At 65.6% G+C, this 57,671-nt stretch carries 47 protein-coding genes and 4 tRNA genes (1 of these 51 running past the window's edge); 9 read left to right on the forward strand and 42 right to left on the reverse strand.

The features are described 5' to 3' along the window. Window positions 1–125: 125 nt before the first annotated feature. The 5 genes from MLJ35_RS16030 to MLJ35_RS13185 are packed head-to-tail and all read right to left on the reverse strand — an operon-like array spanning window position 126 to window position 5,625. Window positions 126–806, reverse strand: a complete 681-nt coding sequence (locus MLJ35_RS16030; RefSeq protein ID WP_275976555.1) for an HAD family hydrolase — start codon at window positions 804–806, stop codon at window positions 126–128. Window positions 807–819: 13 nt separating this feature from the next. After that, complete coding sequence (locus MLJ35_RS13170; RefSeq protein ID WP_243384730.1) at window positions 820–1,320, reverse strand: hypothetical protein; 501 nt, start codon at window positions 1,318–1,320, stop codon at window positions 820–822. A gap of 1 nt (window position 1,321) precedes the next feature. Continuing rightward, on the reverse strand, window positions 1,322–1,669 hold the full coding sequence (gene queD / locus MLJ35_RS13175; RefSeq protein WP_243384731.1) for a 6-carboxytetrahydropterin synthase QueD: 348 nt from the start codon (window positions 1,667–1,669) through the stop codon (window positions 1,322–1,324). A gap of 58 nt (window positions 1,670–1,727) precedes the next feature. Beyond that, on the reverse strand, window positions 1,728–4,496 hold the full coding sequence (locus MLJ35_RS13180; protein ID WP_243384732.1) for an SLBB domain-containing protein: 2,769 nt from the start codon (window positions 4,494–4,496) through the stop codon (window positions 1,728–1,730). A 52-nt stretch (window positions 4,497–4,548) separates the two neighbouring features. Beyond that, on the reverse strand, window positions 4,549–5,625 hold the full coding sequence (locus MLJ35_RS13185; protein WP_243384733.1) for a glycosyltransferase family 4 protein: 1,077 nt from the start codon (window positions 5,623–5,625) through the stop codon (window positions 4,549–4,551). Between the two features lie 549 nt (window positions 5,626–6,174). On the opposite strand from MLJ35_RS13185, the gene pnp reads away from it, so the two are divergent. Genes pnp through MLJ35_RS13200 form a run of 3 tightly spaced genes read left to right on the forward strand, consistent with a single transcriptional unit; the run spans window position 6,175 to window position 10,705 of the window. After that, window positions 6,175–8,349 (forward strand): polyribonucleotide nucleotidyltransferase, encoded by a 2,175-nt coding sequence (gene pnp, locus MLJ35_RS13190; protein WP_243384734.1) that lies wholly within the window; start codon window positions 6,175–6,177, stop codon window positions 8,347–8,349. 14 nt (window positions 8,350–8,363) lie between these two features. Then, window positions 8,364–9,521, forward strand: a complete 1,158-nt coding sequence (gene wecB / locus MLJ35_RS13195; protein ID WP_243384735.1) for a non-hydrolyzing UDP-N-acetylglucosamine 2-epimerase — start codon at window positions 8,364–8,366, stop codon at window positions 9,519–9,521. Window positions 9,522–9,529: 8 nt separating this feature from the next. Continuing rightward, complete coding sequence (locus tag MLJ35_RS13200) at window positions 9,530–10,705, forward strand: DUF1972 domain-containing protein (RefSeq protein WP_243384736.1); 1,176 nt, start codon at window positions 9,530–9,532, stop codon at window positions 10,703–10,705. 22 nt (window positions 10,706–10,727) lie between these two features. On the opposite strand, the gene MLJ35_RS13205 is transcribed toward MLJ35_RS13200, so the two are convergent. The 10 genes from MLJ35_RS13205 to MLJ35_RS13250 form a co-directional block, all read right to left on the reverse strand. Beyond that, window positions 10,728–11,735 carry an acyltransferase gene (locus MLJ35_RS13205; protein WP_243384737.1) on the reverse strand — a complete coding sequence of 336 codons (1,008 nt, stop codon included), beginning with the start codon at window positions 11,733–11,735 and terminating at the stop codon, window positions 10,728–10,730. Between the two features lie 109 nt (window positions 11,736–11,844). Then, complete coding sequence (locus MLJ35_RS13210; RefSeq protein ID WP_243384738.1) at window positions 11,845–12,978, reverse strand: glycosyltransferase family 4 protein; 1,134 nt, start codon at window positions 12,976–12,978, stop codon at window positions 11,845–11,847. Next, window positions 12,972–14,174 carry a glycosyltransferase gene (locus MLJ35_RS13215; protein ID WP_243384739.1) on the reverse strand — a complete coding sequence of 401 codons (1,203 nt, stop codon included), beginning with the start codon at window positions 14,172–14,174 and terminating at the stop codon, window positions 12,972–12,974. The genes MLJ35_RS13210 and MLJ35_RS13215 overlap by 7 nt, the downstream gene beginning before the upstream one ends. Beyond that, window positions 14,175–15,602, reverse strand: a complete 1,428-nt coding sequence (locus tag MLJ35_RS13220; RefSeq protein WP_243384740.1) for an O-antigen ligase family protein — start codon at window positions 15,600–15,602, stop codon at window positions 14,175–14,177. Between the two features lie 128 nt (window positions 15,603–15,730). After that, window positions 15,731–16,786: a glycoside hydrolase family 99-like domain-containing protein gene (locus MLJ35_RS13225; RefSeq protein WP_243384741.1), complete on the reverse strand. Its 1,056-nt coding sequence runs from the start codon at window positions 16,784–16,786 to the stop codon at window positions 15,731–15,733. A 13-nt stretch (window positions 16,787–16,799) separates the two neighbouring features. Further along, window positions 16,800–17,762, reverse strand: a complete 963-nt coding sequence (locus MLJ35_RS13230; protein ID WP_243384742.1) for a glycosyltransferase — start codon at window positions 17,760–17,762, stop codon at window positions 16,800–16,802. Further along, the gene (locus MLJ35_RS13235) at window positions 17,759–18,835 is read right to left on the reverse strand and encodes a glycosyltransferase family 4 protein (protein ID WP_338028461.1); all 1,077 of its coding nucleotides are present in this window, start codon (window positions 18,833–18,835) and stop codon (window positions 17,759–17,761) included. Before MLJ35_RS13235 ends, MLJ35_RS13230 begins: the two co-directional genes overlap by 4 nt. Continuing rightward, window positions 18,832–20,010 (reverse strand): polysaccharide pyruvyl transferase family protein, encoded by a 1,179-nt coding sequence (locus MLJ35_RS13240; RefSeq protein WP_243384744.1) that lies wholly within the window; start codon window positions 20,008–20,010, stop codon window positions 18,832–18,834. The genes MLJ35_RS13235 and MLJ35_RS13240 overlap by 4 nt, the downstream gene beginning before the upstream one ends. Before the next feature lie 4 nt (window positions 20,011–20,014). After that, window positions 20,015–21,298, reverse strand: a complete 1,284-nt coding sequence (locus tag MLJ35_RS13245) for a flippase (protein WP_243384745.1) — start codon at window positions 21,296–21,298, stop codon at window positions 20,015–20,017. 40 nt (window positions 21,299–21,338) lie between these two features. Further along, entirely contained in the window at window positions 21,339–22,235 is an 897-nt protein-coding gene (locus MLJ35_RS13250) for a GNVR domain-containing protein (RefSeq protein ID WP_243286949.1), read from the reverse strand. Window positions 22,236–22,574: 339 nt separating this feature from the next. Here MLJ35_RS13250 and MLJ35_RS13255 point away from each other — a divergent pair, with 339 nt between their 5' ends. Next, complete coding sequence (locus tag MLJ35_RS13255; protein ID WP_243384746.1) at window positions 22,575–24,257, forward strand: FAD-dependent oxidoreductase; 1,683 nt, start codon at window positions 22,575–22,577, stop codon at window positions 24,255–24,257. A 31-nt stretch (window positions 24,258–24,288) separates the two neighbouring features. Here MLJ35_RS13255 and rfbB read toward each other — a convergent pair whose 3' ends face one another. From rfbB to frr, 23 genes are all read right to left on the reverse strand, one after another. Continuing rightward, window positions 24,289–25,278, reverse strand: coding sequence for a dTDP-glucose 4,6-dehydratase (gene rfbB, locus MLJ35_RS13260; protein ID WP_243384747.1), 990 nt, complete (start codon window positions 25,276–25,278; stop codon window positions 24,289–24,291). A 58-nt stretch (window positions 25,279–25,336) separates the two neighbouring features. After that, complete coding sequence (gene rfbD, locus MLJ35_RS13265; RefSeq protein WP_243384748.1) at window positions 25,337–26,173, reverse strand: dTDP-4-dehydrorhamnose reductase; 837 nt, start codon at window positions 26,171–26,173, stop codon at window positions 25,337–25,339. Then, window positions 26,173–26,673, reverse strand: a complete 501-nt coding sequence (locus tag MLJ35_RS13270) for a dTDP-4-dehydrorhamnose 3,5-epimerase family protein (RefSeq protein ID WP_243288275.1) — start codon at window positions 26,671–26,673, stop codon at window positions 26,173–26,175. The genes rfbD and MLJ35_RS13270 overlap by 1 nt, the downstream gene beginning before the upstream one ends. A gap of 2 nt (window positions 26,674–26,675) precedes the next feature. Further along, window positions 26,676–27,419 carry a sugar phosphate nucleotidyltransferase gene (locus MLJ35_RS13275; RefSeq protein WP_243384749.1) on the reverse strand — a complete coding sequence of 248 codons (744 nt, stop codon included), beginning with the start codon at window positions 27,417–27,419 and terminating at the stop codon, window positions 26,676–26,678. A gap of 196 nt (window positions 27,420–27,615) precedes the next feature. Beyond that, a complete protein-coding gene (rpoC, locus tag MLJ35_RS13280) occupies window positions 27,616–31,839 on the reverse strand; it encodes a DNA-directed RNA polymerase subunit beta' (RefSeq protein WP_243384750.1) in 4,224 nt (1,407 codons plus the stop codon). Between the two features lie 42 nt (window positions 31,840–31,881). Then, window positions 31,882–36,276, reverse strand: a complete 4,395-nt coding sequence (rpoB, locus tag MLJ35_RS13285; RefSeq protein WP_243384751.1) for a DNA-directed RNA polymerase subunit beta — start codon at window positions 36,274–36,276, stop codon at window positions 31,882–31,884. 370 nt (window positions 36,277–36,646) lie between these two features. Then, complete coding sequence (rplL, locus tag MLJ35_RS13290) at window positions 36,647–37,024, reverse strand: 50S ribosomal protein L7/L12 (RefSeq protein ID WP_243288282.1); 378 nt, start codon at window positions 37,022–37,024, stop codon at window positions 36,647–36,649. A 47-nt stretch (window positions 37,025–37,071) separates the two neighbouring features. After that, window positions 37,072–37,560: a 50S ribosomal protein L10 gene (rplJ, locus tag MLJ35_RS13295; protein ID WP_243384752.1), complete on the reverse strand. Its 489-nt coding sequence runs from the start codon at window positions 37,558–37,560 to the stop codon at window positions 37,072–37,074. 10 nt (window positions 37,561–37,570) lie between these two features. Then, entirely contained in the window at window positions 37,571–38,263 is a 693-nt protein-coding gene (rplA, locus tag MLJ35_RS13300; protein WP_243288284.1) for a 50S ribosomal protein L1, read from the reverse strand. 123 nt (window positions 38,264–38,386) lie between these two features. Beyond that, window positions 38,387–38,818 (reverse strand): 50S ribosomal protein L11, encoded by a 432-nt coding sequence (gene rplK, locus MLJ35_RS13305; RefSeq protein ID WP_243295638.1) that lies wholly within the window; start codon window positions 38,816–38,818, stop codon window positions 38,387–38,389. A 165-nt stretch (window positions 38,819–38,983) separates the two neighbouring features. Next, window positions 38,984–39,622 carry a transcription termination/antitermination protein NusG gene (nusG, locus tag MLJ35_RS13310; RefSeq protein ID WP_243295637.1) on the reverse strand — a complete coding sequence of 213 codons (639 nt, stop codon included), beginning with the start codon at window positions 39,620–39,622 and terminating at the stop codon, window positions 38,984–38,986. A gap of 13 nt (window positions 39,623–39,635) precedes the next feature. Beyond that, a complete protein-coding gene (gene secE, locus MLJ35_RS13315; protein WP_243324053.1) occupies window positions 39,636–39,830 on the reverse strand; it encodes a preprotein translocase subunit SecE in 195 nt (64 codons plus the stop codon). Between the two features lie 69 nt (window positions 39,831–39,899). Next, window positions 39,900–39,975 (reverse strand) — tRNA-Trp (locus MLJ35_RS13320). A 52-nt stretch (window positions 39,976–40,027) separates the two neighbouring features. Beyond that, window positions 40,028–40,177 carry a 50S ribosomal protein L33 gene (rpmG, locus tag MLJ35_RS13325; protein WP_026853109.1) on the reverse strand — a complete coding sequence of 50 codons (150 nt, stop codon included), beginning with the start codon at window positions 40,175–40,177 and terminating at the stop codon, window positions 40,028–40,030. Window positions 40,178–40,209: 32 nt separating this feature from the next. Further along, the gene (tuf, locus tag MLJ35_RS13330; RefSeq protein WP_243288287.1) at window positions 40,210–41,403 is read right to left on the reverse strand and encodes an elongation factor Tu; all 1,194 of its coding nucleotides are present in this window, start codon (window positions 41,401–41,403) and stop codon (window positions 40,210–40,212) included. Between the two features lie 54 nt (window positions 41,404–41,457). After that, window positions 41,458–41,532 (reverse strand) — tRNA-Thr (locus MLJ35_RS13335). Window positions 41,533–41,599: 67 nt separating this feature from the next. Then, a tRNA-Gly gene (locus MLJ35_RS13340) sits at window positions 41,600–41,675 on the reverse strand. Between the two features lie 50 nt (window positions 41,676–41,725). Beyond that, window positions 41,726–41,812, reverse strand: a tRNA-Tyr gene (locus MLJ35_RS13345). 179 nt (window positions 41,813–41,991) lie between these two features. After that, the gene (rlmB, locus tag MLJ35_RS13350) at window positions 41,992–42,714 is read right to left on the reverse strand and encodes a 23S rRNA (guanosine(2251)-2'-O)-methyltransferase RlmB (protein WP_243384753.1); all 723 of its coding nucleotides are present in this window, start codon (window positions 42,712–42,714) and stop codon (window positions 41,992–41,994) included. Between the two features lie 23 nt (window positions 42,715–42,737). After that, window positions 42,738–44,087, reverse strand: coding sequence for an OmpP1/FadL family transporter (locus MLJ35_RS13355; protein ID WP_338028462.1), 1,350 nt, complete (start codon window positions 44,085–44,087; stop codon window positions 42,738–42,740). A 146-nt stretch (window positions 44,088–44,233) separates the two neighbouring features. Then, window positions 44,234–44,521: a hypothetical protein gene (locus MLJ35_RS13360; RefSeq protein WP_243384754.1), complete on the reverse strand. Its 288-nt coding sequence runs from the start codon at window positions 44,519–44,521 to the stop codon at window positions 44,234–44,236. A 9-nt stretch (window positions 44,522–44,530) separates the two neighbouring features. Next, a complete protein-coding gene (locus MLJ35_RS13365; RefSeq protein ID WP_243384755.1) occupies window positions 44,531–45,304 on the reverse strand; it encodes a TSUP family transporter in 774 nt (257 codons plus the stop codon). 65 nt (window positions 45,305–45,369) lie between these two features. Further along, the gene (frr, locus tag MLJ35_RS13370; protein WP_243384756.1) at window positions 45,370–45,942 is read right to left on the reverse strand and encodes a ribosome recycling factor; all 573 of its coding nucleotides are present in this window, start codon (window positions 45,940–45,942) and stop codon (window positions 45,370–45,372) included. An 89-nt stretch (window positions 45,943–46,031) separates the two neighbouring features. On the opposite strand from frr, the gene MLJ35_RS13375 reads away from it, so the two are divergent. Beyond that, the gene (locus MLJ35_RS13375) at window positions 46,032–46,922 is read left to right on the forward strand and encodes an alpha/beta hydrolase (protein ID WP_243384757.1); all 891 of its coding nucleotides are present in this window, start codon (window positions 46,032–46,034) and stop codon (window positions 46,920–46,922) included. 27 nt (window positions 46,923–46,949) lie between these two features. Here MLJ35_RS13375 and aceA read toward each other — a convergent pair whose 3' ends face one another. After that, on the reverse strand, window positions 46,950–48,224 hold the full coding sequence (aceA, locus tag MLJ35_RS13380; RefSeq protein WP_243384758.1) for an isocitrate lyase: 1,275 nt from the start codon (window positions 48,222–48,224) through the stop codon (window positions 46,950–46,952). 153 nt (window positions 48,225–48,377) lie between these two features. Between aceA and MLJ35_RS13385 the strand changes: the two genes are divergently transcribed. Then, the gene (locus tag MLJ35_RS13385) at window positions 48,378–49,820 is read left to right on the forward strand and encodes a helix-turn-helix domain-containing protein (protein WP_243324039.1); all 1,443 of its coding nucleotides are present in this window, start codon (window positions 48,378–48,380) and stop codon (window positions 49,818–49,820) included. On the opposite strand, the gene MLJ35_RS13390 is transcribed toward MLJ35_RS13385, so the two are convergent. From MLJ35_RS13390 to purM, 3 genes are all read right to left on the reverse strand, one after another. After that, entirely contained in the window at window positions 49,821–50,876 is a 1,056-nt protein-coding gene (locus MLJ35_RS13390; protein WP_243384759.1) for an acyltransferase family protein, read from the reverse strand. It abuts the gene before it with no gap. A gap of 96 nt (window positions 50,877–50,972) precedes the next feature. Continuing rightward, window positions 50,973–52,727 (reverse strand): NAD-dependent malic enzyme, encoded by a 1,755-nt coding sequence (locus MLJ35_RS13395; RefSeq protein WP_243384760.1) that lies wholly within the window; start codon window positions 52,725–52,727, stop codon window positions 50,973–50,975. Between the two features lie 159 nt (window positions 52,728–52,886). Then, window positions 52,887–53,924: a phosphoribosylformylglycinamidine cyclo-ligase gene (purM, locus tag MLJ35_RS13400; protein WP_243384761.1), complete on the reverse strand. Its 1,038-nt coding sequence runs from the start codon at window positions 53,922–53,924 to the stop codon at window positions 52,887–52,889. Window positions 53,925–54,192: 268 nt separating this feature from the next. Between purM and folE the strand changes: the two genes are divergently transcribed. The 3 genes from folE to MLJ35_RS13415 all read left to right on the forward strand — a co-directional run. Further along, window positions 54,193–54,756, forward strand: coding sequence for a GTP cyclohydrolase I (gene folE / locus MLJ35_RS13405; RefSeq protein WP_243384762.1), 564 nt, complete (start codon window positions 54,193–54,195; stop codon window positions 54,754–54,756). A gap of 86 nt (window positions 54,757–54,842) precedes the next feature. Next, window positions 54,843–56,789 carry a fibronectin type III domain-containing protein gene (locus MLJ35_RS13410; protein ID WP_243384763.1) on the forward strand — a complete coding sequence of 649 codons (1,947 nt, stop codon included), beginning with the start codon at window positions 54,843–54,845 and terminating at the stop codon, window positions 56,787–56,789. 414 nt (window positions 56,790–57,203) lie between these two features. Next, a protein-coding gene (locus MLJ35_RS13415) for an outer membrane protein (protein ID WP_243384764.1) crosses the window boundary here: on the forward strand, window positions 57,204–57,671 show its 5' portion. Its footprint extends 117 nt past the window's final position; 468 of the gene's 585 nt are visible here — the first part of the coding sequence; the start codon lies at window positions 57,204–57,206; its stop codon lies beyond the right edge, outside the window.

Raw genomic sequence — 57,671 nt, forward strand, 5'->3', positions numbered from 1 at the left:
GCCTTTTGAGAGCGCGGCCCTGCCACCCCCCATGAGCCCATGCTGCGCTGGGGCATGGAATCGCTTTTCATCACTGAAATCGGCGAAATCGGTGGCGAAAAACGTTTTTTGCTTCGAGCTGAAGGCTACCCCAGGCATGTCGGGCAGCGCATCCCCAGCTGGAGGTTCTCGATGAGCTCGGGCACGCGGTCCAGGCTGCGCACTTCGTAGAGGGGGGCGTCGGGATCGTGGTGGGGCCGGGGCTTGGTCTCGCGGTTCACCCAGATGGCCGTCCAGCCCGCGGCCAGAGCTCCCTCCACATCGTCGGTCCAGCTGTCGCCCACCATGGCGAGGTTGCCCGGGAACAGCCCCAGTCGCCGCTGCACGGCCTCGTAGGCCGCGGGCTCGGGCTTGAGGGCGCCCAGGTCCGCGCTGCGGTGCTGCAGGCGGATGCGCTCGGAGATGCCCAGGCGGTCCAGCAGCTCCAGGCCGAAGCTCTGGGTGTTCGAGAGCAGCGCCACCCGCGCCAGGTCCCGCACCGCGGCCACCACTTCCGGCGCGCCAGGAAAGCACTCCGCCTGGTCCCCCGCCTCGCGGAAGGCCTGGGCCATGGCCTCCATCTGCCCGGGCTCCAGTCCCGCGGGCTCCCGCCAGGCCTCCAGGAAGGCCTCCACGGACGCGTAGGGCCGGATCATGCCATCCCGCATGAGGGCGGCGTGCAGGTGCTCCTGCTCGGGCCGCAGCAGGCCCTTCAGCCGCTGGAACGGGCTGCCCGCCGGGCTGAAGACCAGCGTGTTCCAAAGGTCGAAGACGACGGCGCGGATCATGCGGCTCCGGAGGTCAGCGTCCGGTGCTCTTCGACGTGCGGAAGGGCACGCCGAACTCGATGCCCATGACCTCGAAGCGGGCCTCGCCGGCCAGGCTCCAGGTGGCGGACTCGCGGCGGACGGCGGCGGCCGTGATCGGTCCCCACGCGTTCTTGAGGTCTGCGTAGGTCATCACCACCTCGGCGTGCAGGGTGCTGCGGCCCTTCGGGGCCAGGTCCATGCCCTCGGGGAAGCCGATGGCGCCCAGAGCATGGTCCCCGCCCTGGGCCGCCAGCCGCAGGTTCCCACTCACGCGCCGGGTGCGGAGGCGCATGTCCGACGCGTTGTCCACGCCCACATCCAGCCGCAGCCGCAGCCGCGACTGCTCCAGGGGAAAGGCCAGCTCCACCTGGGGTTCCACGCGGTCCAGCGAGAAGCGGAGCTGACGGGCGGCCTCCTGGTAGCGCAGGGCCGGATTGATGGCGTCGCAGCCGGCGAGGAGCACGAGGGCCGAGAGGGCGAGGGCGCGCTTCATGTCAGGCTCCGCGGTAGATCACGCAGTTGTCGGTGGTCTCGTACACCTCGACCTGGCAGAGCTGCGGCAGGGCGGGCTTGAGCTGCTCCCAGATCCACACGGAGATGTTCTCGGCCGTGGACAGGGGGATCAGGTCGTTGAGGAAGCGGTGGTCCAGCTTCCCGATGACCTTCTCAGTCACCACCTTCGAGAGGTCGTCGAAGTCGATGATCATGCCCGTCTCCGGGTTCACCTGGCCTTCGAGCGACACGAACAGCTTGTAGCTGTGGCCGTGCAGGTTCCGGCACTTGCCGGGGTGGTTGTAGATGAAATGGGCCGCTTCGAACCAGTACTCTTTGCGCAGGATCATGGCACTCACGAAGAAAAGGCCCCGCGGTCGCGGGGCCCTTCATTCTAGCAGCGGCCGCCTACTTGATCGCGTTCAGGATCAGGGCCAGCGGCGTCAGGGCCTGCAGGTTCTCCTGCCAGCTGGTGTCGCGGCGGAACCGCTGGGGCACCAGGACCGTGTCGCCGGGTTCCACCGGTTTCCCCTCCACCCAGCTGTCGATAATGCGGCCATCGGCCTTGAGCAGGCGGATGTTCGAGGTGTCGGCATTGCGCGTGGGGCCGCCGGCCAGCTTCAGCAGGTCGGACACCTTGGCCCCTTTCGTGACCTTGTACGTCGCGAACGGGCTGGCGGTCTCGCCCACGACGTAGGCCGCCTCCGTGGCCCGGGGGATGATGATCTCGTCCCCGTCCTCCAGTTCCACATCCGCCTGCGCATTCCCCTTCAGGGCCCCCCGGAAGTCCACCACCATGCGGTTGAGGTTTCCGGCCAGGAGACCATGGAGGAGGGGGTTCTTCAGCAGCTGTCCCGTGACGGGCTGGCGCTTGGTCTCATTGAGGCGTTCGAGGATCTCGTTGATGCCCTTGGCGGTGGGATCCTTCGCCATCAGCCCGGATTCCTCCGCGGCACGCTGGAGGGAGGCGTCCTGGGTGTTCAGGCGCCGGAGGAACACCGCCGCATTCGGCATGGCCTCCGGAGTCAGGCCCCCGGCCCGCCGAATCACCTCGGACAGTTTGGCGTGCTCTGAATCCAGGGTGTACGAGCCGGGGCGGGCCACCTGTCCCGTGACCCGGACCGCGCGGTGCACCCTGAAGTCGGGCTTCTCGAAGAGGCTCAGGGCGTCATCGGGCCGGATCAGGGGATTGACCGCGTCGTCCAGCAGCGCCACGGGGCTGCCGGCCTCCGTGGACAGCAGCTTGGCCAGGTCGAGGCGGACCACGTCGCTGGCCTCCCCCACCCGGCTGTGCGCCAGCTCGGCCACCAGACGATCGGCGGACTTGGAGGGAACCCCAGCCCGGAAGATCAGGTCCGAGGCGCGCATGCCCTCATGGAACCGGTAGGTGCCCGGCCGGGCCACAGGGCCCGTGACCGTCACCAGGCGCGGGAGGCGCAGATCTTCCAGGCGGAACAGCTCGACCCGGTCGCGGTCCTCGAGCAGGAGGTTGTGGGCGGCGTCGCCTGCCAGGGCCTTGTCGATGTCGAAGGTCTGGAACCGGGTCGTCCCATCCAAGGCGGTGTGGACGATCTCACCCCGCGCCCGGTAGGTGTCCGGCAGCACCTGGGTTTCCCGGCGCAGCAGGTCGCCCACCCTCAGACCCTCGGTCCTGGCATAGGTTCCAGGCACCCGCACCCATCCGGCCAGCTCCACCACCGGGCCCGTCCGCTCCCGGCGAATCGGTGCGGAGAGCACATCCCCCCGGCCCAGACCCACCCGGGCGCCCTCACCCGAGGGCACCTCCTGGCCCCGGACGATTCCCGAGGCATCCCGGTGCCGGAGCGTGAGCGTCCCCTCCCCGGCCTCCGCGGCGAATCCTCCCGCGAACCGGAGCGCATCGGCGGCGGTCTCGCCTGGCTTCATCTCGAACTGCATCACGGGGGGCCGGCCTGACTGCTCCCAGCGGCGCAGCCAGCCTGGACGGCTCCAGTCCTCCTCGGTCGAGGCGTAGGGGAGGTTTGTGTCCGGATCCATCTGAAGCCGGTGGTCCGTGGGCGGCGCCTCCTTGAATCGCACCCACTGGCGCTTCAGGAAGGACAGCCGATCCTCCAGGTCCGCCCGCTCCGTGAGGCTGAGGGGCGGGGGGGGCGGCTGGGAGGCCTGGGCTTGGGGCTGGGCGGAGGCCTCGGCTCCCGGCGCCCCCTCCCCATTGGCGGCGTCCGGGCGCGGAGCCAGCCGGGCTTCGATGGCATTGATCTCCCGCTGGATCCGGTCCCGCCTGTCCTTCAGGGGATCCAGATCCAGGCTCTCCACGCCGGGCTGCGGCTTGTCTCCGGCCCGCTCCTCGCTGGCCACCACCCGCTGGAAGGCCCCTTCCAGCAACACCTGGTTCTGGGCCAGGGGCACGAAGATGGTGTCCCCGCTCTGCAGGGCCACATTGGCGTTGCCCAGGCCCTCGGCCCGGAGCGGGTACAGATCCAGGTCGAACACCTTCCTCCCGCCTCGCATGACGCGGATGTCCCGGTAGCTGCCCACGGCCGTGGGCCCTCCGGCCATGCTCAGCACGTTCACCAGGGAGCTCAGGCTCGACACCAGGTAGCTGCCGGGCTTGTAGACCTCGCCCAGCACGAAGACCCGCACCTCGCGAAGCTGGACCACCTGCAGGTCCACCGTGGATCGCGAGAAGTTGCGACCCACCACCCCCTGCACCACCTGCTTGGCGCGACCCAGCGTGAGACCGCCCACCTTGGCCGTGCCCACCTTGGGGATGACGATCTCGCCACGCCCATCCACCTGCACGGGCAGATCGAAGGTGGCGCTGCCGAACACATTGAGGCTCAGCTGGTCACCGGTGCCCAGGACGTAGTCCTCGGCGATGCCGCCCTCGGTGGCCGCCGTGCCCCGCTGGCGCTGATCAAACAAGTCGGAGGCGAAGCGGCGGGGGCCCTTCTCCCGGGCCTTCATGGCCTTGATGTCCCGATCCAGCTTCTCCTCCGCCGTCAGGTCCTGGCCCTGCGCCGCCGGAGGGGGGATGGTGACGCCCTTGGTTGGAACCGCATCCGGCTGGCCCCCCGGAACCTGCACGCCAGCCGAAGCCGCAGCCTGCTTCAGCGCCTGGAGATCCAAGCCGGGAGGGAGCTGGGCGAAAACAGCCGTGCCGGCCCAGACCAGGCCCAGAATCATCCTCGTACGCATAAAAACCTCGTAAACAGGTCCAGTGGAAGCGCTTCCCTACGCTAGCACGCCCTCAGCTCGCCTGCTGGTGGGTGCCGGAAGCCTCATTCAGGAACGCATGCCTGGGTTCCTTCCGCGGCACGAAGGCGGAGCTCGGGTTGAGGATGGCCCGATCGATGAACACCCGGACGGCGAGGATGACCAGCACCCCGAATCCCAGGAAGGAAATGGTTCTGGCGTGCGCCCAGGGAAGGTCGCGAGTCATGGGCAGGGCCGCCAGGCCGACCAGCACGGGCGTCACCAGCCAGGCCCGCCCGCCGAAGCGCTCCAGCAGCCAGTGATGGAGGTGGCTCCGGTCCGCCTGCCCAAGGGGACGCCCGCAGTACTTGCGAATGGCCACCACCGTCGTCACATCCAGGATGGGGTAGGCCATCAGCCACAGGCCCAGCCCACGGTGCACCGGAAGGGCCTGCTCCATGACCAGGATGGCGAAAAGGCTTCCCAGGGCCAGGGACCCGGCATCGCCCATGAAGTGCCGGGCCTTCGGGTAGTTCAGCGCCAGCAGGGCCACCAGGGCCCCGAGCAGGGGCGCCGCGCCAGAGCCGATGTGCGAGGCCGGCCCCAGCCCCAGGGCCGCCAGCAGCGCGCAGGAAAAGCCCAGGGACAGCCCGTTCAACCCGTCGATGAGGTTGAAGGCGTTCGGCACCCCCCAGTACCAGAGCGTCAGCAGAGGGAAAAAGACCAGCGGATGATCCGGGATGTCGAGCCCGAAAAGGGTCACGTTCATCCCGCTCACCAGGAGTTCCTGGGTGTGGACGAAGGCCAGGGGGACCGCCACCAGCAGTCCCGCCATGGCCTTCCAGCGCGCCCGGAGATTGAAGCGATCATCCAGGATGCCGACGGCGCCCATGCCCGCGATCACCGCCCACTCCAGGTGGGTCAGGCCCAGGTGCAGCACCCCCAGCGCCTTCGCCACCAGCAGCACGAGCAGCAGGGCCACCCCCCCTACCCTGGGCACGGGCTGCCCGTGGGACTTCCGCAGGGAGGGCAGGTCCATCCACCCCCTCGGGCCCAGCACTCGGGCCAGCGCCGGCACCAGAAGACCGGTGCCCAGAGCCGCAATCGCCGTGATGCCGAGGGAGGAAAGCATGATGAACCTGGGGAGTGGGTGGAGACAGCCAAGCGGAGAGATCCGGATCCACAACCCTGCCTGAGAGCCGCCTGGTTCTGCGGCACCTCTGCCGTGGTGCATCCAAGGACGAGCCCATCAAGTATAGCAACAGGCCCAGTCCCTGATCCAAAAGGCAGATCCGGCAGACATCTGCGGTATCCAGCCTTTCGAGCCCCTGATCGGCAAAAATCGATCATCCGCGCAAACAACTACTACCGGGCCAGTAAACCACACTGACAGGAGGTAGAGACCCATCCGACCCCCGAACGGTTGATTTTCGCCTCCGAACGGTCATTCCCCCCTACAGCGCCCTGATGGGGTCTCGAGCTTTCCCCGGGGGCCGCAGGTGGTATGCTGGACCTGCCGATTTTCCACCTGCTCCCCTTCGGCGGCGACCTCTGCAGGAAGCCCACCTCCCCAGGCCAACCAAGGCCCCCGGCGGACGGGTTTCATGGAGCGATCGCAGGAGCCCCGGCCGGTGCCCGGGCTCAGGGGGAGCCCCCAAGGGCCGCACGGCCCGGAGACCGCATGAACGCACTCAAGTTCAATCCCACGACCGTCTCGGTCGACCTGGGCGGCACGCCCATCAGCCTCGAGACCGGCCGCGTCGCCAAGCAGGCCCACGGCGCCGTCATCGTCCGCCAGGGCGACACCATGGTCCTCGTGGCCGTGTGCTACGGCACCCCCCGCGAAGGCATCGACTTCTTCCCGCTGACCGTGGACTACCGCGAGCCCGTGCTGGCGGCCGGCAAGATCCCCGGCGGCTGGTTCAAGCGCGAGGGCCGCCCCACCACCAAGGAGACGCTGACCAGCCGCCTCATCGACCGCCCCCTGCGGCCCCTGTTCGAAGAGGGCTACAACGGCGACACCATGATCACCGCCCAGGTGCTCAGCTACGACGGCCAGCACGCCCCTGAGACGCTCGCCATGGTGGGCGCCTCCGCGGCCCTCATCATCAGCGAGATCCCCTTCGTGAATCCCGTGGGCGGTGTCCGCGTGGGCCGCGTGAACGGCCAGCTCATCGTGAACCCCACGGTGGATCAGCGCGCCGACAGCGACATCGACCTCCTGGTGGCCGGCACGGCCGACGCCCTGGTGATGGTGGAGTGCGGCGCCAAGGAAGTGCTGGAAGCGGACATGGTGAAGGCCCTGGCCTTCGGCCACGACCAGATCAAGACCCTCGTGAAGCTGCAGAAGGACCTGCAGGCCAAGGTGGGCAAGCCCAAGGTCGCCGCCGCCAAGGCCGCGCGCAACGAGGAGCTGTACGGCCAGGTGGCCGCCGCCTACGCCGAGAAGCTCTTCACGGCGCTGACCATGAAGGTGAAGATCGAGAGCTACAAGGCCATCGACGTCCTGAAGAAGGAGGCCGTGGCCCAGTTCACGGCGGACAAGCCCGAGCTGAAGAAGGACGTGGTCGCCTGCTTCGACGAGCTGAAGGAGACCCTCTTCCGCAACGCCATCCTCAAGCAGGGCGTGCGCCTGGACGGCCGCAAGTTCGACCAGATCCGACCCCTCAACATCGAGGTCGGCGTCCTCCCCGCGGCCCACGGCAGCTGCCTCTTCACCCGCGGCGAGACCCAGGCGCTGGTCACCGCCACGCTGGGCACCATCAACAACATCCAGATCATCGACGGCCTGGAGGAGGAGTACAAGAAGAAGTTCTACCTCCACTACAACTTCCCCGGTTACAGCGTGGGCGAGTGCAAGCCCAACCGCGGGCCCGGCCGCCGCGAGATCGGCCACGGCATGCTGGCCGAGCGCAGCCTCTTCGCCGTGCTGCCTCCCGCCGAGGAGAATCCCTACACCGTGCGCGTGGTGAGTGACATCACCGAGAGCAACGGCTCGTCCTCCATGGCCACCATCTGCGGCGGCACCCTGGCCCTGATGGATGCCGGCATCAAGCTCAAGGCCCCCGTGGCCGGCGTGGCCATGGGCCTCGTCAGCGACGGCGACAAGTTCGTGGTGCTCTCCGACATCGCCGGCCAGGAAGACCACTACGGCGACATGGACTTCAAGGTCGCCGGCACCGAGAAGGGCATCACCGCCCTCCAGATGGACATCAAGATCGGCGGCATCACCACCGAGATCCTCACCAAGGCCCTCGACCAAGCCAAGGCCGGCCGCCTGCACCTGCTGGAGGCCATGGGCAAAGTGCTCGCCGCCCCCCGCAGCGACTACGCCAGCAACGCCCCCCAGATGCACAGCATCCAGCTCCCCAAGGAGAAGATCCGCGACGTCATCGGCAAGGGCGGCGCCACCATCCGCAACATCATCGAGGTGAGCGGCTGCGAGGTGAACATCGACGACGACGGCCTCTGCCAGGTTGCCGGCCCCACCCAGGAGAAGCTGCAGATCGCCCTCAAGATGATCGGCGAGCTCATCCAGACCGCCGAGGTCGGCAAGACCTATCTCGGCAAGGTGGCCAAGGTCGTCGAGTTCGGCGCCTTCGTCACCATCCTCCCCGGCCTGGACGGCCTGCTGCACGTCAGCGAGATCGCCCACCACCGCGTGAAGGATCCCGCCGACGAGCTGAGCGAAGGCCAGGAAGTCATGGTCAAGTGCATCGGTATCGACGAGAAGAACGGCAAGATCAAGCTCAGCCGCAAGGCCCTCATCCCCAAGCCCGAGGGCATGGAAGAAGAGCCCGCCAGCGAAGGCGGCGACGAGCCCCGCCGGGAGCGGCGGCCGAGGCCCCGGCGCTAGTCGGGGCGATGGTGATGAATCCGCACGTTCTTTGCGCCTTCGGCACCCGCCCGGAAGTGATCAAGATGGCACCCGTCGTGAAAGCCCTGCGCGAGCAGGGCTTTCGGGTGTCCGTCCTGGCCACGGCCCAGCACCGGGGCCTGCTGGATCAGATGATGGCAACGTTCGGTCTTCATGCGGACTGGGACCTGGACGCCATGCAACCCAACCAGACCCTGGCCTCGCTGACGGGGAGGCTCGTGCCCGCCCTCGACGCGATCCTCCGGGAGGCCCAGCCAGACCTGGTCCTGGCCCAGGGGGACACCACCACGGTCTTCTGTACGGCCCTGGCGTCCTTCTACGCCGGCATTCCCTTCGGCCACGTGGAGGCAGGCCTCCGGAGCGGCGATCTCGCCGCGCCCTTCCCCGAGGAGGGCATGCGCCGCCTCTCCGCCGTCCTCACCCGCTGGCATTTCGCCCCCACCGAGACCTCCAGGTCGGCCCTGCTGCGCGAGGGGGTGCCGGACGCCCAGGTGCATGTCGTCGGCAACACCGTCATCGATGCCCTGCTCGAGGTCGCCTCCCGCGCCGACCTTCTGGATCCCCTTCCCCGGCCTTTGGGCCCCGGGGAGCGGCTCGTCCTGGTCACACTGCACCGGCGCGAGAACTTCGGCGAGCCCCTCCGGAGGATCCTGGAGGGCCTCAAAGCGTTCGCGGGCGCACATCCGGAAGCCCGGTTCCTGTACCCCGTCCATCCGAACCCCAACGTGACCGGCCCGGCCCGGGAGATCCTCGGGGGCGTTCCCAACGTCCACTTGGTGGATCCCCTCGACTACCCCGCCCTCGTCTCGGCCCTCAAGCAGGCCTTCCTGGTGCTCACCGACAGTGGCGGCCTCCAGGAGGAGGCCCCGGCGCTGGGCAAACCCGTCCTCGTCTTCCGGGAGGTCACCGAACGTCCGGAGGCCGTGGAAGCCGGGGGTGTGCTGCTCGTCGGAAGCGATACGGAGCGGTTCCGGCAGTTGGCGGAGCGCATCTGGAAGGATGAAGTTTTCTACTCGTCCATGGGAACGCCAAGGTTCCCCTACGGCGACGGGAAGGCGGCCAACCAAATCGCCAGCATCCTCAAGATGGCGCTCAGTGGAAGAGTGTCCATGACCACGTCCGGGTACCTGCCGACTGTCCCCCAAGCATAGAGGACCCCATGAAAACACAGCCGGAGCCTTCACTTCGGGCCCAACAGGCGCCCCATGGGTCTCACGGTGAGTCGAAGCCCATCCGTATCGGTATCCTCGGCACCCAAGGTATCCCAGCCCGATATGGCGGCTTCGAAACCTTCGCTGAAGAACTGGCCACCCGCTGGGCTGAGGATGAAACGTTCGAAATCACAGTGGTATGCCCCGGTCCTCGGCGACCGGATCAACCAGAATCTCTTGGCCGGGTCCGCCTCGACTATGTGCCTGAGCCCAAGGTCGGGCCCTTCACCAACGTGGCTTTCGACCTTCGCTGCCTATGGGATCACCGCCGTAGTTTCGACATCCTGTACATGCTTGGTTATGGAGCTGCCTTCGGCTGTGCATTGCCACGCCTGTGGGGTACCAAGGTGTGGATCAACATGGATGGCCTGGAATGGAAACGCAGCAAGTGGCCGTTACCCATCCGGGGTTACCTGAAGGTCATGGAGCGGATCTCCACCTGGTCCGCCAGTCGGCTCATCGCCGACGCTGAAGCCATCCGGCAGTACTACCTCGACACCTACGGCGAGGGACTCGACTGCACGTTCATCCCCTACGGCGCCCATCCAATCGATTCGGATGCCCACCCCGCCGATCTGCTTCCGGAGGGCCTGGAGTCCGGGGGTTATCACCTGGTCGTCGCCCGCCTGGAGCCCGAGAATCAGGTTGTGGAGATCGTCGAGGGATACCTGCGATCCGACGCCCCCCACCCTCTCGTCGTGGTCGGTGGCATTCAGAACCCCAATGCCTACGTGCAACGACTGCTCGCCCTCGGCTCGGATCGGGTGCGCTTCCTGGGGGGGGTCTACGACAAGCCCCGCCTCGCGGCCCTCCGCTGCCATGCCCGTTCCTACTTCCACGGCCACACGGTCGGGGGCACCAATCCCTCCCTCCTGGAGGCCATCTCGGCGGGCCAGCCCATCATCGCCCACGACAACCCGTTCAACCGGGAGGTTGCTGGAACCCTTGCTACCTTCTTCGATGACTCGAAGTCGATCCAGAGAATCCTTGATGACGAAACCTATCTACCGGGGTCAATGGCCTCCTTCCGAAGAGCGTGCCAAGCTCACTTGGAGGCCCATTACACCTGGGCCGGAGTTGCTGAAGCCTACAAAACACTAGCCAAATATGATTCGAAATCTTAAACGCTAATGTTATGTAATTAATTCAACATACAAGACGCTTCAATATAGAGTTCTTAGCCATCAAAGCAGTCGTGGCCGCCGATAGAGCAAAAGCGATAATGGCCGCGAATGGAATCCCAATAGCAGGGTGTCCCAAAAAACCATCTATCCCCATTTTAGATAAACCCCACAACCAGAGTGGATGGATCAGATATATACCCAGTGAAACTGGTGCAATGTGGTTGGTGACACCAGTGATGATCCGAGAAGATCTCGTGCTTCCAAGGATCAATATAAACACGCAAAGTGACATCAATATTACAAATGGGTTTTGATATGAATACATTATCTCCCATGATCTTGAACCCAGCCTTGGTAACAAAATTCCAGTCCCCGTGGAAATCGCGAATCCGCAAGCAATAATAATAATAATTAATAAATATGAATTGTATTTCATGCGGTTATTATAAATATTGTACCCAGCCAAAAAATAACCAGTAAATGGAATAAAAGAAGGTAGAAACGTAAAATAATTTGCCATTCGGACTGACTCGATGGCAGAAACAGCAAGGATCCCAAACGTAAGCTTATTAAGAATGCGTTGCTCTATGTTTGAAACAAAAATACAAATAAATGGAGCTGCGGCGTATAATCCGAGCAACATATAAACATACCAAAGATGATAATAGGGCATCCCCTTGATAATGCTCATAATTGCATATTTAAAACCGAATGCAGAATTGGTGAATATTTGAAAAATCAGGTAAATTGCGGTCCAGATCACCAACGGTGGGAGTATCCTGGTCATTCTTTTTTTGTAAAAATTATTCACAGTTGTGCGGTTCGATTTTGAAAGCAGCAAGGCTCCGCTGATCATAACAAAAACAGGGACGCACCAACGGCTATAGGCATCTGCAGTATTGGCCACCCACCAAGCATTGCTATGTACGTTCGGATGCCGAGTCACGACGTTTGCGGATACATGCAACCAGACCACCGCAAATGCGGAGATCACTCTCATTAAATCAATGTTTGTATTTTTTTCTACCATGAATCAGCCGATCAATAAAATTGTCTAAATTAACGAAAATTAGCATGTTCATCTGAATTCATCTATTTCAACAAATGGAACGGTCATTATAGATCATCCACGCGAGGTTTCATCCCATCTCAGGGTGAGCCAACAGGTAACCCTCAAATGTAGCCTTTGCCGCGGCTTCCCATGTGCAGCGCTCCCGCAAAGAAGCCATGGCCGAATGATCGGGCGTACGCTCATAGGCCCGGATGACCCCTTGGCGGATGGATTCGATCGAGGCGGGGTCACAGTACTCGGCCATGTCTCCGAAATACTCGTAGGTGTCTCCCTTCCGGGTGATCAGCACCTGGCATCCGCTGGCGGCCGCCTCCAGGGACGACAGGCCCGGGGTCTCCATCCACGACACCAGGGCATGGACCCTGGCGACCCTGTACAGGCAGGGCAGTCGCTGGGGGTCCACCGGGCCGGCGATCACGCAATTGCCCGTCCTGGCTGCGGTCTGCTGAAGCCGTTGGTAGTACTCGCCGCTGTTGGCTCCCGGCTTTCCCACCAGCACCAGCTTCCAGGGCAGCCCTTCCATGGCTTCGGCGAGCTCCACCTGGCATTTCCGGGGTTCGATTCGAGCCGCGCAGAGAACGATCTGATTCCCATAGGCTGCCTCGACTTCCGCGCACGCCGGACAGTGGTGGTCCTGGGTGAACAGCTCGGGGTCCACCGCGTTCGGCACGACCACGACTTTCTTGGCAGCCGCCTCCGGGAAATGGGCCTTGACCCGTTCGGCCTCCCCCTGGGAGTTCGGAAGCAGCACCGAGCTGGCGGCGATGATGTCCTCTTGGGCCTGGTGGACCCCCCGCAGGAGAAATCGGGAAAGACCCGGGTGACACTCCCCGTTCACCACCCAGCGGCCCAGGATCTTGATCAACTCGAAGCGGTCGGGAGACACATGCCTGGCCATCCAGCCGGTCATCCCGCGACGCACGGCACGGTCAAGCTCTGTATACGGCCCGAAGATGGTGGAGATGACGACGGGCTTGCCCGCCTCCTTGGCGCGTCTTGCGGCGATCCAGGTCTCCTGGGGCCGCATCAGGTTGAATAGGTGGACAACATCGAAATCCCTGGGATTCGCCTCGCCCTTGATGTCGAGGTCCACGTGCACACCCAGCTTCTCCAAGGCTTCCGCCGTCTTCTGGATCTGGACCGTGTCTCCGCCGAAGGCGGTGAACAGTGACCGGCGAGACTGGAACAGCACCTTCAGCATGAGGGTCTCCGACCTGATCCACCCATCCGGGTCTCCGCCTTGGCGCGAGCCTGCTCGAGCAGGTCCTCCAGCACATCGACCTTGCCCACCCAGCTATTGGCGCCCGCCAGGCGGCGACGGCCCTCGGCAAGTCCCGGCGGTTCCCCGAGAGCCCGGGCCGCCCCGGCCACCAGTTCCTCCTGGGACCCATAGAGGTACAGGTGGTCAGCGAAGCGCTCCGTCTCCCGGGTCCTGGCACTCAGCACGGGCTTGCCCAGGCAGAGGTACTCATACAGCTTCAGCGGATTGATGGTGTCGCCCAGCGGGCCCATCCGGAACGGGTTGAGGCACACGTCGAAGGCCCGCATGTAGGCGGGGACCTGCTCGTAGGGACGCGAGCCGAGCACATGGACATTGGGGCAGCGACGGGGCAGATCCACCGGGAACGAACCGTCCGTCGGCCCCACCAGCACCACCGAAGCGGACGGGTACGCCCTGGCCAGCGCTTCGAGGGCCTCGAAGTCGATCCAGTAGAAGAGGGCCCCGACGAACCCGAAGATGGGCCCGGGCAGCCCTTCCAACTCGGGTGGCCGGGTGAGCCCGGCCCTGGGGTCCAGGAACCGGCGGGTGTCCACGCCATTGGGAAGGAGGTGGACCTGGCTACCCCAAGCGGCCAGCTTGTCCTTGAGGACCTGGGCAGTCGCCAGCACCAGATCCGCCTGCCCGACCAGCCGCTTCTCGGAGGTCTCCATCAAGCGGAGCACCCGCTTGTTCCGCGAATAGATCCTGCAGTCGTCGATGCAATCGTAGACGAGGAGGGAGTGGGGCACGGTCTCTGGCGTGACAATATTCCCCCACCAATAGGGCAGGTTCAGGTAGAGCACGGCGTCGTCGGAGATGGAGAATTCCCGGCGGACGTTCTGATACCACCCGGAGAAGATCCGGCGATCGAGGGCCCGGAGCGGGCTGCCCCGGAAAGCCCACAGGCTCAGCTTAGGACGCAGCACCGTCAATCCGGCCTGGCCTGGATCCGGAGGTCGCAGGCTGCGCCCCTTCATTCCCCAGGCCAAGGCCTTGGGAATGGACAGCATGGGCTCGACATAGAACACCCGGTGTCCCCTGGCCGCACATTCCAGCGCGATGGACTGCTCCCGCTGGCTGAATGGGGTCCACTCCTCACCCACGAAGAACAGGAAATCTATGGATGAATCGGCCATCTAGCTTGTCCGTACAGGGGAAGTCATGGGAGGACGGGAGTGCATGTAGGCAAACCCCAGTGCGATGAAAATCAGCGAAGGGTAGCCCCAAAGGCCAGAGAACATGCCGTCCAGCAGCAGCGAGGCCCCGAACACCAAGCAGCCAGCCCAGAAAATCCGATTGGATCCATCCGAGTTCCCAAGACGGCCTGCGAAAGTCTTGAAGAACCCCCTGAACCAATATATGAAGCCGACTAGGCCGACGATTCCGCTCTCACTCAACAAGTAGAGAAATACGTTATGAGCCCCACCATCAAACTGAAGCCAGTTCCAGCCATAACGTGGATAGATCAAGGGGGAAAGACCAATCCCCATGCCGGTGATCACGTGATCCTGAAAAATGAGCCAGGCGATAAACATTCGCTGTAGGCGGACTAAGGTTGAACCGGCATCTTGCATGTCCTCTACGGACGTTGCAGAAAAGGTCGCCTGCATCCGTTCAAACATGCCTTGCCCATAACTTGTCTTAGTTAGAATAAAAATAGACAAAGCGCCTATAATGACCAACAGTATAGATGTCTTTAATAGACGCTTGATGCTATTACCTGGCCGCTCCAACACCTTAAATGCTACCACCTGAAATAAAATTATTAACAATCCAGATCGTTGTTGAGTGAGTAATACTCCTACAATCAACATGGCCACGCACAATCGGAACAAAGTTCGATCGAAATCACTGTTTGTTTCTGATTGAATCAACATAAATGGAATTAATAACAAATAAAATTCAGAAGCCGCATACGGTGATGCGAAAAAACTTGGCACGCGGATAATTTGGAATCTCTTGATCTCTTCCATCATGGCTTGGTTTCGGAGTTCTTCTCCGAAACCAAGGGATTGAGTAAAGAACTGGTAAAGGCCGAAGATGAATACGATGAAGATCAAGTTCATCATGGTCCGCTCGAAGATTCTACGCCCTCGCGGATCTGCAAAAATTTCCAGGCCGAATATGAACATAGCGCCCGTTAAAAAGAAATTTTTTATGAAAAATGCAAAACTTTTGTATGGGCTTTGTGAGAATGGAACAGTGAGAAAGAGAATACCAAGAAACACGAGAAATGGCTTGGCATGGATGGGAATCTTGATCGGCCGGCCATGGAATACATGACGGGTCGCCAGAGCTAGGCAGAGCAGCAACATGTAGACGGAGCGAGGCGTTTCCAAGAGCGGCAGGCTGCTTATGGGAATATCCGCAAAATTAGTCAGAACCGTTACCGGTAGCAGTAACGAAATGCCCCAAGCGGGTCCATCGTTCCGGAGTAGGACGAGCGCGAACACGCCCATCGCCAGCCCGACTCCTGCCAAGAAGCCCACGTCCGGGCCTCCCACCACGAGCATCGAGGCGCCGAACAGGGCCGCGCCGAGGATGAATCCAATGCGTTTGATCAAGCAATCCCTGGGTGATGAGAAATACTAGCCCCCGGTCGCAACCGGGGGCTAGATGGTTATAGATGACCCATGAATCGAGGGTCGACAAGACAGCATCAGCAAAGACGAGATTAGCATCCAGTTTGGACCTATTTTTTTCGAAAAACGTTTTGGACAACCTCTAAATAGGCCTTCCCAGCCTGCCGGGTGGGTTCGATGTAGCTACCCTCTCCGAACTCATTCCAGGCGCAGATCACAACTGTTCTCTGAGTCTTTTGGGGGTACTTGTCCAGGTAGACTTTCGCCGACTGTAGGTGTTGGGTGAAGGTAAGGGGGGTGCTCACGCAATTGTCATGCGGTGTGTTGCTACCCCAGGGGCGCTTGTTCCAGCCAGCGATGACAGGTACCCAGTAGGGAAGCGTCCCCTGCTTGATAATCCAATCCCAGTTCTCACGGTAGCCCTCAGCCAAGGCCAGAAACGTGGAGGGGAGGGGTTTGTCGTAATCCACCTCTCCACTAGCGCCCCTGCCGTAGTTGTAGGCTGTCAGCCCGTCGTAACCATCACCCATGATCAGACCATTCACATACTCCTTCTGAGCCGCAGTACACCCCAAGAAGTAGATCCCCGGGTAACCGGCTTGACGCGCTTTCGCACGGGCCCTTGCCAGCAGGGCGTTAGAGGTGGTGCCGATCTTACGAGCCGTCTTGTAGAGCTCCGCAGGCGAATAGATCACCATTACCGGCTTGCCATCCTGCCGTAGGTAACTGGGCTGAGAGAATAAACTCTTGATCCAGTAGTCCACCATGGCGTCGAAGTTCGCTAGGTTGCTCGGAACTATATCTGTGTGATTGCACCAGATCAAACCGAACTTCACCTGGGTCCGGTTCTTGGCCTGCAGGTATGCGTCCACAGCATGATTGAGGTAGGTCTGGCCGCTGGGCGACCAGTACCAGTCGTAGAGCACGAAATCGATCCCGTACTGATGCATCCAGCCGAGCTGGGTTTCAGCGGTGGCCACATCGCCTTCGGGATAGAAACCCAGCAGCGGTTCCCGCTCCTTGTATGGCTTGATCTTGGCCCAGGGGTCCTCCTTGGCCGTGGCCTTCCACCCCGGGTAGTAGTAGACCCCGATGCGGTAGTCCGAAGGCACCTGCGCCATGGCCAGGCAGCACGCCCCAAGCACGAAGGCCAGCAGTCGTCGCATCATGACTCCCTCCCTACTCGGTCTCGTGGGCCTGGCGGGTGCGGCTCCGATGCCGCAGGCCTGCCAGGTATCCTAGCGCCTGGGGCCCCCAAAGGGCCGGGAACAACACCAATGAGGGCACCCTATCCCGGAGGGCCCAGCCCGCCCTTCCCAACTGCATGAACCGGGCCCCGAGGACCACCGCCAGGAGAGGCGCCCCGATCCAGGGCCGCACCACCAGCCCCGCCAGCATCGAGACGACCAGGAGCACCTTCACCCCGTTCCGGACCGCCACCGGGAGATTCTGGCCGGCCTCGCCGTCGCCGAAGCCGTAGAGGTACTGCTGGCGCAGGAGGCTCCTCCAGGTTCCCCGGGGGCGCCACCGCACGATCGCGCCCCGGGCGAACGAGAACCGGTGCCCGGCCGCCAGGATCGCCAGGTCGAAGGCCGTATCCTCACCGGCCAGGCGCAGGGCTTCAGGGTAGCCCCCCACCTGGGCCCACACCTCCCGCCGGAAGGCCAGGGAGCGCGAGGATGGGAGGAAGGCGGCAGGATCCAAGCGATCCAGGCGAGGGAAGGTGGCCATGGCCACGCGCCGCTCGAAGGGGGTGCGCACATCCGGTTCGTACCATCCGGCCACGGCCGCGGCGCCTTCGGCCTCGCCCTCGCCCTCGCCTTCGAAGGGACGGACCAGCTCCTGGAGCCAGGCGACATCCAGGCGGCAGCCGGCGTCGGTCACGGCGATCAGGTCGAAGGCGGCCTGGCGGATCGCCAGGTTCCGGCCCTTGGCGATGTTGCAGCCCGGTTCCGACAGCACGCGCACCGGGAAAGGGGCGCGGGCCGCGAAGTCGCGGAGCAGATCGAGGGTGGCGTCGGTGCTGCCGCCATCCACCACCACCCACTCGTCCGGCACCTGCCGCTGGCCTTCGAGCGAAGCCAGGAACTCGGGCAGCCCTTTCGCTTCGTTGAGCATGGTGCTCACCAGAGACACCTTCATCCGCGCCCCCAGAGGTCCTCGTACAGATCCGCCACCCGGTCCCAGGTCTGGGTGAGGGCCCAGGCCCCGGCCTCCTCCCCCATGACCCGCAGGTGCCCAGGGTCCGCCAGCAGGCCGGCCATCCGCGCGGCCAGGCTCTCGGCATCCCCGGCGACCACCATTCGGGATTCCGCTTCGGGGAACAGGCGGAGGTAGTCCTCCTTCAAGGGGTTGTCGTAGGTGGCGCAGACCACCTTCCCCTGGACCATGGCCTCGAGAATGGCCAGGTATCCCGACGTGAACACCAGCTTGGCGTGGGCCAATTCCCGTGCGGGCTCTCGGACCCAGCCCAGGAACTTTGCCTGGAGCCCCAGGACCTCGGCCCGGGCCTCCAGCTCCCCCCGGAGCGGCCCATCTCCGCAGAGGGTGAGGGGAATTCCGACGCCCTGCCGCTGGAGCAGCGCCGAAGCTTCGAGACACTGGCGGACGCCTGTGTCCTCCGCCAGGCGCCCCAGGAAGACCAGGCCGCTGGTTCCTTCGGATCCCTCGGCCGCCGCCGGCGACGGGGCCTCCACGCCACCGTAGGTGAGGTGGCGGCAGCGGGTGCCGTACCACACCGGAATGAACGCCCCAACGCAGATGTTCCCCCGGGTCCACCGCTCAACCCAGCGGCGGATCCGCACCACCCGCGGGTCCGGCGGGCAGGCTCCTTCCCAGCCGTGGAACGTCACGAAGGCGGGTTTCCCCGGGAAGAGCCACCGGACAGGCAGGAACCAGTAGAGGTAAGGGGGGTAGTCGTGGAAGTGCAGCAGGCCCGCCTCGCGGAAGGCCGCGCCGGCGCGGGCCCACCCCCGCCACCAGGCCGGGCGCAGGAACCTGGCCCGCCCATGCTCAAGCCGTGGAACGCGCCGGATCTCCAGCCGGCCTTCCGGGAGTTCCAGCACGTCCCTGACCGGCAGGTCGGGCTCGTGGGCCTCGGTCACGACGACGACTTCGTGGCCACGCCGCATCAGACGCCGGGAGACCTCCAGCACGTGGCGCTCCACCCCACCTGCATGGGGATGAAACCGCCAGCAGGCCATCACCACCTTCATCGCGGCCCCGCCAGTTCGACCGCACAACGGGCGGTCGCCAGCGCGGCCTCGCGCAGCGGAGCCAGCCGGGCCGCCATCCCCTGCCGGAGGTCGCCGCGCTCCCGCAGGACCGTCTCCACGGACTGCACGAGCCGGGTCGCGTCCAGGGAGGACTCGCGCCAGTTGCTCCCGTCGCCCAGTTCCTCGGCCAGGTGGCGCAAGCCGATGCGATCCAGGAAGGCCGCCACCTTGGGATGGTAGATGATCCCCACCGGGGGGACCCCCTGGAGGGCGCCAAGGATGCCGGCGTGCAGGCGCATGGCCACCAGTGCATCCAGGCGGCCCAGCTCACGGATGGCCCCGTCCACGTCCTCCGGGAGTGGCTGGTAGGACACCACTCCGGGCAGGAGGGCGTCGAGGTCCTGGAAGACCTTGCCGTCCACTTCTTCCTGCATGGGGAGGAAGCGCAGTTCGTAGCCCCTGTCCGCCAGCACACGGCAGGCCTCCGCCACCGCACGCAGGTAGGCCTGGTAGCGCTCGCCCTGCCCGGGCCAGAGGTGCTCCAGGTGGAACACCGGCGCGAGGGAAAGCCCGATGGCCGCGCGCTGTCCCACGGTCTGTTCTCCCGTCCCTTTCCAGAGCCCGAACACCGGATCGGCAGTGACCCGCACGCGGTCGCCCGGCACCCCGGCCCGCTCCAGCCAGACCTTCGAGCCCACGTCGCGGACGGTGATCGTGTCGACGGCCAGCCGGATCAGCGTGCGCGTGATCCAGCGGCCCCAGCGCCGGTTGAAGGGGCCCGCGCCGATGCCGTAGAGCTGCACCTTCTTCCCCAGCAGGCGGGCCAGCAGGGCCTGCCTCAGCCAGCACCAGGGCGCCTCGGGCTGCCAGTCGGACAGGAAACCGCCCCCGCCCAGGAGGAGGACATCGCAGTGCCACAGGGCCCGGAAGGTCCCCCCCACGCGGCCACGCAGCAGGCTGCCCGCCCACTCGCGCCAGCCGAAGGGCAATTGGTGGGCGGCCCCCAGGCTCAGGTAGCGCCGGGTATGATCGGGCCGGTAGGACAGAGCCTCGACCTCGCACCCCGGCGCTGCTTCCTGCAGGGCCAGCCGGATCGCATGGAGGATCACCTCATCGCCCAGGTTCCCGAAGCCGTACCAGCCGGAGACCAGGAACCTAGGCACACGCGAGCGCAATTCCTTATCCATGTGCCCACTCACGTCGATATTTCTTAAGTAAAATAAACATATATGGAATCGCAAAAAATCTAATTATAAGAGCTGAAATAGCAGCGCCTATACCACCAAATTTGGGTATCAAAGCCAAGTCGAGAACAACTACCATCAGAAGTTGAATCAGATTCAACCAGGACAAAACTTGTGGCTTATCCATCGTAAAAAACAATACGCTCACGGGGGCCATGATCAAGCTGATCATGAAGCTTAATAGCAGAATATTAAATATACTTATAGCAGCTATATATTGTTGACCCAATAAAATCTTAATAATCAAATTGGATAGGCCCGATAATACCAAGAATCCCACGATGGCTACGCCAGTGACCGATTTTACTTTTTGCATGTGGCGGTCCATCTCTTCTGCTGTCCGATAACCGGATACCTTCGGCGTGATCGCAGTCGTCAGAGCCCCTGTAACAACTGGGAATATGGAGGCTAGCTGCCAAGCGCTCGTATAGAGGCCCACCTCTCGCGCGCTCGAAAGTCGCTGCAACAGAAAGGTATCGATATTATTAAAAACAAGAACACAGACCGTAGAAAACGTGATCCATTTACTGAACCCAATGAGCACGTGTGCCAGTTCACTGTCCCAGGGGCCCGTGAAGATGTCCCGCCGCTCCTCCTTGCGGAGGGAGGCCAAGGCGCCCACGGCGCCGAGGAAGGGTACCAATGCGAAAATGCCGATGGCGGAGAGGGGCTGGAGCCACCCTCCCCAACCGGCTCCGATCACCAGGCCCACCTTAAGAACGTTGTTGGACACATTGGATCGGACATAGGGGCCGAACCGTTCCCCGGCCTGGAAGACGGCCTGGAAGAACCCGAACAGCGTGGCCCCCAGGGAGCCCACGAACGCGATGCGGAGCAGGGGCGCCAGCTCGGGCGCGTGGAGAAAGCGGCCCGCCATCACGCCGGACAGGGTCCAGCCCCCCGCCAACACCGCCGCCCCCACGCCGAGCTTGAGCAGGAAGGTGAGGCGCAGCAGGCGCGAGGCCTTGGCGGGGGCATCGCGATGGTAGAGGGCCATGTAGCGGACGAAACCCGTGGTGATGCCGATGTCCGAGAGCTGGCTGGCCAGCATCATCATGGCCACGGCCACGCCGAATCGCCCGTAGCTCTCGGGCCCCAGGCGGCGCATGAGCCATAGGTTGGCCACGAACCCGATGGCCTGCCCCGCCAGGTTCCCCCCGGTCACCAGGAGGGTGTTCCTGGCCGTGCGGCCGGCGATCAGGGCACGGCCGCGGTCCAAGGATCCGAGGATGAGCGAGCGCAAGCGCGTGGGCACCGCCTCAGGCGGCATCCAGGTTCCCCTTCCCCAGAGCTGTCTCGACAATCCAGCGCCGGTTGTCCCACCCGAAGGATCCGGCGGCACCGAGCAGGAAGATCAGGATCACGATCACCGAGCGCCTGGGCTTGCTTTTCTCCTCGGGAAGGTTGGCCGCGTCGATCACGGTGATCTGGGGCGTGTCGTTCTTCTGGTCCAGCAGGGCCTGCTCCATGCTGAGGGACAGGGTGGTCACCAGCTGCCGGCGGAGCTGCAGGTCTTGCTCCAGGCGCGTGCCCTTGAGGCGGACCCCGGGGTCCGTGCTCTGGGCGTACCCGCGGTTGTTGAGGGCGAAGGTGCGCAGCTGGTCCTCGGCATCCTGGTAGTTCATCCGTGCCTCCTTCAGCCGGTCGGCGGTGAACTCGGCCTTGAGGCGCCCCGTGGTCTGGGTGCGCTCCCGCAGGAACTCCTGGAGAAGCTCTGTGGCGCGCCTGGCCACGCCCTGCGAGAGCTCCGGCGAGCGGGTCTCGACGGTGATGGTCACCCGCTTGGTGCGGGGATCCCGCTGGTTCTGGAGGATGGCGTCCATCTTCATGACGGCCCGATCCATGTTCTTCGCCTGGAGCTGCTCGAACAGGGTCTTCGTGTTGCGTTCCGGGCGGCCGAAACGCCAGGCGCGCACATGGAAGGTGTAGGTCGTCTTCAGGACTTCCTCGTTCAACCAGCGGCTGTCGAGGATCTCCATGAACAGGTTCGAGGGGTCTTCCGTACCGCCGCCGCCTACGCCCAGGGCCGCGGCCGCGGCGGACAGGCCCGACAGGCTGCCCAGGTCCTTGCCCTCGGCGGCGACGATCCGCACCTCGGAGACGAAGGAGTCCTTCATGAAAAGGGTGCCCACGGCTCCGAAGAGGGCGATAACCAAGCCCCTCCCCGCATGTTTCAAGATCATCTTCGGACTGAAGTCCATCCTGCTCTCTCCGGAAAATGCCTTCAGCCTGGATCCCAATGCGCTCCCGGCCAAGCGCACCAGGCCTCAAGACTGGCGACCCCTGGGTCAATCATGCCGGGAATTGCGTCGTCGAGCGAGGTACTTCCCAGACCTGGGACCCGCACCCAAGTGAAGCCTTGAGAACTGCAAGCGTATCCGAAATCATTGGGACTGGCTCAGCCGCCGAAGAGAACCTTTCCGGCCGATGCGTGCCGAGGCGCGGGTCGATTGGTGTGGCCTCGCCAAGCCCCCTCCCCCCGTTCCCTGGATGCCATGACCCCCCCTGCACGCCATCCCCTCCTCATGCGTTGGGCCACGGGCCTTCTGGTCGCGCTTACCCTGGCCTGTCACCAGTCCACCCAGGCGCCTCCTCCTTCTGAAAACCTGTATGCCTCCGTGCCAGCTTCGGCCCCGGACCTGGTGGTCTACGGAGGCACACCCGCCGGCATATCTGCGGCCGTGACCGCACGCCGCATGGGGGCCTCGGTTCTTCTGATCGAGCCCCACCGCTGGGTGGGCGGAATGATGACCAACGGCCTGGGAAACACCGATGCTTCGGGGGTGTCCGTCATTGGAGGAGTGGCCCGCGAGTTCCTGCAGCGCATGCTCGCGTACTACCAATCTCCCGATGCCTGGCCCCTCCAGGCTCCGACGACCTTCCGGAGCGGGGCCTGGGGCGTGGATGGCACGATGCGCTACTTTGAGCCTCACGCCGCCCAGATGATCTTCGAGAAGATGCTGCTAGAGGCCGGTGTCGAGGTCGCCCTCCAGGAGCGGCTGGATGACACTGCTCCCGGCCCGGTGCTCATGGAATCTGGTGTCATCAAGTCCATCCGGCTCGTCTCGGGCCGCGTGGTGACTGGACGCGTCTTCATCGACTGCTCCTACGAAGGCGACCTCATGGCGGCGGCGGGCGTCCACCATGTTACAGGCCGGGAGAGCAACGCCACCTATGGTGAGACCCTCAACGGGCTCCAGCTGAACCCCTCAGCCCTGCATCAATTCCCGACGGGAATCGACCCTTACGTGATTCAAGCGGATGCCTCGAGCGGTCTGCTGCCCGGCCTCCGCCTGCTGGCGGATGCGACCAATGGCCAAGCCGATCCGGGCACGCAGGCCTATACCTACCGGCTCTGTCTCACCACCCTGGCCTCCAACCGCCGCCCCATCACCAAACCAGCGGATTACGACGAACGGAACTATGAACTGCTCTTCCGCCTCTACTCCGCCGCCCCGACCACGCCCCTGGCGTTCGGGCGGGACCCCATCCCCAACCTGAAGGTCGACTCGAATTCCGGTGTCGCGTTCTCCACAGACCATGTGGGCGCGAACCGCGCCTACCCCGAGGCCACGTGGACGGATCGGCAGCTCATCCTCGCCGCCCACCGGAGCTACCAAGAGGGGCTCTTGTGGACCCTGGCCAACCATCCGAGAATCCCCCTCTCGATCCGCACCCAGGCTGCCACCTGGGGACTTGCGGCTGATGAATTCCCCGAGACTGGCGGATGGCCGGACCAGCTGTATGTCCGCGAAGCCCGCAGGATGGTGGGGGAGGCGGTCATGACGGAGGCCCACGCATTCGGTCGCGTCCAGGTCTCTGACCCCATCGCCTGCATGGCCTATCCCATCGATTCGCACCATGTCCAGAGGGTCGTGACCCCCCAAGGCTGGGTCCAGAACGAGGGAGGAGTCCTGGCCCAGATCCCCGGGGGATTCTCCGTGGGATACGCAGCCCTCACCCCAAGCCGGAAGGAGTGCCGCAACCTCTTGGTCCCGGTCTGTCTCTCGGCCACCCACGTGGCCTTCGGCGCCATCCGGATGGAACCCCACTTCATGATGCTGGGGCAGAGCGCCGCGGCCGCCGCCGTTCTCGCCGCGCGTTCCGGAAGCTCGGTCCAGATCGTTTCCTACCCTGTCCTCAAGGTGGTCCTCCTCTCGCAGGGGCAGGTGCTCTGACGGAAGCGAGGAGAGGAGGGCCTGGAGCCGTTCAGGCTCTGGGCTTCGCCGATCCCAACCGCGATTCGATGGTGCCCCTGAGCCCATCATGGAAAGCCGTCTCCGGCCGCCATCCCAGCTCCGCCTTGATCTTCGTCGCATCAATGGCGTAGCGGCGATCGTGACCGGCGCGGTCCTGGACAAAGGTTTTCAGCTTCCGGCTGGTGCCCTCCGGGCGCCCCAGATGCGCATCCACCAGGTCGCAGAGCAGATCGATCAGGGCCAGGTTGGTCTGCTCATTATCGCCGCCCACACAGTAGGTCTCGCCGGCCAAACCTTTGTGCATGACGGTCTCCAGAGCGGCGCAGTGGTCTTCCACGAAGAGCCAGTCACGGATGTTCAACCCATCGCCGTAGATGGGGATCGGCTCGCCCTTGGCCATGCGGGTGATGGCGAGGGGGATGAGCTTCTCGGGGTGCTGGCGGGGGCCGTAGTTGTTGGAGCAGTTGGTCGTCACCACGTTCAGGCCGTAGGTGTGGTGGTAGGCCCGCACCAGATGGTCGCTGCCGGCCTTGCTGGCGCTGTAGGGGCTGTTGGGGGCGTAGGCCATGGCTTCATGGAACTTGCCGGTCTCACCCAGGGAGCCGTACACCTCGTCCGTGCTGATGTGCAGGAAGCGGCAGTTCTTCTGACCGGCCCAGGCCTGGCGGGCGGCCTCCAGCATGGCGAAGGTGCCGCCCAGGTTGGTCTGGATGAAGGCCGCCGGGCCCGTGATGCTGCGGTCGACATGGCTTTCCGCGGCCAGGTGGAAGACCTTCTGCACCCGGTTCTTCTCGATGAGGTGGCGGGCCAGCTCCAGGTTCTGGATGTCGCCCACCACCAGCTCCACCCGGTCCAGACCCTCGATCTGCTCGGGATCGGCCGCATAGGTGAGCTTGTCCAGCACGATAATGCGGTCGTCCGGATGGGTCCGGTGCCAGCGGTGCACCAGGTTGCTGCCGATGAAGCCGGCGCCGCCGGTGATGAGAATGGTTTCAGGCATGGAGGTTCACCACGGAGACACGGAGGACACAAAAGAAAAGAGGGGAGATCGGAGGCGATCACAGCACGGGCTGTTGGATCACTTCCAGGAGGGCACCATGCCAGTCAGGCATGAGGTCAGGGCCGAGGCCGCGGCGGCGGCTCCCGTCGAGGACCGAATAGGCCGGGCGCTTGGCGGGGGTGGGGTAGTCGGCCGTCGTGCAGGGGCTGAGGTCGGCGGCAATACCCCTGGCCTCGAAGATCGCCTGGGCAAAGCCGTGCCACGTGGTCTCGCCGGCGCAGGTGGTGTGCAGGAGGCCCTGCCAGCCCTGCTCGGCGGCCACCTTGAGCTGGCGGGCCAGGGCCCGGCAGGTGGTGGGGGCGCCCCGCTGGTCATCCACCACCCGAAGCGACCGGCCCTGGGCGGCAGCGTTCAGCATGGTGTTCAGGAAGTTCTTGCCCCAGGCGTCGTAGAGCCAGCTGGTGCGGGCGATGAGGTGCCGGGAGCAGCGGGCGGCCTGGCGCTCGCCCTCCAGCTTGGTGCGGCCGTAGACGGACACGGGGTTCGTGGGATCGTCCTCCCGGTAGGGGCGGGTGCCCGTGCCGTCGAAGACGTAGTCCGTGCTGACCTGGATCAGCATGGCCTTCTGGGCCTCGCAGGCTTCTGCCAGCCAGCCCACGGCGGTGGCGTTGATCTTGTGGGCCAGCTCCGCCTCGGACTCGCAGCGGTCCACCTGGGTGAAGGCACCGCAGTTCACCACCACGTCGGGGCGGACCTCGGTGACCACCGAGCGGATGGCGGCCTCCTTCGACAGGTCCAGCACTGATTCCTCGGGAAGCACCAGCTCGTGGCCCGCCCAGACGAGGCGGATGGCGTGGGCCAGCTGCCCTGAGGCGCCGGTGACGAGGACGCGCATCAGGCGTGCACCCGGCGGGCGCGCTCGTCCTTCACGAACGGGTTCTCGGGGTCGTCCTCGTGGCGGATCTCGTCGATGGGCTCGGCCTTGCCCTGACCCATGAACAGGCGGTCGGGGCAGTTGATGACAAAGCCGGGCTCGGCGCTGATGCAGCGGTAGCAGTGGACGACGCCCTTGGGGATGATGGCGGAGCCGGGATTGTTGGCGCCCATGGCCACTTCCATGCGGTTCCGGTAGGTGGGGCTGTCCGGGCGGTTGTCCCAGAGGGTGAGCTTGAAGTCGCCAGGGCCCACCCAGCAGAACAGGTCGGCCTGGTCCACGTGCTCGTGAGGCCCCCGCAGCACGCCGGGGTTGGTGACGCTCACGTACGACATCTCGGGCCGGAACCAGGCGGGCAGCTCGTCGTGGCGGAAGATCTCCGCCAGCCACCCGCGCTCATCTACGAACTTGCGGAAGGAGGTGATCACCACGCCCTCAATGGGACCTTTCTGGAAGGCCATGGCTACTTCCCTCCGTTGGCCTGAGGGAACGGCGTCGCCTCCTGAATGGCCAGCTCGTTCGCGTGAGCCAGGCTCGGAAAGGTGCCTGCGTCAGTCCACCAGCCCTGGAGGGTGCCGAAGCTGAGCTGGCCCTTGGCGATGTAGGCGTTGTTCACGTCCGTAATCTCCATCTCGCCGCGACCGGAGGGCTTCACGGTGCGGATGATGTCGAACACCGTGGCGTCGTAGAGGTAGATGCCCGTCACGGACAGGTTGGACTTGGGCGCCTTGGGTTTCTCCTCGATGCCCAGCACCCGGCCATCCTTCACCTCGGCCACGCCGTAGCGCTGAGGATCTTCCACGGGCTTCAGCAGGATGCGGGCGCCCCTCCCCTGCTTGTCGAAGGCCTCGACCTCGGGCTTCAGGCTGTCCTGGAAGATGTTGTCCCCCAGGATCACGCAGATGGGGGAGCCGCCCGCGAAGTTCTCCGCCAGCCCCAGGGCCTGGGCGATGCCGCCGGCCTCGTCCTGCACCTTGTAGGTGAAGCGGCAACCGAAATCCTTGCCCGAGCCCATGAGGGCCACCACATCACCCATGTGCTCGGTGCCGGTCACAATGAGGATCTCCTCGATCCCGGCCTCCTTGAGCTTCCACAGCGGATGCCAGATCATGGGGGCCATCCCCACCGGCAGCAGATGCTTGTTCGTCACTTTGGTCAGGGGGAATAGACGCGACCCCGTTCCACCAGCCAGCACGATACCTTTCATGATTTCTCCTTCAATCCACCTGGCCGAGAACCCAGATCGTCAGATAAGCCGTCTACGCGCGGGTCCGGCCATCAAGAAACGGTTGGAAAGAATAAGATTATCGAGATTCCGGGTCGGAGCCCAGCGGAGTCCCGTAAGACCGACAAGAGGAAGGGCGGGATAGCTCCCGCCCTTCCTCTTGTCGTGAAGATTGCGACTACAGGTCTTCGCCGTCGATCTCGGTCATGCCCTGGAGCTCTTCGACGTGTTGGGCCATGCGGGCGTATTCGTCGTCGAAGTCCTCGCCGCCCTGGAACTCGTTGGGGGTGGGCTCGGGGTACTCGCCCTCCTCGATCTCCAGGTTGCGGTAGTGGGCCATGCCGGTGCCGGCGGGGATGAGCCGGCCGAGGATGACGTTCTCCTTGAGGCCGCGGAGGTAGTCCACGCGGCCTTCCAGGGCGGCCTCGGTGAGGACCCGGGTGGTCTCCTGGAAGCTGGCGGCGGAGATGAAGCTCTCGGAGGTCAGCGCGGCCTTGGTGATGCCGAGCAGCAGGGGTTCGCAGGTGGCGGGCTGGCCGCCCTCCTTCATGACCTGCTCGTTGATCTCCTTGAAGCGGTGCTTGTCCACCTTCTCCTCGACGATGAGCGGGGTGTCGCCCACGTCGGTGATGAGGACCCAGCGCATCATCTGGCGGATGATCACCTCGATGTGCTTGTCGTTGATCACCACGCCCTGGGCGCGGTAGACCTCCTGCACCTCGTTGACGAGGAAGGCCTGGAGGGCGCGGTCGCCCTGGACCTTGAGCAGATCGTGGGGGCTGACGGCGCCCTCGGTGAGCTTCTCGCCGGCGCGGATCTCGTCGCCATCCTGTACCTGGATGTGCTTGCCGCGGGGGATGAGGTATTCGCCCTTCTCCCCGGTCTCGGCCTCGACGATGACCTTCTGGTTGCCGCGGACGCGGTTGCCGTACTTCGCGATGCCGGAGACTTCGCTGATGATGGCGGGTTCCTTGGGCTTGCGGCCCTCGAACAGCTCGGTGACGCGCGGCAGGCCGCCCGTGATGTCGGAGGTCTTGGCCTGCTGGCGGCTGGTCTTGGCGATGACGTCGCCGGGCAGCAGCTCCTGGCCCTCCTCCACCTCGATGTATGCGCCGGTGGGGATGTTGTAGCGCTTGAGGACCTTGTGGTTGTCCCCCTTGACGTTGATGTGGGGGTGGATCTTGTCGTCGGTGGGATCGATGACCTTCTTGCGGAAGTTGCCGGAGATCGGATCCTTCTCTTCCTGGTAGGAGACGTTGACTTCGAATTCCTTGAAGTCCGCGACGCCGCCCACTTCGGTGAGGAGCACGTCGTTGTAGGGATCCCACTCGGCGAGCACGGTTCGGGGCTCGACGGCCTCCTTGTCCTTGACCTTGAGGATGGCGCCGGAGGTGATCTTGTAGCGCTCACGCTCGTTGCCGTCCTCGTCGGTGACGAGGATGTAGCCGTTGCGGGTGAGGGCCACGGTCTCGCCCTTGCGGTTGACCACGGTCTTGCCCTGGAGGCCGTCGTACTTCACGATGCCGGCGATCTGGGCCTCGTGGGTGCTCTTCTCGGAGGTGCGGCTCGCGGCGCCGCCCACGTGGAAGGTGCGCATGGTGAGCTGGGTGCCGGGCTCGCCGATGGACTGGGCGGCGATGACGCCCACGGCCTCGCCGAGATCCACCAGGCGGCCGGTGCTGAGGTTCAGGCCGTAGCACTTGGCGCAGATACCGCGCCGGGCCTCGCAGGTGAGGGCGGAGCGGATCTTGACCTTGGCGATACCGCTGGTCTCGATCTTGAACGCCAGTTCTTCGGAGATGAGGGTGCCCGCGGGGGCGTGCACGATGGACGGATCGTAGGGATCCACGATGTCCTCGAGGCACACGCGGCCCATGATGCGGTCGCGCAGGCGGGAGCGGATGGTGCCGTCGCTGTTGACGATGGCCTCCACCTCGATGCCGCCGAGGGTCTCGCAGTCGTCCTCGTTGACGATGACATCCTGCGCCACGTCCACCAGCTTGCGGGTGAGGTAGCCGGAGTCGGCCGTTTTGAGGGCGGTGTCCGCCAAACCCTTACGAGCACCATGGGTCGAGATGAAGTACTGCAGCACCGAGAGGCCTTCCTTGAAGTTCGCGGTGATGGGCGTCTCGATGATGTCGCCGCTGGGCTTGGCCATGAGGCCGCGCATGCCGGCCACCTGGCGGATCTGCGTCTTGGAGCCGCGGGCGCCGGAGTCGGCCAGGATGTAGATGGAGTTGAGGAACGTGTCGTTCTCGTTCCGCTTCTCCAGTTCCTTCATCATGTCGCTGGCCACCTGGTCGCTGGTCTTGGACCAGACTTCCAGGATGCGGTTGTAGCGCGTGGAGGAGTCGAGGCGGCCCTCGTAGGCCTCCTTCTCGATGGCGCGGACATCCTCGGTGGCGCCGCGCAGCAGCTTGGTCTTGGTGTCAGGCACGACCAGGTCGTCGATGCCCACGGACACGCCGGCGCGCATGGCCCACTGGAAGCCGGTGTCCTTCATGGCGTCCAGCATGCGGATGGTGACCTCGGGGCCGTTGAGCTTGTAGGCGCGGTTCACGAGGGAGAGCAGGCCCTCCTTCTTGAGCAGGCCGTTGATGAAGGGCAGCTCGGCGGGCAGGGCGCGGTTGAAGAGCACGCGGCCCACGGTGGTGGTCTTGAGCTGGTTCTTCACGGTCTCGGCGGGCGCCTCGAAGACCTCCTGCTCGGAGTTCTTCTTGGGATCCTTCGCGTGCCAGGCCTCGGTGTCCACCCACTCGCCGGTGTAGCGCAGCTGGATGATGGCGTGGGTGTCCACGACGCCGGCGTAGTGCGCCGCGACCACGTCGTTGACGCTGCCGAAGACCATGCCCTCGCCCTTGCGGCCCGTGCGCTTCTTGGTGAGGTAGTAGCCGCCGAGCACGATGTCCTGGCTGGGCACCACGTTGGGGCGGCCGTTGGCGGGGTTGAGGATGTTCTGGGTGGACATCATCAGCACCTTGGCCTCGATCTGGGCCATGGGGCTGAGGGGCACGTGCACGGCCATCTGGTCGCCATCGAAGTCGGCGTTGAAGGCGGTGCAGACCAGGGGATGCAGGCGGATGGCCTTGCCTTCCACCAGCACGGGCTGGAAGGCCTGGATGCCGAGGCGGTGGAGGGTCGGGGCGCGGTTCAGCAGGACCGGGTGGTCCTTGATGACCTCTTCCAGCACGTCCCAGACCTCGGGACGGCCCTCTTCCACCATCTCCTTGGCCTGCCGGATGGTGGCGGCGAAGCCCTTGTGCTCGAGCCGGTTGAAGATGAAGGGCTTGAAGAGCTCGAGCGCCATCTTCTTGGGCAGGCCGCACTGGTGCAGCTTGAGGTCGGGTCCCACCACGATGACGGAGCGGCCCGAGTAGTCCACGCGCTTGCCGAGCAGGTTCTGGCGGAACCGGCCCTGCTTGCCCTTGAGGGCGTCGCTGAGGGACTTGAGGGGGCGGTTGCTCACGCCGCGCAGGAGGCGGCCGCGCTTACCGTTCTCGAAGAGGGCGTCCACGGCCTCCTGCAACATGCGCTTCTCGTTGCGCACGATGACGTCGGGGGCTTTGAGTTCCAGGAGCTTCTTGAGGCGGTTGTTGCGGTTGATGACGCGACGGTAGAGGTCGTTCAGATCGGAGGTGGCGAAGCGGCCGCCGTCGAGGGGCACCAGGGGGCGCAGCTCGGGGGGAAGCACGGGCACCACGTCGAGGATCATCCACTCGGGCTTGTTGCCGGAGCGGTGGAAGGACTCCGCCACCTTGAGGCGCTTGGCGATCTTGCTGCGCTTCTGGCTGGAGGTCTCTTTCTTCATGAGGTCGCGGAGCTCGATGGTGAGCGCCTCGATGTCCACCTGCTTGAGCAGCTCCTTGATGGCCTCGGCGCCCATCTGGGCCTTGAAGCCCTCGCCGTGGAGGCTGCGGGCCTCGCGGAACTTGTCCTCGTTGAGGATCTCGCCTTCCTTCATGCCCGTGCCGCCGGACTCGGTGACGGCATAGGCCTCGAAGTACAGCACCCGCTCAAGATCCTTCAGGGGGATGTCCAGCAGGTAGCCGATGCGGCTGGGCACGCCCTTGAAGAACCACACGTGGCTGACCGGACTGGCCAGCGCGATGTGGCCCATGCGCTCGCGGCGCACGGACTTCTTGGTGACCTCGACGCCGCACTTGTCGCAGGTGACGCCCTTGAACTTCTGCCGCTTGTACTTGCCGCAGAGGCATTCCCAGTCGTTGACGGGCCCGAAGATGCGGGCGCAGAAGAGGCCGTCGCGCTCGGGCTTCAGGCTGCGGTAGTTGATGGTCTCAGGCTTGGTGACCTCGCCCTTGGACCAGGAGCGCATCTTGTCCGGGCTGGCCAGGGACACCCGGATGCACTCGTAGGCGTTGATGTTCTGCTGCTCAGGATACATGTGGACCTCTCAGGATTCGTCGGGAACGGATGCGGAAGGAGATCAGCCTTCGATGGTGAAGACTGCGGGTTCCTCTTCCGTCAGGCCTGGATCCAGCTCCTCGCGGGTGAGCATCTCGACATCGATGCACAGCGCGTTGAGTTCCTTCTTCACGACGTTGAAGCTCTCGGGGAGGCCGGGATCCTTGATGGTCTCGCCCTTGATGATGGCCTGGTAGATCTGGGTGCGGCCGTGCATGTCGTCGGACTTGTAGGTGAGCAGCTCCTGCAGCACGTGGGCGGCGCCGTAGGCTTCCAGCGCCCACACTTCCATCTCGCCGAAGCGCTGGCCGCCGAACTGGGCCTTGCCGCCGAGGGGCTGCTGGGTGATGAGGCTGTAGGGCCCGATGCTCCGGGCGTGGATTTTGTTGTCCACCAGGTGGTGCAGCTTGAGCATGTAGACGCAGCCGACGTTCACGGGCTGCTCGAAGGCCTCGCCGGTCATGCCGTCGAACAGCATGGTCTTGCCGGAAATGTCCGGCCCCAGCTTGCCGTTCTTCTCCCAGGCCTGGGTGAGGAAGCCCTTGATGTCCGCCTCGCGGGCGCCGTCGAAGACGGGCGTGGAGAAGTGGACGCCGAGGGTCTTGCCAGCCCAGCCCAGGTGGCACTCGAGCACCTGGCCGATGTTCATACGGGAAGGCACGCCGAGGGGGTTCAGCACGATGTCCACCGGGCGGCCATCGGGCAGGTAGGGCATGTCCTCCACGGGGAGGATGCGGCTGACCACGCCCTTGTTGCCGTGGCGGCCGGCCATCTTGTCGCCGACCTGCAGCTTGCGCTTCACGGCCACGTAGCACTTCACGGTCTTGAGGACGCCGGGCATGAGCTCGTCGCCCTTGAGCAGGCGCTCCATGCGCTCGTCGAGGATGTTGCGCAGGACCTTGAGCTGGCTCTCGGTCTTGTCGAGGATGTCCAGCACCTCGGTCTCGATGCGGCTCTTGCCCGCGGCCACGGAGATCTGCCGGAAGCGGTGGTAGGGCACGGCCTCGAGCATGTTCTGGGTGAGCTTCTTGCCCTTGGGCAGCAGCTCCTTCTGGCCCTTGTCGTCCGTGAGGGTCTCGGAGAGCTCCTTGCCCTTCAGCAAGGCCACGATCTTCTTCTTGGCCTCGGCGCGGATGATGCGCTCCTCGTCGGAGAGGTCCTTCTCCCACTTGGCGATCTGGTCGCGCTCGATCTGCTGGGTGCGGAGGTCCTTCTCCTGGCCCTTGCGGGTGAACACCTTGATGTCCACCACGGTGCCCTCGATGCCCGGGGGTACCGTGAGGCTGGCGTCCTTCACGTCGCTGGCCTTCTCGCCGAAGATGGCGCGGAGCAGCTTCTCCTCGGGGCTGAGGATGGTTTCGCCCTTGGGCGTGACCTTGCCCACCAGGATGTCGCCGTGGCGCACGGTGGCGCCGGTGCGGATGATGCCCGACTCGTCGAGGTTCTTGAGGGCCTCCTCGCGCACCTGGGGGATGTCGCGGGTGATTTCTTCGGGGCCCAGCTTGGTGTCGCGGGCGTGGACCTCGAACTCCTCGATGTGGATGGTGGTGTAGAGGTCTTCCTTCACCACGCGCTCGGAGATCAGGATCGCGTCCTCAAAGTTGTAGCCGCGCCAGGGCATGTAGGCCACGACCAGGTTGCGGCCCAGGGCCAGCTCGCCGTGGTCGGTGCAGGGGCCGTCAGCCAGGATCTGGCCCTCGGTGACGTACTCGCCCTTCTTCACGAGGGGCATCTGGTTGAGGCAGGTGTTCTGGTTGCTGCGGGCGAACTTCACCAGGGTGTAGATGTCCACCCCGGACTCGACGCCCTCGGTCTCGGGATCATCCTCGACGCGCACCACGATGCGGTTGGCGTCCACGGTCTCGACGATGCCGGAGCGGCGGCAGACCACGCAGGCGCCGGAATCCTTGGCGGCCACGTACTCCATGCCGGTGCCCACGATGGGGGCCTCGGTGCGGATGAGGGGCACGGCCTGGCGCTGCATGTTGGCGCCCATGAGGGCCCGGTTGGCGTCGTCGTTCTCGAGGAAGGGGATGAGGCTGGCGGCGACGGAGACCACCTGCTTGGGGCTCACGTCCATGAGGGTGACCTTGTCGCGGGCGACGATCTTGGTCTCGCCGGCGACACGGACAGTCACGTCCTCGTCGAGGATGGCGCCGTCGGCGTCCACGGGAACGTTGGCCTGCGCGATGACGTGCTCGTCCTCCTCCCAGGCGGAGAGGTAGAAGGCATGCATCTCGAACTTGGCGGCGCGCTTGCCGGCCTTGGTCAGCTTCTTGTTCTCGGCTTCCAGGTCTTCCAGGCGGACCACGTCCATGTAGCCGAACTTGGAGTCGCCCACGCTGGTGACCTTGGCGAAGTGGACAATGCGGCCGTTCTCCACCTTCAGGTAGGGGCTCTCGATGAAGCCGAACTCGTTGATGCGGGCGTAGCAGGAGAGCGAGCTGATGAGGCCGATGTTCGGGCCTTCAGGCGTCTCGATGGGGCAGATGCGGCCGTAGTGGGAGGTGTGCACGTCGCGCACCTCGAAGCCCGCGCGGTCGCGGCTGAGGCCGCCCGGTCCCAGGGCCGAGAGGCGGCGCTTGTGGGTGATCTCGGACAGCGGGTTGGTCTGGTCCATGAACTGGGAGAGCTGGCTGCTGCCGAAGAACTCCTTCATGGCCGCGATGACAGGCTTGCTGTTGATCAGGTCGTGCGCCTGCAGGGGGCTGTTGGGGTCCTGCGCGATGCTGAACTTCTCCTTGATGGCCCGCTGCACGCGCACCAGGCCCACGCGGAACCCGTTCTCCAGCAGCTCGCCCACGGACCGCACACGGCGGTTGCCCAGGTGGTCGATGTCGTCGGCGCGCACGGGGGCGATCTCGCCGATGTCCTGGCGGGTGGTGTCGTACTTCTTCAGGCGCAGGAGGTAGTGGACGGTCGAGACGAAGTCGTCCGTGCCGAGGGTGCGGAAGTCCAGGTCGGTGCTGAGGCCCAGCTTGGCGTTGATCTTGTGGCGGCCCACCTTGCTGAGGTCGTACTTCTGGGGATCGAAGAACATGCCGTAGAGCAGCTTCTTGCTGGATTCCAGGGTGGCGGGCTCGCCGGGCCGGATCTTCTTGAAGAGCTCCTTGGCGGCTTCCTCGCTGTCCTCGGTGTGGTCCTTGGCCAGGGTCTCGGAGAAAATCTTGCCGGTGAGGTCGGCCTCGGGGAAGCAGACGTCGAAGGACTGCACGTCGTTGGCCAGGAACATCTCCAGGTGGGTCTGGAGGAAGGGCTCGTTGGCCTCCATGAGCACTTCGCCGGTGCCCATGTTCACGATGTCCTGCAGCAGCACGGCGCCGTCGAGCATCTCGCGCTCCACGGGCACGTCCTTGATGCCCGCCTTCTCCATCTGCTCCAGGACGCGGCGGGTGATCTTCTTGTCCTTGGGGAGGATCTCCTCCTTGGTCTTGGGGTGCTTCACGGCCTCGCCGAGCTTGCGGCCCACCAGCAGCTCGCTCACAGCCACGCTCAGCTTGCCCTTCCTGAGGAAGAAGGTGGCGGGGGCGTAGAAGTGGCGGAGCATGGTCTCGTTGGAGCCGAGATCCTCGCTGAACAGGCCCAGGGCGCGCATGAAGGTGGCGCCGAGGAACTTGCGCTTGCGGTCGATGCGGGCGTAGAGCAGGCCCTTGGAGTCGAGCTCGAACTCGATCCAGGAACCGCGGTACGGGATGATCTGGGAGCTGTAGAGGCTCTTGTCCGGCGCGATGCTGAAGAAGACGCCGGGGCTGCGGTGCAGCTGGCTCACGATCACGCGCTCGGTGCCGTTGATGATGAAGGTGCCGCGGTCGGTCATGATCGGGAGGTCGCCGAAGTAGACTTCCGAATCCTGGCTCTGCTTGAAGCGCCGGTTGCCCTTGTCGTCCTTGTCGAACTGGTTGAGGCGCACGCGGATCTTCAGGGGGGCGGCCATGGTGGCGCCGCGCTCGACGCACTCGTCCATGCCCATCTTCTGCTTCATCGAGACGGGCTCCTGGCACACGTCACAGATGGTTGCGGCGTTCTTGTTGCGGGTGCCGCACTTGGGGCAGTCCACCGTGGGATCCTTCGGATGGTCCGACACGATGCTGTGCCCGCACTGCTTGCAGCTCGTGCGGAGATGCTCCAGGCCCAGGTACTTTTCGCACTTGCAGGCCCAGTGGCCCACGGTGTAGTCGAGGAACTCGACTTCGAGGGTGGCGTCAGTGCCATCGGCGTTCTTGCCGTTGTGCACGGGGAACATCGACTCGAACACGGCCTTGAGGCCGCGGGATTCCCGCTCGCTGTGGAGCAGGTTCATCTGGAGGAACTCGTCGTAGCTCCGCTTCTGGATGTCGATCAGGTTCGGGATGGGGACCAGGGACCGGATCTTCGAGAAGTTGTGGCGCTGGCGGTAGATGTTCTGCTGAACACTCATGGTTCGCTCCAGATGAAGTTGGCGGAACCTTCGATGAACGGCGCGCGACGCAATGGGGCGGTGTCGCGGGCCTTGAGCAAAGACGGCGATGCCCCGGAGCCGCGGCCCCGGGGTAAGGGATCAGAAGTCGGCGACGCGGATCAGGCAGGCACACGCACCGAAGGCCACCCCGCCACCCATCGGTGGAGGGAGCGGCCCAGCAAGGTGATTGGCGCTGCGGCGGAAGGCGTTTCGCAACCAGGGGCCTTTGAAGGTGGCGGGACCGCCCGAGGGGCCGGGCGGAAGGAATAATCGTACCATGTCCAGACAAAACCGCAAAGCGCAAGGTGCAGGAGGCACCCCACGCTTTGCGTTAGTGCAGGAAAAGGAACTACTTGATTTCGACCTTGGCGCCAGCGGCTTCGAGCTTTTCCTTGATCTTCTGAGCCTCGTCCTTGGCCACGCCTTCCTTGACGGGCTTGGGGGCGCCGTCAACGAGGTCCTTGGCCTCCTTCAGGCCCAGGCCGGCGACGATCTCGCGGACGGCCTTGATGACGTTCAGCTTGTTGGCGCCGGCGTCAGCCAGGATGACGTTGAATTCCGTCTGCTCTTCGGCAGCGGCGGCCGGGGCGGCCCCGCCGGCGGCGGGAGCGGCCATGGCGGCGGCGGAGACGCCGAAGCGCTCCTCGAGGGCCTTGACCAGGTTCGCCAGGTCAAGGACGGTCATGGTTTCGATCTCAGCGATGAGCTGGTCGGCGGTGAGAGCCATGATGGCCTCCTACATGCGATGAAAGGTTTTGGATTCGGGGTTGGGAACTACTCGCCGGCCTTCTGCTTGCGGATGCCATCGAGGGCGACCGCCAGACCGGAGATGGGGTACTGCATGAGATAGAGCAGCTTGGCGATGAGCACATCGCGGCTCGGCAGCTCGGCCAGGGTCTGCAGCTGGGCGGCGTTGATGGCCTTGCCGTCCATGATGCCGGCCTTGAAGGTGGCAGCCGGGTTGTCCTTCAGGAAGCCGTTGACGGCCTTGGCCAGGGCGACGACGTCGTCCTTGGTGGTGGCCACGGCGCTGTTGCCCTTGAAGGAACCGCCGAGGCCCTCGAAGGTGGTGTCCTTCACGGCCAGGCGGAGCAGGGTGTTTTTGCCGACGCGGTAGTGACCCTTGCTCTCGCGGATGTTCTTGCGGAACGCGGTGTCCTTCTCGACCCCGAGGCCCTTGAATTCGATCACGACGGCCGAGGTGGCCGTGGCGAAGGTCTCCTTGAGCTCGGCGACTTCAGCGATCTTCTGGTTCTTTTCCATGGTCGGCCTCCTACTTCTCAACGCTTGTGGTGTTGAGGGTGACCGAGGGGCCCATCGTGGAAGCGATATACATCGTCTTCACGTACTTGCCCTTCGCCGTGGCGGGCTTGGCCTTGTTCACGGCATCGATGAGCGCCTTGGCGTTCTCTTCCAGCTTCTCGACGCCGAAGGAGAGCTTGCCCACGGGCGCGTGGATGATGCCGGTCTTGTCGACGCGGTACTCCACCTTGCCGGCCTTGATCTCCTTGATGGCCTGGGCCACGTTGAAGGTCACGGTGCCGGTCTTGGGGTTGGGCATGAGGCCGCGGGGGCCCAGCACCTTACCGAGACGGCCGACGCCCTTCATCATGTCGGGGGTCGCGACCAGAGCATCGAAGTCGAGGAATCCGCCGGCGATCTTCTCGACCAGCTCGTCCCCGCCCACGATCTCGGCGCCCGCCGCTTCCGCTTCCTTGATCTTCTCGCCACCCGCGATCACCGCCACGCGCATCGTCTTGCCCGTTCCGTGGGGCAGGACGATGGTGCCGCGGACCATCTGGTCCGCGTGGCGGGGATCCACACCGAGCCGCATGTGCACTTCAACCGTCTCGTCGAACTTGGCGTAGGCCGTGTCCTTCACGACGGTGAGCGCATCCTTGAGCTCGTAGGGGCGATCTTCGATCTTGGCCGCGGCAGCCCGGTACTTCTTTCCAGGTTTTGCCATATTGGCTCCTACTCGAACGATCTCCCGCGATGACGGTCGCGGTGGCCGGGATCACTGCACGACGCAGTTCTCCAACAGGTGAATCGAAACGCTCGCGCGGGCTTGGGACCCGCGCGAAAAAAATCAATCGATGACTTCGACGCCCATGGAGCGCGCGGAGCCGGCGATGGAACGGACGGCGGCCTCGAGGCTGCCGGCGGTGAGGTCGGGCATCTTCACCTTGGCGATCTCGGCGAGCTGCGCCTTGGTGATCTTGCCGACCTTCTGCTTGTTGGGCGTGGGGCTGCCCTTGTCCAGGCCGATCTTCTTCTTGATCAGCACGGCGGCGGGCGGGGTCTTGAGGATGAAGCTGAAGCTGCGGTCGGCGTAGACGGTGATGACGACAGGGAGGGTGGTGCCCTTCTCCACCGCGCCCACGGACTTCGCGTTGAACTGCTTCACGAACTCCATGATGTTCACGCCGTGCTGGCCCAGCGCGGGACCGACGGGAGGGGCCGGCGTGGCCTCGCCCGCGGGCAGCTGCAGCTTGATGTAGCCGGTGATCTTCTTTGCCATGTCATTGCTCCCGCGGGGGATTCCGGCGCATGCCGGCGACGCCCGCCTTGTAGGGTGGGGATCCTTCGGATCGCCCAGCCGGGTTGAAAACGTCCCGGTCCAGACGGACCGGGACGTAAAAGTCTACCTGAAGAACCTCGAAAAGTCCTCAGGAAATGGAGGATCCTACCTTTTCTCCACCTGGATGAAGTCCAGTTCCACCGGCGTGGACCGTCCGAAGACTGTGACCATGACCTTGATGGTGGAGCGCTCCTCGTGGACTTCCTCCACATCGCCCTCGAAGTTGGCGAAGGGGCCATCGATGATGCGCACCTTCTCGCCGCGCTCGAAGTGGTACTTCGGCTTGGGCTTCTCCTGCGTCTCTTCCGTGTGGTGCATGATCTGGCGGACTTCCTCGTCCGTCAGGGGCGTGGGGCGCTTCTTGTTGGCGCCCACGAAGCTGGTCACCTTGGGCGTGTTCCGCACCAGGTGCCAGTCGGCGTCCGCCATCTCCACGGAGCCGTCGGGCTTGCGCTCCACCTGGATCTGCACGAGCAGGTAGCCGGGGAAGGACTTGCGCTTCTTGACGACGCGCTCCTTCTTGCCGGACTTGGCGTCGACCTTCATCTCCTCGTAGGTCTCCTCGGGGATCTGGATGTCCCCGAAGTTCGCATCGCGCTCTTCCATCTTGATGCGCTGGCGGAGATGCTCCATCACCTTGGCTTCGTAGCCCGAGTAGGTGTGGATGATGAACCACTTGAGTTCGCGGCCCTGGATCTGGGCGGGAACCACCGTGTCCTGGGGAGTGCTCATGAGATCGGTCATGGCTGCCTCCGGCTCAGCGGGTCTTCAGGAAGAAGTAGGCGAAGCCCTTGGAGAAGACCCAGTCCGCCGCCCACAGATAGGCCCCGACGAACACCGAGATGATCACCACCGTGTAGGTGGAGGTCAGCACTTTCTCTTTGCTGGGCCAGTCCACCCGGTCGAGCTCTGCGAACAGATCCCTGGCCTGCTGTTTGATGGCACCAATCACGATGGACCCCGTGGAAAGGATTCGGTGAGAAAAACCTGGCCCCGGGCTGGTTCGCCGGGGCCGGGAAGGTGGCAGGGGAGACAGGGTTCGAACCCGCGACCTGCGGATTTGGAGTCCGCTGCTCTACCAGCTGAGCTACTCCCCTGTGGGACCGCCCGGCATCTGGTGAGCCGGGCGGGAACCCTCGGGACCGGAGCCTACTTGGCCTCTCGGTGGACCCGGTAACCACCACAGAACCGGCAGAACTTGTTGAATTCAAGCTTGCCCGTGGTGGTCTTCTTGTTCTTGGTGGTGCTGTAGTTCTTGCGCTTGCAGTCCTGGCACTGCAGGTGAACGATGTCGCGCATGGTGACCTCCTGAGTCGGAGGGCGGACTGGCCTTAGGCCAGGATCTCGCCCACGTTGCCGGCGCCCACCGTACGACCACCCTCACGGATGGCGAACTTCAGGCCCTTGTCCATGGCGATGGGCTGGATCAGCTCGACCGTCAGGGTGACGTTGTCGCCGGGCATCACCATTTCGCGGCCGGCCTCGAGCTCGATGGAGCCGGTCACGTCGGTGGTGCGGAAGTAGAACTGGGGGCGGTACTTGTTGAAGAAGGGGGTGTGGCGGCCGCCCTCTTCCTTGGTCAGCACGTACACCTGGGCGTTGAACTTGGTGTGGGGGGTGATGCTGCCGGGCTTGGCGAGCACCTGGCCGCGCTCCACATCCTTGCGCTCCACGCCGCGGAGCAGGATGCCGGCGTTATCGCCAGCCTGGCCCTGATCCAGGGACTTGCGGAACATCTCGACGCCGGTGACGACCTTCTTGACGGTGTCCTTGAGGCCGACGATCTCGACTTCCTCGCCCACCCGCACGATGCCCTGCTCGATGCGGCCGGTCACCACGGTGCCGCGGCCGGTGATGGTGAACACGTCCTCGACGGGCATGATGAAGGGCTTGTCGATGGCGCGGACGGGATCGGGAATGTAGGCATCGACGGCGGCCATGAGCTCATGGATGCAGGCGCAGTCGGGGTGCTCGGGGGTGTCGGCGTGATCCAGGGCCAGACGGGCGGAACCCTTGATGATGGGGATCTCGTCGCCGGGGAACTGGTAGGAGGACAGCAGGTCGCGGATCTCCATCTCCACCAGCTCGGCGAGCTCGGGGTCGGCGATGTCGATCTTGTTCATGAAGACCACGATGTAGGGCACGCCCACCTGACGGGCCAGCAGGATGTGCTCGCGGGTCTGGGGCATGGGGCCGTCGGTGGCGGCGACCACGAGGATGGCGCCGTCCATCTGGGCCGCGCCGGTGATCATGTTCTTCACGTAGTCGGCGTGACCGGGGCAGTCCACGTGGGCATAGTGGCGCTTCTCGGTCTGGTACTCGACGTGGGCAGTGTTGATCGTGATCCCGCGGGCCTTCTCTTCGGGCGCGGAGTCGATCTGGTCGTAGGACTTGGTCTCGCCACCGAACTTCTTGGCCAGCACGAACGTGATGGCGGCGGTCAGCGTCGTCTTGCCGTGGTCCACGTGGCCGATGGTGCCGATGTTGACGTGGGGCTTGGAACGATCGAATTTCTCTTTGGCCACGGATGCCTCCTGGAAGGTGGGAGAGAAGATGATGAAGGGAACATGTGCAAAGGGTGGAGCCCACAACCGGGCTTGAACCGGTGACCTCTTCCTTACCAAGGAAGTGCTCTACCGCTGAGCTATGTGGGCTTTGAACCTTCCCGCCGGAGCGGGGGGCCTTGCCGTCGGGCCGGGCGGGGCCGGCGGGACGGGGAGGTGGAGCGGGAAACGGGGCTCGAACCCGCGACATTCAGCTTGGAAGGCTGACGCTCTACCAACTGAGCTATTCCCGCGGTGGAATCCCGAAAGCGGGATCCAGCGATCTGGATGGGATCCAGAGGACTGGTGCCGAGAGAAGGATTCGAACCTCCGTAACGCGATGCGTGGCAGATTTACAGTCTGCTGCCATTAACCACTCGGCCATCTCGGCATTGTGTCCAGCGCCCCTCCCGGGGCTTGTCAATGCTTCCGGGAAGCCCGGGAAGCCTCCCCTCGGAACCCCTACCGGGGCTCCGTGTCAGGGTCGCTGCGAGGCAGGGCTTTCCTGACAGGGAACCCCAACGCTATCACGCGCCCATGGGGGCCTCAAGCGAAAACTTCGGAGCGCGGCTATCCACGGCGCGCCAGCACGCGGAACAGCGTCACCGCCGCGGCGGCGGAGACGTTGAGGCTCTCGATGCCTCCCGGCATGGGGATGTGGAGGAGGATGTCGCAGCGCTCGCGGATCTTGAGGTGCAGCCCCTCGCCCTCGGCGCCCATCACCAGCACCGCGGCGCGATCGAAGGGCTCCTGCAGGTAGTCGCGGCTGCCGGGCCCCGCCGCCAGTCCGTAGATCCACGCCCCGGCCTCCTTCAGGCCGTCCAGAGCGCGGCCCAGGTTCACCACGCGGCACACGGGCACGCGGCCCGCCGTTCCCGCGCTGGCGCGCACCACCGTCTCGTTCACGGCCGCGGAGCGCCGTTCGGGCAGGATCACGCCGTCCACGGCGGCCGCGGCGGCGGAACGCAGGATGGCCCCCAGGTTGTGGGGGTCGGTGACGCCATCCAGCGCCAGCACCAGCGCGGCCGCGCCCTTGGCCCGGACACGGGAGGCGATCTCGTCGAAGTCGGCGTAGGCGAAGGGACCGCCTTCGCCCAGCACCCCCTGGTGGCGCTGGCCCTGGCTGCGCCGATCCAGGCTCTCCATGGGTTCGCGGTGGATGACCACGCCCGCCGACCGGGCCTCCGCGATGAACCTGGCCAGCCGCCCGAAGGCCGCCGGGGCGATCCAGGCCGTGTGCAGCTCCCCGCGGGCCAGGGCCTCTTCGCAGGCGTGCGGGCCGAGGAAACGCATCTAGGGCTCCACCCGGGGCATGGTCAGAACGTCTTCCGGTACCCGATGGCCATGAGATGTCCCATGCCTTCGATCCGCTCGAGGGTGCCCGTGGAGCGGAAGCCGGAGGAGCTCCAGACGCCGTCCAGGCGCCGCGTGCTCAGGTCCTCGCTCTGGCGGAACTGGTAGCCGATGCTGAGCTCGCCGCCCCAGGCCTTGTAGCCCGCCCCCACGGAGAAGGCGGCGGTCCGGCCTCCGCCCAGCAAGGGCTCGATCATGGATTCCTCCACGGCGCGCTGGTCGAGCGCGAGGCCGCCCCGCAAGGTCCAGAACTTGCCCAGCTCGACCTCGACCGAGGCGCTGAGGCCGAAGTGGCCCTTGCCGCGGGGCAGTTCCGCCGGGGCCGCCACCATCCCCGAGGGGGTGGACACCTGGGCGAAATCGGGCACCCTCAGGCCGGCGGCGGTCCAGCGCAGATCCGCCTCCCAGGTCACCATCGGGTGGGCACGGTGCCGGAAGCCCACCGCCGTCTGGGAGGGCAGTTCCATCCTCCCGGAACCGCTGGCCACGGGCGTCGAAGCCGACAGGATGCCGGGGGAACGCAGTCCCGTGCCCAGGGGCGGAGCGCTCAGCCCGTCGTTGGCGTAGAGTCCCTGGCTGGGGCCCCGGTAGCCCGCGCTCATGTCGAGGTCGCCCTTCAGCCCGGACTGGTGGGTGGCGGCCAGGGTCCAGCGCGGATTGATGGCCCAGCGGAACCCCAGCGAGTAGCTCGGAACCACCTTGTTCCCGCTCTGTCCCACCCGCTGCTCCACCACGCCCTGGACCGTGTTCGTGCCTGAGACGGGCAAGGAGGGATCGAGGGGCACGCCGAAGCGCATGACACTGCTGGATTCGTAGCCAAGCCGAGCCACGCCGAGGCCCAGGCCGATGGACATGTTCGGATTGAGGGTCCAGGCGGCCTGGCCTTCCAGTCGGTGGGCGGACAGGTCGATGCCATCGCCGAGGAAGCGGCTGGGCGCATCGTCGCCGAACTTGCCGTGGCGCAGGTAGGGCTCATCGAGCTTGAGCCCGAGGGTGAGCTTGGGCGAGAGGCGCATGGACAGCCCGAAGGCCCCGATGGCGCGGTTGCGGTCGGAGGTGTACCAGGTCTTCTGGTTCGATTCGAGGCTCTCCTGGCTGGAGGCCAGCTCCATTCCGCCCGCCACGTAGAAACCTGTCTTCTCCTTCAGCGAAGCCAGGAGAGCCGGATTGGTGGAGGCCGCCTCCAGGCTGTAGCCGTAGGCCACCTGGGCCCCGCTGCGGGCGATGCCCACGGGATCCGCGGCCGGAAGGGCCAGGCTCTGGGCCGCCGCCGGCAGGGCGGCCGCGCCCAGCATCAGTCCTGCCTTGACCACTCCACGAACCGCCTGCGCCATATCGACCTGCCTCCGGGACACGCTTCTTGAATGGCCCGAACCCGGAAAGGGTTCAAGCCCAAGGCTCCAGGATCGCCAAAAGGGCCCGATTCACCAAGCGCATTCCCGAGCACACGCTTGGGGGCTCAGTGCTCGGACTCGCCCATGAAGCGCACCAGGAGCCGGTCCACCAGCTCCCAGACTTCCAGGAGGGCCGCCAGACACATCACCAGGCCGAGGCCCAGGGCCACGGCCCGTCCCCAGGGTCCCACGAGGGCCCGGCAGAGGTCCGGCCAGTGCCACAGGGACGGAGGCACCTTCAGGCGCCCGTAGAAGGCCAGCGAGGAAAGCAGCATCCCGCCCCACAGCAGGTAGAAGAATCTCAAGGTTCGGATGAGGACGTCCCAGGGGAAGGGACGGGGGCGGGAGGGCATCGGCCTAATCTACCCGCGGAACACCTGCCAACCCAAGCGCAGAATGAGGGCGCCCACCACGCCGATGAAGACGCCCCGCACCCAGCCGCTGCCCTTGTTGAGGGCCACGTGGGCGCCCAGGTAGCCGCCCACGCCGTTCGCCGCCGCCATGCCCAGGGCCACCGAGGGGATCCAGCTCCCCTGCCAGACGAAGAGGCCCATGGAAGTGATGTTCGAGGCCCAGTTCACGGCCTTGGCCAGGGCCGAGGATCGCAGGAAGTCGAACCCCAGGACCGCCACGAAGAGGAAGATCAGCACCGAACCCGTGCCCGGCCCGAAGAATCCGTCGTAGAAGCCCAGCCCCAGGGCGATGAGGGCCGCCAGACCTCGCTGGTGGCGTAGGCCGTACCGGGGCGCGTGCAGGTGGCCCAGGTCCGGCTTCAGCAGGGTGAAGGCCAGCATGGCCACCAGCAGGCCCAGCATCACGGGCTTCAGGAAGTCCGCATGCACCCGGTAGGTGAGCCACACGCCCCCGGAGGCGCCCAGCGCCGAGGCCAGCACCGGCACCACCATCTCGCGCCAGGCCAGGGCCCCGGAGCGCAGGAACTTGCCTGCCGCCATGGTCGTGCCCGTCACCGCCACCACCTTGTTGGTGCCCAGCAGCGTGGGCAGCGGCGTGCCCGCGGGCAGGCCGAGCATGAGGGCCGGCACGGTGATGAGCCCGCCGCCGCCCACCACCGCGTCGATGAAGCCCGCCAGCAGGGCGGCGAGCATGAGGAGGGCGAGGGTGGGGAGGTTCGGCATCGTCGACGAATCCACAAAAGGCCGCGGCCCCGAAGGGCCGCGGCGCCTACAGACAGCCTATCGCCTCAAACTTTGAGAATCTCGGCTTCCTTGTGCTTCAGGGCCTCCTCGATCTCCTTGGTGTGGAGGTCGGTGAGCTTCTGGATGTCGTCCAGGGCCTTCTTGGCGGCGTCCTCGGAGATGTGGCCCTCCTTGGCCTTCTCGAGCTTCTTCACGTCCTCGTTGGCGTCGCGGCGGATGTTGCGCACGCCGGTCTTGATCTCTTCGCCCAGGCGGTGGAGGACCTTCACCAGCTCCTTGCGCCGCTCTTCCGTGAGCATGGGAATGGGGAGGCGGATCACCTGGCCGTCGTTGGAGGGGTTGATCCCCAGGTCGGACTTGAGAATGGCCGTCTCCACGGCCTTGATGGCGCTCTTGTCGAAGGGGGTCACCACCAGCAAGCCGGACTCGGGCACGGACACGCTGCCCATCTGGTTCAGGGGCACCATGGACCCGTAGTACTCCACATGCACGTTGTCCAGCAGGCTGGCGTTGGCCCGGCCGGTGCGGATGGTGGCCATCTCCTTCTTCAGGGCCTCCACGGACGCATGCATGCGGCGCTTGGTTTCCTGCAGGATCGCATCGGGGGTCTGGGACATGGGCACCTCGAAAGAGCGGAAGCTTTCTTTTATACCTCAGAGACCCAGGAACTTGGCGTGCTAGAGTGGGGCACTTTCACGAGGTCCCCATGCGCACACCCCGCCTGCTGGCTCCTCTCGCGGCCCTGATCCTGGCCGCCCCGCTGGCTTCCCCGTTGGCCGCCGCCTCCACCGAGATGGCCCTCACCAGCTCGGACGGCTTCGCCCTCAAGGGCACGCTGACCCTGCCCGACGCCAAGCCCAAGGCCAAGGTCCCCGTGGTGATCCTCGCCCACCAGTTCCACTCGGACCGGGCGGGCTGGGCGCCCCTCACCGAGAAGCTCCTGGCGCGGGGCATCGGCGTGCTGGCCCTGGACCTCCGCGGCCACGGCGAGAGCGCCATGAAGGACGGCACCGAGACCCGGGTCAGCCCGGACTTCACGGCCTCGGCCAAGGCCGTGGGCTTTGACAAGATCCCCGCCGACCTGGCCCAGGCCGCCGCCTGGCTCCGCAAGCAGCCGGGCGTGGATGGCCGCCGCATCGGTCTGGCCGGCTCCAGCGTGGGCGCCTTCGCGGTGCTCCTGGCCGCCCCGGAAGTGAAGCCCCTGGCCGTCCTCAGCCTCAGCCCCGCCGGCACCGCCGCCTTCGGGGACAGCGCCCGGGACCGCCTGAAGGGCGCCGTGCTCCGCAGCCGGCCCTCCGTCCTCGTGCTGGCCTCGATGGAGGACAAGGACGCCGCCGAGAACGCCCAGGTCGTGAAGGACCTGCCCGGCGTGGCCGTGGACCTGAAGGAGGGCAAGGACCACGGGTTCGCCTATTTCAAGGACTGCTCGGACCTCATGGCCGTCTACTTCGGCGAATACCTCACCTACCACCACACGGGGAAGAGGTACGCGGCCGTCTCCGCCCCGGCCCGGGCCGAGGCCCCAGCTCCCGCGTCGCCCGAGGGCATGACCGGCGGCCCGACCGCCGAGGAAAAGAAAGCGGACGCCCCGAAGTAGGACGTCCGCTCCCGTTCCTTCCGGAGTCTAGTGGAACTGCTGGGCCTCGGTGGAACCCACCAGGGCCAGGGTGGAGGCCAGGCCGCCGCTGACGGCCTGGGCCACCTCGTCGAAGTAGCCGGTGCCCACCTCGCGCTGGTGCTTGGTGGCCGTGTAGCCGCGCTCCTCGGCGGCGAACTCGGCCTCCTGCAGCCGCGCGTAGGCGGTCATGTGCTCGGTGCGGTAGGCGCTGGCCAGCTCGAACATCCCGTGGTTGAGGCTGTGGAAGCCCGCCAGGGTGATGAACTGGAACTTGTAGCCCATGGCGTTCAGTTCGCGCTGGAAGGTGGCGATCTCCTCGTCCGAGAGCTTCTTCTTCCAGTTGAAGGAGGGGGAGCAGTTGTAGGCCAGCAGCTTGCCGGGGAACGCGGCGTGGACGCCCTCGGCGAACTCACGGGCCTCCTTGAGGTCCGGCGTGGAGGTCTCGCACCAGATGAGGTCGGCGTAGGGGGCGTAGGCCTTGGCGCGGGCGATGGCCATCTGGACGCCGCCGGTGATGCGGTGGAAGCCCTCAGGCGTGCGCTCCCCCGTGAGGAAGGGCCGGTCGCGCTCGTCGATGTCGGAGGTGATGAGGCGGGCCGAGTCCGCGTCCGTGCGGGCGATGATGAGGGTGGGCACGTCCATGACATCCGCCGCCAGGCGGGCCGCCACCAGGGTGCGGATGAAGTGGCCCGTGGGGATGAGCACCTTGCCGCCGAGGTGGCCGCACTTCTTCTCGCTGGAGAGCTGGTCCTCGAAGTGGACGCCGGAGGCGCCGGCCTCGATCATGCCCTTCATCAGCTCGTAGGCGTTGAGGGGGCCGCCGAAGCCGGCCTCGGCGTCCGCCACGATGGGCAGGAACCAGTCGCGGCTCACGCCGCCCTCGCCATGCTCGACCTGGTCGGCCCGCTGGAGGGCCCCGTTGAGGCGCTTCACCAGGGCAGGCACCGAGTTGGCGGGGTAGAGGCTCTGGTCCGGGTAGGTCTGGCCGGAGAGGTTGGCGTCCGCCGCCACCTGCCAGCCGGAGCAGTAGATGGCCTTGAGGCCGGCCTTGGCCATCTGGACCGCCTGGCCGCCGCTGAGGGCGCCCAGGGCCCGGGTGGGCTCCTCGTTCTGGAGCAGCTTCCAGAGCTTGCGGGCCCCGAGCTTGGCCAGGGTGTGCTCGATGCGGAGGCTGCCGCGGAGCTTCTTCACCGTCTCGGCGCTGTAGGGCCGGGTGATGCCTTCCCAACGATGGGCCTGGAGGTCGTCCTCGATGGGGGGGATGGGGAACTTGGGGGTCATGGGGCACCTCGGATGGGAGTTGGGGGTGGCGTAGTGTCAAAGATTGACCTATTCTTTCGTGAGTCAACCAACGGCTGATTTGACAGGGGTTGAATTGAAAATTTCAGTCAATTCTTTCCATTGATTTTGTAAATTGATGTAAACGAGGTCCCCATGCCCTCCGCCGCCCCCACCAAGCCCGCCGCGCGCCTCGGCGCCAAGATCCGTCTCCTCCGCCGCCAGGAGGGCCTGAGCCAGGTCCAGCTCGCCGAGGCCCTGGGGATCAGCCCGAGCTACCTGAACCTCATCGAGGGCAACAAGCGGCCCCTCACGGCTCCCCTGCTCATCCGGCTGGCCCAACAGTTCCATCTGGACCTCCGCGCCCTGGCGCCGGACGAGGACCAGCGCCTGTCGGACGACCTCATGGAGGCTTTCGGCGATCCCCTGTTCGAATCGCTGGGGCTCCAGGCCCAGGACGTGCGGGAGCTGGTGCAGAACAGCCCCACCCTGGCCCGGGGGGTCTTCGAGCTGTACCGGGCCTACCAGCACAGCCAGGACAGCCTGGACACGCTGGCGGACAAGCTCAGCGACGGCCAGGGCTTCGACCCCGAGGCCACGCGCCTGCCCTCCGAGGAGGTGGGCGACTTCCTCCAGCAGGCCATGAACCACTTTCCCGAGCTGGAGTCGGCGGCGGAGGAGCTCTGTGCCAGCGCCGGCCTGGACGCGGACCAGCCCTACCCCGCCCTGGCGGCGGCCTTCGAGGCCCGGAACGTCCAGATCCGCATCCACCGTGTGTCCGAGGGACCGGGCCTGCTGCGCCGCTTCGACCCCGAGCGCCGCATCCTCAGCCTCTCGGAACTGCTGCCCCAGCGGAGCCGCACCTTCCAGCTCGCCCACCAGCTGGCCCTGCTGGACCATGGCGACCTGCTGGACCGCCTGGCGGACCATCCCCTGCTGCGCACGAACGCCTCCAGGGCCCTGGCCCGGGTGGCCCTGGCCAACTACTTCGCCGGGGCCGTGCTCATGCCTTATGAGCGGTTCCTGCGGGCGGCCAAGGCCGAGCGGTACGACATCGACATCCTCGCCCGGCGCTTCCAGGCCAGCTTCGAGCAGGTCTGCCACCGCCTCACGACGCTGCGTCGGCCCGGCGCCGAAGGCGTGCCCTTCCACTTCCTGCGCATCGACATCGCCGGGAACATCTCCAAGAGCTTCTCGGCCTCGGGCATCCGCTTCGCGCGGTTCTCCGGCGCCTGCCCCCGCTGGAATGCCCACGCCGCCTTCCTCACCCCGGGCCTCATCCGCACCCAGCTCAGCGAGATGCCGGATGGCCGGAAGTACTTCTGCATCGCCCGCACCATCCAGAAGGACACCGGCGGGTACCGGGGCCAGCACGCCATGCAGGCCCTGGGCCTGGGCTGCGAGATGGGCCACGCCAAGGAGCTGATCTACGCCGACGGCCTGCGCCTGGACCAGCCCCCGGTGCCCATCGGCGTCACCTGCCGCCTCTGCGAGCGCACCGACTGCGAGCAGCGCGCCTTCCCGCCCCTGCAGCAGGCCTTCAAGGTGGAGGAGAACCTGCGCCGCACCAGCTTCTACGCGCGGATCGGCGGGAACTGATCAGGCCTTCGCGCCCCGCCCCAGCTTGCCCATCGGCTCTTCGATCCACCGATGCACAGCCCAGGCGGCCACGAGCGCCAGGCCCAGGGACAGGCCAAAGCCGGCCCGTCCGGCCAGGTGCGGCGCCACCAGCTTCATGGCGAAGGGGTGCAGGAGGTAGAGGCCGTAGCTCCAGGCGCCCAGGCGCCCGAGCTGGTTCCCGAACCAGCCGGGTTCGCCATCCCGGGTGAAGGCCGCCAGGGCCACCAGGCCCGTCACCACCAGCAGGTAGCGGTAGCGGAGCCAGCCCGTGAGGGCCACCAGGTGGTCGAAGAACTGGGGCGTGGGCTTCACCAGGATCCACACCAGCGGGATGGCCAGCAGGAGGGCCCAGCGCGGATCCAGCCGCCGCTCCGTGGTCTCGTGGAGCCCCGCCAGCAGGGCGCCCCAGGCCAGGAGGAAGAGCTGGTTCGGGGCCAGCACGTAGGTGTGGAAGCGGTTCCACTGGGGCTGTTCCATCACGCCGTGCAGGGTCGAGGGCAGGCTCCAGGCCCAGAGGCCGAGGGCCAGGACTGCCAGGAACCAGAGTCCCCCCTTCTCCCGCAGCCAGGCCAGGGCCGGGAAGGCGAAGTAGAGCAGCGCCACCAGCCCCACGTACCAACCGCCGGTCACCAGCGCATGGTTGGGGTGGATGGCGCCGAAGGTCAGCGTCAGGTTCTCGAGGAGGAAGCGCCCGGAGACCTCGGGCCCCATGCCCAGGCGGAAGGCCACGTTCAGGGCGCAGGCCAGGTAGAACACCGGCGCCAGCCGCAGGAAGCGCCGGAGGTAGAAGCGCCCCGGGCCCTCCTTCCGGACGCGCCGCCAGGGCGTGGTGCGGAACAGCACGAAGCCGCTCAGCACGAAGAAGGCCGACACGCTGTAGTTCCCCAGGCGCGCCATGGCGATGTTCGCGCCGCCGCCCGACTGCGAGATGTCGAACCACACGCCCAGGTGGTAGACGGCGACGCACAGGGCCAGGATGCCCCGCAGAGGGTCCAGCAGGCCCAGTCGGGCGGGGCGGGCGGGACGGGCTTCCACGGATGCGCTGGTCAGAACCGTCCTCCCGGGTCAGGGGCCAGTGGACCACCGATGGCCCGCCTTGGCCACCGTCCGGTTGGACCGATCGGCTTGCCCTCAGGCCGGGGTGGCCTCCTGGTGCCGCTCGTAGGCAGGTTCCGGCGCAGGGTCGGCCGGCAGGTAGCAGGGGTTCCACATGGCCGCCGCGACGGCGCCGGGGATGTCCTCATCCGCCAGGGGACGGGCCGCCACGCCCATCTCCCGGGCCTCCCGCGCCACGGCCGCGGCCACTCGGGCCGTGACCTCGCGGATCCGCCCGGCGGAGGGGAAGAGGCTCCCCACAGACAGGTCCTCGGGCCGGACCTCGTCGGCCAGCTGCCGGGCGGCGGCGGCGAACATCCCGTCCGTGACCTCGCAGGCCTCGGCCACCAGCACGCCCAGGCCCACGCCCGGGAAGATGAAGACGTTGTTGCTCTGCCCGATGCGGTATTCCCGGCCCTCGTAGGCCACCGGATCGAAGGGGCTGCCCGTGGCCACCAGGGCCCGGCCCTCGGTCCAGGCGAGGACATCCCTGGGCTTGGCCTCCGCCTTGCTGGTGGGGTTGGACATGGGCAGCACCACGGGCCGCTCCACCTGGGCCGCCATGGCGCGGATGGCCTCCTCCGTGAAGGCCCCGGCAGTGCCGGAGGTGCCGATGAGCATGGTGGGCTTGAAGGCCTTCACCACGGAGAGGAGGTCGCGCTTCTGCCCGCGCCCCAGGCCCATGCGCTCGGCCAGGGCCACCGGCCAGGCGAAGTCCCGCTGCAGCGGGTCCAGGCTGGGATCGTCCTCCACCAGGAGCCCCTGCACGTCGAGGTTGGCCATGGCCAGGACGAGATCCTCCCCTTCCAGGCCCTCCCGCCTCAGCGTGGAGCGCACCAGGCGGGAGATGCCGATGCCCGCCGCGCCCGATCCCAGGAAGACGATCCGCTGCCGCCGAAGGGGCGTGCCCGTGGCCCGGGCCCCCGCCAGCAGGGCCGCGACGCCCACCGCCGCTGTGCCCTGGATGTCGTCGTTGAAGCTGGTGAGCGCCTTCCGGTAGCGGTCCAGCAGATGGAAGGCGTTGAACTTCTTGAAGTCCTCCCACTGCAGCAGGGCCTTGGGAAAGACCCGGCGGACCGCCTGAACGAACTCCTCCACCAGGGCGTCGTACTCGGGGCCCCGCAGGCGGCGGGAGCGCCAGCCGAGGTAGAACTCGTCCTCCAGCAGGTCCAGGTTGTCCGTGCCCACGTCCAGGCTCACGGGCAGGGTCTGCCAGGGCGGGATGCCCGCGGCGGCGGTGTAGAGGGCCAGCTTGCCGATGGGGATGCCCATGCCGCCGGCGCCCTGGTCCCCCAGGCCCAGGATGCGCTCGTTGTCCGTCACCACGATGAGGCGGATGTCGTCGAAGAGGGCGTTTTCCAGCACCCGCGCGATGTGGCCCCGGTGCTCCGGGGTGATCCACAGGCCGCGGGCCCGGCGGAAGATGTGGCTGAACTCCTGGCAGGCCCGTCCCACGGTGGGGGTGTAGACGATGGGGAGGAACTCCTCGATGTGATCGATGAGCACCCGGTAGAACAGGTGCTCATTGCGGTCCTGGAGGGCCGCCAGGCCGATGTACTTCTCCAGCGGGTCCTGTTTGCGCTGGATGCTGGCGTACACCCGCCGGGCCTGCTGCTCCATGCTGGTCACCGCGTGGGGCAGCAGGCCATCCAGGCCCAGGACCAGCCGCTCTTCCTGGGTGAAGGCCGTCCCCTTGGTGTACATGGGGTTGCGCAGGAGTCGGACGCCCCGGAAAGGCACGGCCAGGCGCTGCTTGCCGCTGGGTTCGCATTCCACACCGAAGCGTTCCATGGGACCTCCTCCGCCGGGGCAGGGACTCCTCCATGGCAGGGGCCATGAAGGCGGTCCGCCCCCTCGGAGAGCCTTCCCGCGGGCAGGGGGAGGCGGCCGGAAACCCGGGCAACGCCCCAATATGCGTTCCCGATTCCGGCCCGGCCAGCAATTGATGATCTAGCGGTAGCGAACGGTCCCCGCGCCCTTCACCAGCCGCCCCAGCACCCAGGCGGGCTCCTCAGCCTCGTGCAGGCGGGCCAGCACGTCGCCGGCCAGCTCGGGCTTCACCACCAGCACCATGCCCACGCCCAGGTTCAGGGCCTGGCGGGCGTCGTCGATGCCCAGGCCTCCCTTCTCCATGAGGAAGCGGAACAGGGCCGGGATCTCCCAGGTGGCGGTGTCGATCTCCGCATCCAGGGTCTTGGGCAGCACGCGGGGGATGTTGTCGGTGAGCCCGCCGCCGGTGATGTGCGCCATGGCCACCAGCTGGCGGGCCTTCACCAGGGGCATGACCGGCGTCAGGTAGCTGCGGTGGATGGCCAGGAGAGCGTCGGCCACGGTGCGGTCCGTCCCGGGCACCTTGTCGTTCACATCGAGCTTCTCCAGCTCGAAGCAGACCTTGCGGGCGAGTGAATAGCCGTTGGTGTGGAGGCCGCTGGAGGGCAGGCCGATGAGCACGTCGCCTTCAGCCATGGCGTCGAGGCGCGGCAGCAGGTCGGCCTCATCAACCACGCCCACGATGGTGCCGGCCACATCCACCTCGCCTTCGGCGTAGACGCCGGGCATCTCCGCCAACTCGCCGCCGATCAGCGCCGAACCCGCCTCCTTGCAGGCCGTGGCCATGCCCTTGACGATCTGCTCGATGACCACGGGCTCCAGCTGCTGGGCGGCGATGTAGTCCAGGAAGAAGAGGGGCCGCGCGCCCTGCACCAGGATGTCGTTGATGCAGTGGTTCACCAGATCCTGGCCCACCGTGTCCCAGATGCCGGCCCGGCGGGCCACCTTCATCTTGGTGCCCACGCCATCCATGCTGCTGACGAGGATGGGCTTGGCCTCGGAGAACCGGGCGTCGTACAGACCGCCGAACAGGCCGATGTCGCTGCGGACGCCGGGGGTCTTGGTGGCCTTCACCAGGGGCTTGATGCGCTTCAGGGCCTCGTCCTGGCGGTTGATGTCCACGCCGCTGGACGCGTAGCTGACCTTGGCTTCGCTCATGACCTCTCCCGAATCCGCCATTGTCCCACAAGGCGGGCGGCCTGCCACCGGCCGGCCTCGCGGGGTGCGGTGGAACGCACCCCGCGAGGCGAAAGGCCTCAGCTCAGCAGCAGCCAGGCCAGGAGGCCCGCCACGATCCAGGCGGCCAGGATGCGTGGCGCGCGGTGCGGATCGAGTGCGTGGGCGCGGAGCATGGCAGCCCTCCATCCCCTTGGATGCATCAACCGCGCCGGAAACCACCCGGCAACCGGCGTAGACTGGCCGCACCATGGCCGACGCCCCCTTCTCCTCCTTCGACCGCGCCGCCTCCGAGGCCGCCGTCCGCGCCCTGCTGAAGGGCCTGGGGCAGGATCCAGACGCGCCGGAGCTGCGGGACACCCCGGCCCGGGTGGCGGAGTTCTGGGCCGAGCGGCTGTCGGGCTACGGTGTGGACCTGGCCGCGGAACTGAGGCCCCTGCCCGGCGACCTCGCCCCCGTGCCCGTCATCCTGGAGCACATCCCCTTCGTGAGCACCTGCGAGCACCACCTGGCCCCCTTCGAGGGCCACGCCACCATCGGCTACCTGCCGGGGGAGGGAGGCACCGTGGGCCTCAGTAAGCTCGTGCGCGTGGTGCAGGCCTACGCCGGGCGCCTGCAGGTGCAGGAGCGCATGGCCCGGCAGATCGCCGACGCCCTGGAGACCCACCTCCGCCCTGCCGCCTGGGGCGTGGACCTGGTGGCCGTCCACACCTGCATGGCCCACCGCGGCGTGAAGACCCCCGGCGTCCCCGTCCGCACCACCCTCCTGGGCGGCGCCTGGGAAACCGATCCCCCCCGACCGTTCAGGGGCTGATCCGCCACCGTTCGGCGGAAGCCAGCGGAGATGATCCGGGGCCTGGGTATGCTGGGTCCGCTGTTCCCGGACCCACGGAGATTCCCATGGCGCGCGCCCTCGGCCTCGGCTTGGCTTTCTGTCTGATGCTGCTCGGCTGCGGCGGGGGCGGAGGCAGCTCGGCGCCCCCCGCCCCCATCCAGCTCCAGGCCGCCTACGACCCCGCACAAACCCAGGTCAAGCTCACCTGGACCCAGGCCTCGGGCAACATCGACGGCTACAACCTGGAGGCCAGGGTCAACTCGGGGTCCTATACCCTGATCAACCCGAGCCCCATCTTCAGCGGCGTCACGTCGGCGATCCTGACCTTCACAGCGACACCCCCGGAGCTGGCGACCTTCGACTTCCGGATCTGCACCGTCACGAAGGGCGTCAACGGGCCGTACTCCAATGTCGCGGGAATCAAGACCCCCCTGCTCCCTCCGACCTATGTGGCGGCCTCGTACTCTGTACCGGATGGAGGGATCCTCGTCACCTGGGAGACGCTCTCCCTGCTCACGGACCGCTATGTCCTGGAGCGCGCCCCCTGCGACGCCGCTGGCGCTCCGACCGGAACCTGGGCCAGCCTCCCTCTGCCGAATCCCGCCGCCACCATCTTCGTGGACAAGGCCGTGGCCGAAACCCAGGGTTACCTGTACCGGGTCACCGCCTGGTCGGGAACCACCGCCAGCACGACGCGGGGGCCGAGCCAGCGGGCGGTCACCCCGCCCCTGGCGCCGACCGCCTTCGCGGCCCAGCCCCTTTCCGGCGCGGTGGGCCTCACCTGGGTGAACCAGAGCCGGACCGCCACCCAGATCCAGATCACGCGGGTGGCCTCCGGTGGCTATGGGCCCACGGTCCCCCTGGCGGTCCTCCCCGGCACGGCCACCTCGTTCCAGGATGCCGACGTACCCCTCGGCTACTACCAGTACGCTCTCAGCGTCTCAGACGGCCAGAGCACCACCACCGGCCCGGCGATCTATGCCGCCCCCGCCAATCCTCCCGGTGCGCCCAGCTTGACGGCGACCTCCCAGACGATCGACCCCTCAGTGGGGGTCTTCGCCCTCTCCCCCGGCGGGCTCTGGGCTTTCGGCACGAGTTCCCCCTTCACGATCCTTCCCGCCCCCTGGGGCACCTGGCCTGCCTGGACGCAGCCCACCTCGTATGGCTATGGCGGTCCGAGGGACCCCCTGGTGCTGGATGCCCAATCCCGGCCCCACACCCTCTACACCGACTCGACCTCCTCCATGACGGTCCTGAGCCATGCCTGGTTCGACGGCAGCGCCTGGGTCTCCGAAGTGGTCGCCCAGGCCCCTTCAACCGACACCCTCTCCTTCGCCGACACCCTCTGGCTGGATCAGAGCGGCAGCCCCCAGACCCTCCTCTCCACCGCGACAGGCGTCCGGTACACCCGCAAGGTGGGCGGGGTCTGGATCCAGGAAGACATCGACCCTTCGAATACCCTCCCCGGGAACTGGCGCCTGTTCCTTGACCGTTTCGACGTCCCCCACGTGCTGCTCACCTCCTCGATCGACAGCCGGGAATACAGCCGGAATGCGGACGGCACCTGGACCCGCCAGATCCTGCCGAACACGCTGAACTCGTTCGTCGGCTTCCACTTCGAGAGCGGCCTGTGGACCGCCTCGAACACGGCCTGTGTCTTCTACAAGATCCCCGATGCGGGCAACCCCGTGAACGACTCCTTCTGGGCCATGCAAAAGGTGAACGGCCTCTGGCAGCCGCCGGTCCTCCTGAAGTCGTTCCCCTCTACCGGCATCTCCGACTGGCCCTCGGCCGCCCTCTCCCCGGACGGCAAGCGGGTCGCGGCGGTCTTCGCCCAGAAGAACGGGCTGTTCCTCTTCACCCTGACCGCCCAGGTCTGGACCGAGAGCCTCCTGCCGGTCCCCTCCGTCGACACCCCCACCTACAGGGTCGCCTTCGATGGCGCGAACCGCCTGCACATCCTGGTGAAGCCGTCCTTCGTCGCCACGGACCTGGTGGACTTCCACGAATGAGGGCTCAGCCCATCGCCGACGTGCCCCGGACCCACCTCCGCCAGCCACCCGGAGGGTCCGGGGCGTCCGGCCTGCGGCTGTCCGCGCCCCCACGGCCCACCGTAACGTGAAACCTCCCGGCGATTCAGTGCGGACCTTCTATCAGGTGGTGGCTGGAGGGCCGACCCACCCGCACCGTTCAGGGGCCGAATCAGACCGTTCGGCGGATCTCGAGGTAGATGACCTTCGGAGTGGATATGCTGTCCCGGCATCCCCCGGAGGCTCATGCCTCGCGTTCTCGAATTCGACCTTCAGACCCAGGCGGGCCGGGATTTGTGCGCAGTACGGAAGGCTTAGAATTAGTCCCTCTAAATTCAAGCCGGCTAATTCTGTAACATTTCACCTTGTTTCAGCATAAGTCCGACAGGAGGTTCCATGATTAAATCACTTCATAAATATTTGTCTTTTTTAATCCTCGCACTCCTGCAAATCCCCCTGTATGCCCAAGATGTAAAATATGGTTTGCAGGCCAACCTTTCACGCCCGCTAGGTGACCTGGATCCTACATGGTACGGACAAATAGGCTATGGGTTTGGGCTCCATTCACAAATTGAATTGAAATCTGGTAATAGACTAATTCCTAGAGTAGATTTCATGGAATATAAACATGATAATTTGGGCCAAATCTATAAATTTAACACATTAAGTTTAGGTCTTGATTTTCAACATCGTTTTAGTGCAAAATATAATGAAAAATTCTATCTAACGGGTGGAATCGGCTATACATTCGCACGCAACAGTTTTGAGATCACCGATGCTGCACACCCGGTACCTGGTGGAATATATCTTCCAAATTACTCTCGTTCAGAGCGATTCAATGCACCCTATTTAGCCGTTGGTATT

Source organism: Geothrix alkalitolerans (genome assembly GCF_022808885.1).
GTDB lineage: Bacteria > Acidobacteriota > Holophagae > Holophagales > Holophagaceae > Geothrix > Geothrix alkalitolerans.

Coding starts and splice junctions, on each gene's coding strand:
- MLJ35_RS16030 (WP_275976555.1), bottom strand. CDS start 806: ATGATCCGCGCCGTCGTCTTCGACCTTTGGAACACGCTGGTCTTCAGC.
- MLJ35_RS13170 (WP_243384730.1), bottom strand. CDS start 1,320: ATGAAGCGCGCCCTCGCCCTCTCGGCCCTCGTGCTCCTCGCCGGCTGC.
- queD (WP_243384731.1), bottom strand. CDS start 1,669: ATGATCCTGCGCAAAGAGTACTGGTTCGAAGCGGCCCATTTCATCTAC.
- MLJ35_RS13180 (WP_243384732.1), bottom strand. CDS start 4,496: ATGCGTACGAGGATGATTCTGGGCCTGGTCTGGGCCGGCACGGCTGTT.
- MLJ35_RS13185 (WP_243384733.1), bottom strand. CDS start 5,625: ATGCTTTCCTCCCTCGGCATCACGGCGATTGCGGCTCTGGGCACCGGT.
- pnp (WP_243384734.1), top strand. CDS start 6,175: ATGAACGCACTCAAGTTCAATCCCACGACCGTCTCGGTCGACCTGGGC.
- wecB (WP_243384735.1), top strand. CDS start 8,364: ATGAATCCGCACGTTCTTTGCGCCTTCGGCACCCGCCCGGAAGTGATC.
- MLJ35_RS13200 (WP_243384736.1), top strand. CDS start 9,530: ATGAAAACACAGCCGGAGCCTTCACTTCGGGCCCAACAGGCGCCCCAT.
- MLJ35_RS13205 (WP_243384737.1), bottom strand. CDS start 11,735: ATGGTAGAAAAAAATACAAACATTGATTTAATGAGAGTGATCTCCGCA.
- MLJ35_RS13210 (WP_243384738.1), bottom strand. CDS start 12,978: ATGCTGAAGGTGCTGTTCCAGTCTCGCCGGTCACTGTTCACCGCCTTC.
- MLJ35_RS13215 (WP_243384739.1), bottom strand. CDS start 14,174: ATGGCCGATTCATCCATAGATTTCCTGTTCTTCGTGGGTGAGGAGTGG.
- MLJ35_RS13225 (WP_243384741.1), bottom strand. CDS start 16,786: ATGCGACGACTGCTGGCCTTCGTGCTTGGGGCGTGCTGCCTGGCCATG.
- MLJ35_RS13230 (WP_243384742.1), bottom strand. CDS start 17,762: ATGAAGGTGTCTCTGGTGAGCACCATGCTCAACGAAGCGAAAGGGCTG.
- MLJ35_RS13235 (WP_338028461.1), bottom strand. CDS start 18,835: ATGAAGGTGGTGATGGCCTGCTGGCGGTTTCATCCCCATGCAGGTGGG.
- MLJ35_RS13255 (WP_243384746.1), top strand. CDS start 22,575: ATGACCCCCCCTGCACGCCATCCCCTCCTCATGCGTTGGGCCACGGGC.
- rfbB (WP_243384747.1), bottom strand. CDS start 25,278: ATGCCTGAAACCATTCTCATCACCGGCGGCGCCGGCTTCATCGGCAGC.
- rfbD (WP_243384748.1), bottom strand. CDS start 26,173: ATGCGCGTCCTCGTCACCGGCGCCTCAGGGCAGCTGGCCCACGCCATC.
- MLJ35_RS13270 (WP_243288275.1), bottom strand. CDS start 26,673: ATGGCCTTCCAGAAAGGTCCCATTGAGGGCGTGGTGATCACCTCCTTC.
- MLJ35_RS13275 (WP_243384749.1), bottom strand. CDS start 27,419: ATGAAAGGTATCGTGCTGGCTGGTGGAACGGGGTCGCGTCTATTCCCC.
- rpoC (WP_243384750.1), bottom strand. CDS start 31,839: ATGTATCCTGAGCAGCAGAACATCAACGCCTACGAGTGCATCCGGGTG.
- rpoB (WP_243384751.1), bottom strand. CDS start 36,276: ATGAGTGTTCAGCAGAACATCTACCGCCAGCGCCACAACTTCTCGAAG.
- rplL (WP_243288282.1), bottom strand. CDS start 37,024: ATGGCTCTCACCGCCGACCAGCTCATCGCTGAGATCGAAACCATGACC.
- rplJ (WP_243384752.1), bottom strand. CDS start 37,560: ATGGAAAAGAACCAGAAGATCGCTGAAGTCGCCGAGCTCAAGGAGACC.
- rplA (WP_243288284.1), bottom strand. CDS start 38,263: ATGGCAAAACCTGGAAAGAAGTACCGGGCTGCCGCGGCCAAGATCGAA.
- rplK (WP_243295638.1), bottom strand. CDS start 38,818: ATGGCAAAGAAGATCACCGGCTACATCAAGCTGCAGCTGCCCGCGGGC.
- nusG (WP_243295637.1), bottom strand. CDS start 39,622: ATGACCGATCTCATGAGCACTCCCCAGGACACGGTGGTTCCCGCCCAG.
- rpmG (WP_026853109.1), bottom strand. CDS start 40,177: ATGCGCGACATCGTTCACCTGCAGTGCCAGGACTGCAAGCGCAAGAAC.
- rlmB (WP_243384753.1), bottom strand. CDS start 42,714: ATGCGTTTCCTCGGCCCGCACGCCTGCGAAGAGGCCCTGGCCCGCGGG.
- MLJ35_RS13360 (WP_243384754.1), bottom strand. CDS start 44,521: ATGCCCTCCCGCCCCCGTCCCTTCCCCTGGGACGTCCTCATCCGAACC.
- MLJ35_RS13365 (WP_243384755.1), bottom strand. CDS start 45,304: ATGCCGAACCTCCCCACCCTCGCCCTCCTCATGCTCGCCGCCCTGCTG.
- frr (WP_243384756.1), bottom strand. CDS start 45,942: ATGTCCCAGACCCCCGATGCGATCCTGCAGGAAACCAAGCGCCGCATG.
- MLJ35_RS13375 (WP_243384757.1), top strand. CDS start 46,032: ATGCGCACACCCCGCCTGCTGGCTCCTCTCGCGGCCCTGATCCTGGCC.
- aceA (WP_243384758.1), bottom strand. CDS start 48,224: ATGACCCCCAAGTTCCCCATCCCCCCCATCGAGGACGACCTCCAGGCC.
- MLJ35_RS13385 (WP_243324039.1), top strand. CDS start 48,378: ATGCCCTCCGCCGCCCCCACCAAGCCCGCCGCGCGCCTCGGCGCCAAG.
- MLJ35_RS13395 (WP_243384760.1), bottom strand. CDS start 52,727: ATGGAACGCTTCGGTGTGGAATGCGAACCCAGCGGCAAGCAGCGCCTG.
- purM (WP_243384761.1), bottom strand. CDS start 53,924: ATGAGCGAAGCCAAGGTCAGCTACGCGTCCAGCGGCGTGGACATCAAC.
- folE (WP_243384762.1), top strand. CDS start 54,193: ATGGCCGACGCCCCCTTCTCCTCCTTCGACCGCGCCGCCTCCGAGGCC.
- MLJ35_RS13410 (WP_243384763.1), top strand. CDS start 54,843: ATGGCGCGCGCCCTCGGCCTCGGCTTGGCTTTCTGTCTGATGCTGCTC.